The 57,671-nt window shown below is 42.7% G+C and carries 46 protein-coding genes, 1 tRNA gene and 3 pseudogenes (1 of these 50 running past the window's edge); 36 read left to right on the top strand and 14 right to left on the bottom strand.

Annotated features, from left to right (window positions below; all coding sequences use genetic code 11):
* Positions 1 to 85: the beginning of a methylisocitrate lyase gene (prpB, locus tag VQ643_RS08545; protein ID WP_414199244.1), read on the bottom strand. Its footprint begins 806 nt before the window's first position; 85 of the gene's 891 nt are visible here — the first part of the coding sequence; its start codon is at positions 83 to 85; the stop codon falls past the left edge of the window.
* A gap of 22 nt (positions 86 to 107) precedes the next feature.
* Positions 108 to 794 (bottom strand): GntR family transcriptional regulator, encoded by a 687-nt coding sequence (locus VQ643_RS08540; RefSeq protein WP_414199242.1) that lies wholly within the window; start codon positions 792 to 794, stop codon positions 108 to 110.
* Between the two features lie 911 nt (positions 795 to 1,705).
* Between VQ643_RS08540 and VQ643_RS08535 the strand changes: the two genes are divergently transcribed.
* Positions 1,706 to 1,782 (top strand) — tRNA-Met (locus VQ643_RS08535).
* 462 nt (positions 1,783 to 2,244) lie between these two features.
* Here VQ643_RS08535 and VQ643_RS08530 read toward each other — a convergent pair.
* Positions 2,245 to 2,475 carry a helix-turn-helix domain-containing protein gene (locus VQ643_RS08530; protein ID WP_053101535.1) on the bottom strand — a complete coding sequence of 77 codons (231 nt, stop codon included), beginning with the start codon at positions 2,473 to 2,475 and terminating at the stop codon, positions 2,245 to 2,247.
* A 165-nt stretch (positions 2,476 to 2,640) separates the two neighbouring features.
* Between VQ643_RS08530 and VQ643_RS08525 the strand changes: the two genes are divergently transcribed.
* From VQ643_RS08525 to VQ643_RS08470, 12 genes are all read left to right on the top strand, one after another.
* Positions 2,641 to 2,862 (top strand): hypothetical protein, encoded by a 222-nt coding sequence (locus VQ643_RS08525; RefSeq protein ID WP_053101536.1) that lies wholly within the window; start codon positions 2,641 to 2,643, stop codon positions 2,860 to 2,862.
* A 2-nt stretch (positions 2,863 to 2,864) separates the two neighbouring features.
* Complete coding sequence (locus tag VQ643_RS08520) at positions 2,865 to 4,091, top strand: tyrosine-type recombinase/integrase (RefSeq protein ID WP_414199239.1); 1,227 nt, start codon at positions 2,865 to 2,867, stop codon at positions 4,089 to 4,091.
* 2 nt (positions 4,092 to 4,093) lie between these two features.
* Complete coding sequence (locus tag VQ643_RS08515; protein ID WP_053101538.1) at positions 4,094 to 4,342, top strand: hypothetical protein; 249 nt, start codon at positions 4,094 to 4,096, stop codon at positions 4,340 to 4,342.
* Between the two features lie 67 nt (positions 4,343 to 4,409).
* On the top strand, positions 4,410 to 5,264 hold the full coding sequence (locus VQ643_RS08510; protein ID WP_053101539.1) for an HD domain-containing protein: 855 nt from the start codon (positions 4,410 to 4,412) through the stop codon (positions 5,262 to 5,264).
* Between the two features lie 160 nt (positions 5,265 to 5,424).
* The gene (locus VQ643_RS08505) at positions 5,425 to 7,863 is read left to right on the top strand and encodes a type I restriction-modification system subunit M (protein WP_053101540.1); all 2,439 of its coding nucleotides are present in this window, start codon (positions 5,425 to 5,427) and stop codon (positions 7,861 to 7,863) included.
* Positions 7,863 to 9,182 (top strand): restriction endonuclease subunit S, encoded by a 1,320-nt coding sequence (locus VQ643_RS08500; protein ID WP_414199236.1) that lies wholly within the window; start codon positions 7,863 to 7,865, stop codon positions 9,180 to 9,182. The genes VQ643_RS08505 and VQ643_RS08500 overlap by 1 nt, the downstream gene beginning before the upstream one ends.
* Before the next feature lie 5 nt (positions 9,183 to 9,187).
* Positions 9,188 to 10,732, top strand: a complete 1,545-nt coding sequence (locus VQ643_RS08495; protein WP_414199235.1) for a DUF262 domain-containing protein — start codon at positions 9,188 to 9,190, stop codon at positions 10,730 to 10,732.
* Positions 10,729 to 12,777, top strand: coding sequence for a DUF262 domain-containing protein (locus tag VQ643_RS08490; protein ID WP_414199232.1), 2,049 nt, complete (start codon positions 10,729 to 10,731; stop codon positions 12,775 to 12,777). The genes VQ643_RS08495 and VQ643_RS08490 overlap by 4 nt, the downstream gene beginning before the upstream one ends.
* Entirely contained in the window at positions 12,770 to 15,805 is a 3,036-nt protein-coding gene (locus VQ643_RS08485) for a type I restriction endonuclease subunit R (RefSeq protein ID WP_414199231.1), read from the top strand. Before VQ643_RS08490 ends, VQ643_RS08485 begins: the two co-directional genes overlap by 8 nt.
* A gap of 331 nt (positions 15,806 to 16,136) precedes the next feature.
* Complete coding sequence (locus VQ643_RS08480; protein WP_053105493.1) at positions 16,137 to 16,688, top strand: hypothetical protein; 552 nt, start codon at positions 16,137 to 16,139, stop codon at positions 16,686 to 16,688.
* A 14-nt stretch (positions 16,689 to 16,702) separates the two neighbouring features.
* Positions 16,703 to 19,243, top strand: a complete 2,541-nt coding sequence (locus tag VQ643_RS08475; protein ID WP_414199228.1) for a hypothetical protein — start codon at positions 16,703 to 16,705, stop codon at positions 19,241 to 19,243.
* On the top strand, positions 19,236 to 22,316 hold the full coding sequence (locus tag VQ643_RS08470) for a tyrosine-type recombinase/integrase (RefSeq protein ID WP_414199227.1): 3,081 nt from the start codon (positions 19,236 to 19,238) through the stop codon (positions 22,314 to 22,316). Before VQ643_RS08475 ends, VQ643_RS08470 begins: the two co-directional genes overlap by 8 nt.
* Before the next feature lie 224 nt (positions 22,317 to 22,540).
* Here VQ643_RS08470 and VQ643_RS08465 read toward each other — a convergent pair.
* Positions 22,541 to 22,723: pseudogene (locus VQ643_RS08465) on the bottom strand (phage integrase N-terminal SAM-like domain-containing protein); the annotation flags it as partial.
* Between the two features lie 438 nt (positions 22,724 to 23,161).
* On the opposite strand from VQ643_RS08465, the gene VQ643_RS08460 reads away from it, so the two are divergent.
* Entirely contained in the window at positions 23,162 to 23,761 is a 600-nt protein-coding gene (locus tag VQ643_RS08460; protein WP_018574211.1) for a hypothetical protein, read from the top strand.
* A gap of 87 nt (positions 23,762 to 23,848) precedes the next feature.
* Positions 23,849 to 24,322, top strand: a complete 474-nt coding sequence (locus VQ643_RS08455; RefSeq protein WP_414199224.1) for a GNAT family N-acetyltransferase — start codon at positions 23,849 to 23,851, stop codon at positions 24,320 to 24,322.
* Between the two features lie 144 nt (positions 24,323 to 24,466).
* Here the strand turns inward: VQ643_RS08455 and VQ643_RS08450 are convergent.
* Positions 24,467 to 25,537 (bottom strand): annotated as a pseudogene (locus VQ643_RS08450) (IS3 family transposase).
* Positions 25,538 to 25,920: 383 nt separating this feature from the next.
* On the opposite strand from VQ643_RS08450, the gene VQ643_RS08445 reads away from it, so the two are divergent.
* The 3 genes from VQ643_RS08445 to VQ643_RS08435 all read left to right on the top strand — a co-directional run bounded on the left by VQ643_RS08445 (position 25,921) and on the right by VQ643_RS08435 (position 28,722).
* Entirely contained in the window at positions 25,921 to 27,375 is a 1,455-nt protein-coding gene (locus VQ643_RS08445) for an NAD-dependent succinate-semialdehyde dehydrogenase (RefSeq protein ID WP_414199223.1), read from the top strand.
* A 146-nt stretch (positions 27,376 to 27,521) separates the two neighbouring features.
* Positions 27,522 to 27,893 (top strand): hypothetical protein, encoded by a 372-nt coding sequence (locus tag VQ643_RS08440; RefSeq protein ID WP_414199222.1) that lies wholly within the window; start codon positions 27,522 to 27,524, stop codon positions 27,891 to 27,893.
* Between the two features lie 70 nt (positions 27,894 to 27,963).
* A complete protein-coding gene (locus VQ643_RS08435) occupies positions 27,964 to 28,722 on the top strand; it encodes a class I SAM-dependent methyltransferase (RefSeq protein ID WP_414199221.1) in 759 nt (252 codons plus the stop codon).
* Here the strand turns inward: VQ643_RS08435 and VQ643_RS08430 are convergent, their stop codons facing one another.
* From VQ643_RS08430 to VQ643_RS08410, 5 genes and pseudogenes are all read right to left on the bottom strand, one after another.
* The gene (locus VQ643_RS08430) at positions 28,723 to 29,034 is read right to left on the bottom strand and encodes a hypothetical protein (RefSeq protein ID WP_414199219.1); all 312 of its coding nucleotides are present in this window, start codon (positions 29,032 to 29,034) and stop codon (positions 28,723 to 28,725) included.
* A gap of 497 nt (positions 29,035 to 29,531) precedes the next feature.
* Positions 29,532 to 30,677, bottom strand: a pseudogene (locus VQ643_RS08425) (PepSY-associated TM helix domain-containing protein); the annotation flags it as partial.
* A 79-nt stretch (positions 30,678 to 30,756) separates the two neighbouring features.
* Positions 30,757 to 31,710 (bottom strand): FecR family protein, encoded by a 954-nt coding sequence (locus VQ643_RS08420; RefSeq protein ID WP_414199218.1) that lies wholly within the window; start codon positions 31,708 to 31,710, stop codon positions 30,757 to 30,759.
* Positions 31,707 to 32,243 carry a sigma-70 family RNA polymerase sigma factor gene (locus VQ643_RS08415; protein ID WP_414199215.1) on the bottom strand — a complete coding sequence of 179 codons (537 nt, stop codon included), beginning with the start codon at positions 32,241 to 32,243 and terminating at the stop codon, positions 31,707 to 31,709. The genes VQ643_RS08420 and VQ643_RS08415 overlap by 4 nt, the downstream gene beginning before the upstream one ends.
* A 63-nt stretch (positions 32,244 to 32,306) precedes the next feature.
* Complete coding sequence (locus VQ643_RS08410; RefSeq protein ID WP_414199213.1) at positions 32,307 to 33,362, bottom strand: AraC family transcriptional regulator; 1,056 nt, start codon at positions 33,360 to 33,362, stop codon at positions 32,307 to 32,309.
* 145 nt (positions 33,363 to 33,507) lie between these two features.
* Between VQ643_RS08410 and VQ643_RS08405 the strand changes: the two genes are divergently transcribed.
* Positions 33,508 to 35,544 carry an FAD-dependent oxidoreductase gene (locus tag VQ643_RS08405; RefSeq protein ID WP_414199212.1) on the top strand — a complete coding sequence of 679 codons (2,037 nt, stop codon included), beginning with the start codon at positions 33,508 to 33,510 and terminating at the stop codon, positions 35,542 to 35,544.
* A 56-nt stretch (positions 35,545 to 35,600) separates the two neighbouring features.
* Here VQ643_RS08405 and gltA read toward each other — a convergent pair whose 3' ends face one another.
* Positions 35,601 to 36,884, bottom strand: a complete 1,284-nt coding sequence (gltA, locus tag VQ643_RS08400) for a citrate synthase (RefSeq protein ID WP_414199210.1) — start codon at positions 36,882 to 36,884, stop codon at positions 35,601 to 35,603.
* Between the two features lie 355 nt (positions 36,885 to 37,239).
* Between gltA and sdhC the strand changes: the two genes are divergently transcribed.
* From sdhC to VQ643_RS08360, 8 genes are all read left to right on the top strand, one after another.
* Complete coding sequence (gene sdhC / locus VQ643_RS08395) at positions 37,240 to 37,614, top strand: succinate dehydrogenase, cytochrome b556 subunit (protein WP_414199208.1); 375 nt, start codon at positions 37,240 to 37,242, stop codon at positions 37,612 to 37,614.
* Complete coding sequence (gene sdhD, locus VQ643_RS08390; RefSeq protein WP_414199207.1) at positions 37,608 to 37,976, top strand: succinate dehydrogenase, hydrophobic membrane anchor protein; 369 nt, start codon at positions 37,608 to 37,610, stop codon at positions 37,974 to 37,976. The genes sdhC and sdhD overlap by 7 nt, the downstream gene beginning before the upstream one ends.
* Positions 37,977 to 37,979: 3 nt before the next feature.
* The gene (sdhA, locus tag VQ643_RS08385; protein WP_414199206.1) at positions 37,980 to 39,752 is read left to right on the top strand and encodes a succinate dehydrogenase flavoprotein subunit; all 1,773 of its coding nucleotides are present in this window, start codon (positions 37,980 to 37,982) and stop codon (positions 39,750 to 39,752) included.
* Between the two features lie 11 nt (positions 39,753 to 39,763).
* Positions 39,764 to 40,483 carry a succinate dehydrogenase iron-sulfur subunit gene (locus tag VQ643_RS08380; RefSeq protein WP_414199204.1) on the top strand — a complete coding sequence of 240 codons (720 nt, stop codon included), beginning with the start codon at positions 39,764 to 39,766 and terminating at the stop codon, positions 40,481 to 40,483.
* Positions 40,484 to 40,696: 213 nt separating this feature from the next.
* A complete protein-coding gene (locus VQ643_RS08375; protein WP_414199202.1) occupies positions 40,697 to 43,531 on the top strand; it encodes a 2-oxoglutarate dehydrogenase E1 component in 2,835 nt (944 codons plus the stop codon).
* Positions 43,532 to 43,598: 67 nt separating this feature from the next.
* The gene (gene sucB / locus VQ643_RS08370) at positions 43,599 to 44,798 is read left to right on the top strand and encodes a dihydrolipoyllysine-residue succinyltransferase (RefSeq protein ID WP_414199200.1); all 1,200 of its coding nucleotides are present in this window, start codon (positions 43,599 to 43,601) and stop codon (positions 44,796 to 44,798) included.
* 69 nt (positions 44,799 to 44,867) lie between these two features.
* The gene (lpdA, locus tag VQ643_RS08365; RefSeq protein ID WP_414199199.1) at positions 44,868 to 46,304 is read left to right on the top strand and encodes a dihydrolipoyl dehydrogenase; all 1,437 of its coding nucleotides are present in this window, start codon (positions 44,868 to 44,870) and stop codon (positions 46,302 to 46,304) included.
* A gap of 319 nt (positions 46,305 to 46,623) precedes the next feature.
* Positions 46,624 to 47,163 (top strand): hypothetical protein, encoded by a 540-nt coding sequence (locus tag VQ643_RS08360; protein ID WP_414199196.1) that lies wholly within the window; start codon positions 46,624 to 46,626, stop codon positions 47,161 to 47,163.
* Between the two features lie 267 nt (positions 47,164 to 47,430).
* Here the strand turns inward: VQ643_RS08360 and VQ643_RS08355 are convergent, their stop codons facing one another.
* Positions 47,431 to 48,918, bottom strand: a complete 1,488-nt coding sequence (locus VQ643_RS08355) for a PLP-dependent aminotransferase family protein (RefSeq protein ID WP_414199193.1) — start codon at positions 48,916 to 48,918, stop codon at positions 47,431 to 47,433.
* Positions 48,919 to 49,028: 110 nt separating this feature from the next.
* Between VQ643_RS08355 and serC the strand changes: the two genes are divergently transcribed.
* The 6 genes from serC to VQ643_RS08325 are packed head-to-tail and all read left to right on the top strand — an operon-like array spanning position 49,029 to position 55,903.
* Complete coding sequence (gene serC, locus VQ643_RS08350) at positions 49,029 to 50,144, top strand: 3-phosphoserine/phosphohydroxythreonine transaminase (protein WP_414199192.1); 1,116 nt, start codon at positions 49,029 to 49,031, stop codon at positions 50,142 to 50,144.
* Between the two features lie 27 nt (positions 50,145 to 50,171).
* Complete coding sequence (locus VQ643_RS08345; RefSeq protein WP_414199190.1) at positions 50,172 to 51,383, top strand: benzoate/H(+) symporter BenE family transporter; 1,212 nt, start codon at positions 50,172 to 50,174, stop codon at positions 51,381 to 51,383.
* Positions 51,384 to 51,397: 14 nt separating this feature from the next.
* Positions 51,398 to 52,192, top strand: a complete 795-nt coding sequence (locus VQ643_RS08340) for a YggS family pyridoxal phosphate-dependent enzyme (RefSeq protein WP_414199189.1) — start codon at positions 51,398 to 51,400, stop codon at positions 52,190 to 52,192.
* Between the two features lie 17 nt (positions 52,193 to 52,209).
* Entirely contained in the window at positions 52,210 to 53,385 is a 1,176-nt protein-coding gene (locus tag VQ643_RS08335; protein WP_414199187.1) for an aspartate aminotransferase family protein, read from the top strand.
* Between the two features lie 17 nt (positions 53,386 to 53,402).
* Positions 53,403 to 54,659, top strand: coding sequence for a serine hydroxymethyltransferase (gene glyA / locus VQ643_RS08330; protein ID WP_414199185.1), 1,257 nt, complete (start codon positions 53,403 to 53,405; stop codon positions 54,657 to 54,659).
* 41 nt (positions 54,660 to 54,700) lie between these two features.
* Entirely contained in the window at positions 54,701 to 55,903 is a 1,203-nt protein-coding gene (locus tag VQ643_RS08325) for an MFS transporter (RefSeq protein WP_414199183.1), read from the top strand.
* A gap of 15 nt (positions 55,904 to 55,918) precedes the next feature.
* On the opposite strand, the gene VQ643_RS08320 is transcribed toward VQ643_RS08325, so the two are convergent.
* On the bottom strand, positions 55,919 to 56,119 hold the full coding sequence (locus VQ643_RS08320) for a hypothetical protein (protein WP_414199181.1): 201 nt from the start codon (positions 56,117 to 56,119) through the stop codon (positions 55,919 to 55,921).
* On the opposite strand from VQ643_RS08320, the gene VQ643_RS08315 reads away from it, so the two are divergent.
* The 3 genes from VQ643_RS08315 to VQ643_RS08305 all read left to right on the top strand — a co-directional run bounded on the left by VQ643_RS08315 (position 56,118) and on the right by VQ643_RS08305 (position 57,338).
* Positions 56,118 to 56,294 (top strand): hypothetical protein, encoded by a 177-nt coding sequence (locus tag VQ643_RS08315; protein ID WP_414199179.1) that lies wholly within the window; start codon positions 56,118 to 56,120, stop codon positions 56,292 to 56,294. The genes VQ643_RS08320 and VQ643_RS08315 overlap by 2 nt on opposite strands.
* A 57-nt stretch (positions 56,295 to 56,351) precedes the next feature.
* Positions 56,352 to 56,531, top strand: coding sequence for a hypothetical protein (locus tag VQ643_RS08310; RefSeq protein ID WP_414199177.1), 180 nt, complete (start codon positions 56,352 to 56,354; stop codon positions 56,529 to 56,531).
* 225 nt (positions 56,532 to 56,756) lie between these two features.
* On the top strand, positions 56,757 to 57,338 hold the full coding sequence (locus VQ643_RS08305; RefSeq protein ID WP_414199175.1) for a DUF4291 domain-containing protein: 582 nt from the start codon (positions 56,757 to 56,759) through the stop codon (positions 57,336 to 57,338).
* A gap of 64 nt (positions 57,339 to 57,402) precedes the next feature.
* On the opposite strand, the gene VQ643_RS08300 is transcribed toward VQ643_RS08305, so the two are convergent.
* Positions 57,403 to 57,671 (bottom strand): hypothetical protein (locus tag VQ643_RS08300; RefSeq protein ID WP_414199173.1); only part of this gene is annotated, 269 nt, incomplete at its 5' end.

Here is a 57,671-nt window from a genome sequence, read left to right as displayed (position 1 = left end):
TTGCATTAATAGCGCCAACCACTTGTAAGGGATGCTCTGCGGCTACCGCGTCACGAAAGCGTTGACCTGGAGTTTTCTGACTCATGACTCACCTCGTCTTGGATTTATTAGTTAGCGGACGCCGCATAGTGGCGTTCGATATTACGTCGCGATTTAGCAATATGGCGACGCATTAGTAACTCAGCTAATTCACCATCGCGGTTAGCAATGGCATCTAAAATTCGATAATGCTCAGTAAAAGCTTGTTGTGGTCGATTCGGCGTTGCTGAAAAGCGAATACGGTACATGCGCACAAGGTGATACAGTTCATCACATAACAGCTTCATCAGTGTTTTATTACCGCTGCCTTGAATGATTCGATAGTGAAAGTCAAAATCACCTTCTTGTTGCACATAATTAATCCCCGCTTGGAATGACTCATCACGCTCATGTGCAGCCAGCACTTCACGTAACTCATCAATAGCGCTTTCGCTCATACGCTGAGCGGCCAAACGGCACGCCATACCTTCTAAAGACTCACGCACCTCATACAGTTCAAGCAACTCCGCTGGCGTTAATGACACTACGCGCGCGCCCACATGCGGAATTCGAACTAATAAGCGCTGGCCTTCTAAGCGATGCAATGCCTCACGCAGAGGACCTCGACTAATGCCATAAATTTTGGCTAATTCAGGTTCAGATATTTTGCTACCAGGTAGAAGTTTTCCTTCCACAATAGAAGCTTGCAAAGCACGAAAAACCTGCTCTGATAAAGTACCTACTTCCACTGTGTTCTGGATAGCTGATTCCACCATTGATCGCCTTAAATTGTCGACACTTATTATAAAATACAGAGTGGAAATTAGTTTTTTACAGTCAAACTGTCAACAGATCCAGCAGATTGTTGACAATAATTAAAACCAAGGTAGTAGAAACATGGTAAAAAGCATAGACTTTATGGGTAGGAAAAAAGCGTCAAAATAGCTGACGTATAAGGACAAAATAAAAGGCTAAAATTGAGCACCTAACAGCACAACAGAACCAACTTTCTTTTATGCTGGTTTTATTATTCAAAGGAAATTGCCGAATGAAGAAGTTATTAATCCCCTGCTTTTTACTGCTTTGTGCTAGCTATGCACAAACTAAGCAGTGCCGATGAGTACAGTATCAGCGCCAAAGACACCTTCCAACGCCTGCAAGATAAATCATAAAAGGTCCTTTTTATTGACGTTCGCGATCCTATTGAGATCCAATTTACAGGCTTTAGCAACGAGGTAGCTGCCAATATTCCGTAACTACTGGTGGATAGTAAGCCATGAAATCCCCGCTCACAGTCTTTTCCAATGGAACTAAACCCTCACTTTGTAGCGGATGTTAAAAAAGCCTTGGCACAACGCGGACTAGATGAAAATACCTTGATTATTACTATGTGCCGCTCAGGTAGCGCTCTCGGCTTACCCAGCGTTGAACTATTAGGTCAAAGCGACTTAAATAACAGCTTTTATGTAAGGCGATGTCATTCGAACAGGTGAGCGCGCTGGTAAACGCCTTATGAATGGCTGGCAAAACTCAGGTTTACCTTGGGGCGGCCTACCAAGCGCTGAAAAAGCCTATAAAGTAAATTAAATAAACGCTGCAAGCCCTATGTTTAGTGGCTTGCGTAGTATTAATCAATATTTTTTATAGAAGTTATTGATTTTATTAAAAAAATACATATAATGATCGGCGCGGGATGGAGCAGCCTGGTAGCTCGTCGGGCTCATAACCCGAAGGTCGTCAGTTCAAATCTGGCTCCCGCAACCAGATTCATCAATAAAGCCTCAAGCATTTAATTGTTTGGGGCTTTTTTGTATCTGGACTTCCTGTAACCCTTTTCTCATGCGCCTTACAGCGCTCTTCTCTTAGCTGTACAGGGCTTTTTTTAAGATGCTTTTAAGCTGTTTTGGCCGCATAAAATGCCATAAAAGCGCATCTCTTAAACACTCTAAAAATAGCGTGCTGACCATATGCTGACCAAATCCTGCCACTTTGCTGACAAAATGCTGACCATTTTATTGGTCAGCGGCTATAAATTTTGACCTTCGGGCACCAGTAGAAAAATATTTTTTAATGGGGTTTGGTCAGCAAAATTATCTCCCCTGAGCGCCTAGCGCGTACTCAAAAATGGATCAATAAAGCACTCGAATAGCTCGCTTAATCTAACCATTGTAATTAGATCAATGTGCCTAGTTTGCTCTTCACAGAGCGCTAAAGTAGCGTTACAAGTCAGACCAGCTCTTCAGGCTCAACCTTGCTATTAGGTATGTACTCAAAAATCTCACCCACTTCACAGTTAAAAAGCTCACACAGTTTATCAATTGCATTTAAGTCAATTCTGATAGCACGCTCGTCGTAAAGCGCAGTAACTGTATTTCGGTGCAAACCCGTTTCCCTCGCTACATCAATAATCTTCATTTTGTGCATACCCATGAGGGTAGATAGATGGCACTTAATCATTTTATTCTCCTTAAAAGCCTTGCAGGAAGGCATAAAGACTTGCATTAGTGCTAAAAGCACATATAATCATCTTGCAGTAAGGCATAAAGCCTTCCTTTTGTATGTAGCGCCTAGTTATAGGTCTTTTAATTAATCAGCAGGTGATTCTACCTAGGAGTTAGAAAAATGTCTCATACGTTCTTAACCACCGATCAGCTCTCTGAGCGTATCCACTACAACGCACGCACCATTCGTCACCAGCTGGTGGATAAGTGCCTGTTTGAAGGCCGTCACTATGTGCGTCCTTTTGGTGGCCGCAAGTACTTGTTTATTTGGGAAACCATTAAAGAAGACTTGCTTGCCTCGTACAGCGACAGCGTCGCAATGCCTTTCCAAGCGGAGGCTTAATCATGGCTAACGTTCGTGTAGATGAGCGCACCGACAGGCTCTATTTAGATTTTCGCTACCAAGGTAAGCGTTACCGTGAGTTTTCAGGATTAAAAAATACGGCCACCAACACTCGCAAGCTGGAAAAACTGGGCGAAAAGATTGAGCAAGAGATTGTTCTGGGTTCTTTCAAGTATCACCATCACTTTCCAGAGTCAGCAGCAGGCAAGCGTTTTGCTCAAGAAGAGCTGGAGCAGATTAAACAGGCTACAGCCATTACAGCAGCAGTCACCTCGGCACTAAAGGTTGAATCAACCAATACGCCACTGTTTAAAGATTTTGTTGAAGAATGGATCTTGGAGAACAAGATCTCTTGGCGGGATTCTCATTTGAGCAATATGCGCAACATCGTCAAATGCCATTACTTACCGCATTTTGCAGACAGAGAAGTCGGCAGCATCACTCGTGCTGAATTGTTAAAGTTTCGATCAGATCTCGCCAAAGTTCCAGGTCGAACTGTTAACAAGGGACTCTCAGCAAACCGTATCAACAAGATCATGGATCCGTTGCGACGTATTTTTGAGGAAGCCGCCGACCGTTATGAATTTAACACACCTTTTATCCGCATTAAACCACTGCGTATTCAGAAAAGTGACGTAGAGCCTTTTACGTTGGCGGAAACACTGCGCATTATCGCAGCAGCACGTCCTGACTATAAAAACTATTACATAGTGCGCTTTTTCACCGGCATGCGCACTGGTGAAATTGATGGCCTCAAGTGGAAGTATGTAGACTTTGAGCGTCGCCAGATCTTGATACGAGAAACCATTGTTGCGGGTAAAGAAGACTATACCAAGACCGACTCGTCACAACGTGAAATTCAAATGACAGATGCTGTTTACCGTGCTTTAAAACACCAGCATAAAGCTACGTCATTGGTATCAGAATTTGTCTTCTGCAATCTCAAAGGCACACCGCTGAATCATAACAATGTGACTAAACGTGTCTGGTATCCGCTATTGGCCAAACTCAAGCTTGAAAAGCGTCGCCCTTATCAAACACGCCACACTGCCGCCACGCTCTGGCTCGCAGCAGGTGAAGCACCAGAGTGGATCGCCCGGCAAATGGGCCATGCCAGCACCGAAATGCTGTTCAAAGTGTATTCACGCTACGTGCCCAACCTTACTCGCAAAGATGGCTCAGCCTTTGAGCGCCTGTTAGATGAGCAAATGAGTCTGCTGGAGAAATAACCATGCAAACGATTCTATTGAAAACAGAGCAGCAGAAGTTGATCACGCCACGCAATGTGACGATCTGGTTGATTAACTATTACAAGATTCCGCGTAGTAATGATTTGTCGTTGCACTGGGGCTTACCGTACTGGATCGACAACTACACCGCTATCAAATATTGGGTTGAGAGCGTCATGAGCGAAAAGCCCTATAAGGGTCGCGTACTAGGTGATCTTCGCCGCCGCTTTGAAGAGCAATTACCTATTTAAAACGACAAAGCAGCACTCAACTCACTGCTAACCGTAGATAATAATGATCAACTAAAGGATACATGATATGGAAACTTTTGATGTAGATATCGCTTGGATAAGTCTACTCGATAGAGCGAATGACATCTGGAGCGTAGAAACACGCGATAAACGATTTTACCAGGAAAGCTGTAACTTGAGGGGACTGCAACATACTGATGGCTATATTGCTTTGATTGAAATTCACAGCAATCAGCTTGCTCGAGTGCTGGACACCGAGATGCTACAGCTCCCACAGGATGTCGTTCGTACTCATTTTGCTTGGCGACAACCGGATCAATTGGATGCACAAGGTGCGCTCTGGTATTACGCTGAAACGATAGAAAATCCTGTCTTAAAAGAGTTCATCACTAATATATTGAGCGATGCCAAGATCATGCATCCTTTTTACATAGCTCGAGCTAGCCAAGATTATCATCACAATGAAAAAGGCGGTCTTTTTAAACACAGTGTGCAAGTTGCTTTAACTGCCATTCACCTAGCGTGCAATCACGAACTCGAAGAAGATGAAGTTGAGTGCGCATTTGTCTGTGGTTTGCTGCATGATATTGGCAAGATCATGATGTTTTATAACACTGATAAAAACCAACAAAAAGGCGTAAATGGTCAACATGAAGCTTTTAGCTTTATGGTGCTTGCCGAGCATCTTGAGCGCTTAAAAGCTCAGGATAAAACTCTGTTTGAAGCTGTTTCAGCAACGCTATCGGCTAATGTAAACGGGAAAAAGCATTGCGAATACGTGATCGAAACTATTGTCCGTGCTGCCGACCTTGTTTCGGCTGAAGCTTATCAAAGCCGTGCCGCATTCAAAGGCAAACCGGCATCACTTCTGCGTGCTAGTTTTCACTCTGGCAAACACTATAAGCGCCTAAAGCAAATGTAAAGTAATGTAGTTGCAAAACACGCACAGGCCAGCAAGGTTGTTTTGTACTTGCTGGCCTTTTGGTATCTAATATCCAATTTTTTATTCTTCTTATACCAACATGCCACCCTAGAAATATTACTTTCATTCTAGGCCAGCACTCCCTATTTAAGGCATCAACATGAACCACAGCGCACACAATAAACTCATTTCTTTTATTTGGAGCATTGCCGACGACTGCCTGCGTGATGTGTATGTACGCGGCAAGTACCGCGATGTGATTTTGCCGATGGTGGTGTTGCGTCGTTTAGATACTTTGCTTGAGCCAAGCAAACAAGACGTATTGGATGAAGTGAAGTTCCAGAAAGAAGAAATGGATGCCATTGAACTAGATGATGCACCACTGATGGCTGCGTCCGGTTATGTGTTCTACAACACCTCTAAATGGACACTAAAATCAATCCACAACACGGCGACCAACAACCAGCAAATCCTACTGGCAAACTTTGAAGAATACCTACTGGGCTTTAGCGATAACGTTAAAGAGATCATTGGGTGTTTTAACCTGCAGGCGCAGATTCGTCATATGGCATCCAAGCAGGTATTACTCGATGTGGTAGAGAAGTTTGTCTCGCCCTATATCAACCTCACACCCAATGCGGTTGCTGATCCTGACGGTAATCTGATGCCTGGCCTCAGTAATCTGGGCATGGGGTATGTGTTTGAAGAACTTATCCGTAAATTTAACGAAGAAAACAACGAAGAAGCCGGTGAGCACTTCACTCCGCGTGAAGTGATTGAACTGATGACGCACCTAGTGTTTGACCCTATACAAGGCAATTTACCACTGACCATGACTGTATATGACCCAGCCTGTGGTAGTGGCGGTATGCTAACCGAAGCGCAAAATTTTATTGAAGAAAAGTACCCCAACGACAATCGTGATGTGTACCTCTACGGTAAAGAAATCAACGATGAGACTTATGCAATTTGTAAGTCCGACATGATGATTAAAGGCAACAACCCAGAAAACATTCGGGTGGGTTCAACTTTGTCTACCGACGAGTTCGCCGCACACCGTTTTGATTTTATGCTTTCTAATCCACCCTATGGCAAAAGCTGGGCTTCAGAACAAAAACATATTAAAGATGGTAACGACGTTATCGATCCTCGCTTTAAAGTGAAACTAAAAGATTATTGGGGTGTAGAAGCAGAAGTGGATGCCACACCACGCTCCAGTGATGGGCAGTTACTGTTCCTCATGGAAATGGTCAGTAAAATGAAGTCGCCTGAGCTAAGCCCTTTAGGTAGCCGCATTGCCTCTGTCCATAACGGTTCCAGCTTATTTACCGGTGATGCGGGCGGTGGTGAAAGCAATATCCGCCGTTACCTGATTGAGAATGATCTGCTCGATGCCATCGTGCAACTGCCCAACAACCTGTTTTATAACACCGGCATTACCACCTATATTTGGCTGCTCAGCAATAACAAGCCTGTGCATCGACGCGGCAAAGTGCAGCTGATTGATGCCAGTTTGTTATTCCGTAAGCTGCGTAAAAACTTAGGCGAAAAAAATTGTGAGTTTTCACCAGAGCATATTGAAGAGATTGTCCGCACCTATTTAGATTGCGCCGCAGTCGAGCGCCAGTTGGACCAAAACGACGACCCAATAGGTCTTGCCAGCCAGGTATTCGACAACCAAGACTTTGGCTATTACAAAGTCACTATCGAGCGCCCAGATCGCCGTAAAGCGCAATTTAGTGCTGAGCGTATTGCCAATCTGCGCTTTGATCGACAGCTAAGCGAAGTGATGCAGTATTTGTATAGTGAGCATGGCGAACAGGTATATGCCGCTTCAGGTTTTGGTAAAAATAATAAAGACAGTTTTTTAAAGTCCATCGAGAAAGACATTCTTAACTGGTGCGAAGACAACGATATTAGTCTGAATGCCAAAGCTAAAACCAAGCTCTTAGACGTTAAACAGTGGCAAGCGTTGCAAGCCGTGCACGCAACGGCTGAGCAGCTAATGCAGGCCATTGGCACTCAAGAGTTTGATGACTTCAACCAGTTTAAAGCCAAGGTTGATGCACAACTCAAAGCCGATAAAACCAAACTATCGGCATCAGCAAAGAACGCTATTTTAAACAGTGTCAGCTGGTACGATGAAAATGCCGCCAAAGTGATTAATAAAGTAGTCAAGCTTAGTGGCGATAAGCTCCATGAACTGCTAGAACGTTTAGGCTGCAGCGAAGCCGATTTACCCGATTTTGGTTACTACCCGCGCCCAGCTACCGAAGGCGGCAAAAAAGGCGAATACATCACTTACGAAACCAGCGCCGATTTGCGCGATAGCGAGTCAATCCCCGTTAAAGACAGCATTCACCAGTATTTCCGTGATGAAGTGCAGCCGCATGTGAGTGAAGCCTGGATCAATCTGGACTCAGTTAAAATCGGTTACGAAATCAGCTTTAACAAATACTTTTATCGCCATAAACCCTTGCGTGCGCTGGAAGATGTAGCTGCCGATATCATTAGTTTGGAAAAACAAGCCGAAGGCTTAATAGCGCAGATTTTAGGTATGAGTGGCTTTGATGCAGCAGTTAAAGAGGTGCAGAACTAATGGTTAATTTTGCACAGATGCCTAAGTATGAGGCGTATAAGGATTCAGGTGTTGAGTGGCTGGGGGAGCTTCCGCTTGACTGGACGGTAATAAAAATGAAGTTCTTGTTTAAAGATACTTCAATAAAAAACATGCCTAATGAGGCTTTATTGTCAGTAACACAAGACAAGGGTGTTGTGCCTAGAAGCTGGGTGGAAAATCGTATGGTGATGCCGTCAGGCAACCTAGAGAGTTTCAAGTATATTGAGAAGGGTGATTTTGCTATAAGCCTAAGGTCCTTTGAAGGTGGTTTGGAGTATTGCCATCATGCAGGAATTATCAGCCCAGCGTATACAGTACTCAAAGCCACCAAAACTAATCTTGTTGATATCTACTATAAATATTTATTTAAAAGCAAAATATTTATCTCCGAATTACAAACTTCAATAGTAGGTATTCGTGAAGGTAAAAACATTTCCTATGATGAGTTAAGGTATTCGTTACTGCCTATTCCAAGTGAACATGAACAAGCTTTAATTGCCAATTTCCTCGACCAAAAAACCGCCCAAATCGATGCAGCCATTGCCATTAAAGAACAGCAAATTGAGCTGCTAAAAGAACGTAAGCAAATCATTATCCAGCAAGCCGTCACCCAAGGCCTTGACCCTAATGTGCCAATGAAAGACTCAGGTGTAGAGTGGATTGGGCAGATACCGGAGCATTGGCAACTGAAAAAGCTCCGTTATCTTGGCGTTACTCAAAATGGCATAAGTGCTGGTGCCGAGTATTTTGGTGAGGGTTTTCCATTCGTAAGCTATGGTGACGTATATAAAAATAGACAGTTACCTGAGTTGGTAAATGGGCTAGCAAAATCTACGAATGGTGACCAAAAACAATATTCTGTTTTAGCCGGTGACGTATTTTTTACTAGAACGTCTGAAACAGTTGATGAGATTGGTTTTGCATCTATTTGCTTCAGGGATATTGAAAAAGCTACGTTCGCAGGATTTTTGATTCGTTTTAGGCCATGTACTGATTTATTGATAACAGAATTTTCAAAATATTATTTTAATGCGGCTATGCTGAGAAACTATTTTGTGAAGGAAATGAATCTAGTAATTCGTGCGTCTTTGAGTCAAGAGCTTTTAAAAAACCTTTTTGTTGCGTTACCTCCTGCAAGTGAACAGCTTGAAATATACAAGTATTTGGAGAAAAAATCTGACCAAATAGAAGAAGCAATTTCGATTCAAGTTAATCAAATCGAAAAGCTTAAAGAATACAAAACCACGCTAATCAACAGCGCCGTGACTGGTAAAATCAAAGTACCGGGAGTGGTTTAACAGGGATGACGATGCAACAGGAAGTAGTAAATAATCCAATGGACATTGCCGTTACCAGTGTAACGGCTGCTCAGTTATTCTCTGGTGATGTAATCGATGTTGATAAAGAGTCGCAGACTGACTTTAAGGCGCGATTAAACCTTCCTGAATATCAGCGACCCTACAAATGGTCTCCTAGCGATGTAGAAGCTTTATTAGGTGATCTAGAGGCTTATTTTAATACGAATGCTGAAATGATCGATACGCAAAGTAAGCATGATAAGCCGTTACTCTATTTAGGTAGTGTGGTGTTGCATCAGGTTACTAATGGCTCTGAAACTATTTTGAATATTATTGATGGTCAACAGCGTATTACGACCTTGCAGTTGATTTGCATGGCAATTGCAGCAAAAACTGGTAACAGTTACTCCCTGCCAAATATGCACTATGGTTCGCCAAGTAGCCATGAGCGCATAGCCAAAAACTATCAATGGCTAACAGCACAATCACTCCCAGAGTCGTTGTTAGCACTCGATTTAAACCGTATTAACTTTACAGTGGTAATCACACAATCTGAAGATGAAGCCTATCGTTTTTTTGAAACCCAAAATACGGGAGGCGTAAGACTATCTGGCCCACAAGTCATTAAAGCTCACCATTTACGTGCGATACCCAGTGAAATACAAAACAACTTTGCGCGTAAGTGGGAGTCATTTAACTATTTAGATGGTGTGGTTAACAGACTTCTTAAAGCAAGACGTTGGCAGGCATTTGGTTTTAAACATGTGCCTTCTCACCGAGCACCTGAAGGTGTTAAAAAAGCCATTGTAAAAGAGTTTGCCGAGAACACTAGCGTTAAAAATGAAGATTTAGCTTTTAGCCGTGGCGCTCAAATTAAAAGCTTGTCAGGCGCAATATCTCAGCAACTTGTTGATGGCTATTTAGCTAAACAGCCACTAAATGCAGGTATAAATACGGTTAATTATTTGGCCTATTTTAATGAGCTGTATCACACCCTGATGGTTGAGCAGTCTCAACCTTACTTAGAGCCATTCTATTTGTTTTACAACGAGGTGGTGTTAAAGGCAAATAACAGCAATTTTTTAACAGAATTATTTGATATTGCTATTTTGCTATATGTCAGTGAATTTGGAACAGAGCATCTTAATGAAGCCAGCTTTTGGTTAGCTCGATGTGTCTTTTCGATTCGACTTTATAATGAAAAAACAGTCAGAGAAGACTCTATTTCTTCATTTGTTAATAAATATCCCTTACTAGATTGGATAACCACGGCTTATGAGCATAAGCAGTTGGTTGGAATGTTGCAAAGTTTTGAGCGAGATATAACGCCCGATAATATTGGAATATCAGATAGAGACGGTAAGCCTTCTAATGGTGTAAAGCAAAAATTCTTAGAGGGCTATGCTGCATTTTTTAATATTCATATAGCACAGCGTACTGGCAAACAACTCGCTCAGTCTTTTGATGCTGAATTGAAACAAGGAATAAAGCACAAATTAGCTGAACCAAAAGATCGTAATGTGCCAGCATTGCAGGAGTGTGTTCCATGAGTTTAGCCTTATCAAACAACGCTTCAAGCGTTAGTCAGGTCGAAACAATAGTACAAACGCCACACGATTTATTAATTAACAAAATCGCGTTTGAAATCCCATCTTATCAGCGGCCCTATGTGTGGGGTGGTGAAGGCGTTTTAAAGCTGTTACAGGACATAGAGCAAGCATACATTGCAGGTGAGCACCAATATTATATTGGCACTGTACTTTGTTCCCAGTTGCCGAAACAAGCAAACAAAGATGCATTAGTAAGCTTTGAGCTGATCGATGGGCAACAACGTATGACAACCTTAATGCTGATTGCCATTGCATTTAAAAAAGCCAATGTTGATTGTGAACTTGCAAACGTTGCGATATTAGCGCATTTTCCTCGTGTTACGTTTTCAATTAGAGAAATGGTACAAGGTTTATTGTGCTCTTGGACTGATTTGGAGTTTACACATAAGCCTTCTGACGAAGATATTCATAAGAACGAATACACCAAACACTTAGCCGAAGCGTTAAATACGACAACGAGCTTTATTAAAGAAATACGTAATGACAGTAAAAAAGGTGAAGCGCATTTAGTTAATTTTGCTAAGTATTTTTATCAGCAAGTACGTTGGGTTAACAACATTATTCCTGCTGGAACCGATTTAAATAAACTGTTCGCGACTATGAACACCAGTGGTGTGCAGTTAGAGCAATCCGATATTTTAAAATCTAAATTATTAGGTAAGTTGAGCAAAAACCGCCATGAGTATGATGGCTTGTGGCAAGTGTGCGAAAACCTAAATAACTACTTTGAGCGCAATGTTAGGCGTGTCTTTACCGCTTCCAGCTGGAAAGAAATTCAAGATGTAGATCTAGCTAGTTTTGACAAAACAAAGTTTAAGCTCGTTGATAATAACATGCCTCAAGATGGCTTCGATAAAGGCTCTGAGAGCGTTAGAGGGTTAACGCTTGAGGAGATCATCAGTGATGAGTCTCTTTTAGAAAAACCAGAACCTAAGGGTACTACAGGTAGTAGCGATGACGCTGATGAGGTTTTCTGTCGCTCTATAATTAGCTTTCCTTTGCTTTTAATTCATGCGTTTAGAATCTATAACGCTCAATCTGATAATGAAGACATTGAAAGTCGTGTTAACGGTGAGCGACTTAATCAAGTATTTGAAAAGTTTATAATAAATGCTTCTGAAGCTGAGGTAATTAAATTTTTAGATTGCTTATGGCAAGTGCGATACCAATTTGATAAATGGGTTGTGAAGTGGGTAGAAAAAGCCGAAGAATCTACGGCTGTTTTACGATTAAGTAATGTTAATTTCTCAAAGACACAAAGCAGATTAAACCGAGTACCGACAGAAATTACAGAGCTAAGCCAACTTCAAAGTGTTCGATACTTCACTGGTGAACGAAGTGCTCAGTATTGGCTTACATCTTTTCTAGGCTGGTTAGTTAAAAACAATACGGATGATAAAAATATAGTACTGGCTAAGTTAGAAGATATTGATAATAAGATGTCACTCGCTTTGTTCCATGCTGAACTTAGCCAAAAACAGGCAAGTTTTAACTACCTTACGAAAATACAAGGCAGTTTTGGATCTTCAAATGAAATGAATGATTACCTAAAGCAAATCAACGGCACTGGGTTTGAGCATTATTGGTTTCAAAAGCTGGAATATGTGCTTTGGAAAAATGAGCAAAATAGAGAAGATGAGAAATTCAAAAAATACCGCATAAGCTCAAAAAATTCTGTTGAGCATGTTCACCCACAACATGAAGAATACGATAAGCGGTTAGAAGATAACTATTTGAATGCTTTTGGCAATCTTGTGTTATTGAGTCCGGGTGAAAACTCGTCCTACAGTAATCAAACCGTTGGTAAAAAGCAGGAAGATTTCAAAGCTAAACCAGTATATGACTCACTAAAGTTAAAACAAGTTTTTGAGTTGAAGCAAAACGATGAGTGGGACAAAGACAAGATTAAGCAGCATCAAAAAGAGATGGTTGATTTATTGATTAGTCACTACGCAAGTATTGATAATGGAGTATTAAATGGTTAGTCAAACCAACGAGCAGGCATTAGAAGCTGCGATTGAGCGCGCTTTAACGGGAACCTGCATCGAAGACATTAACGGCAACCTCGCTGATGCTACAACCACTTCTTATAGCAATGCCCACCTTGGTTATGTGGCTGGCTTCTCTTCTGACTTCAATAAACACTACGCAATTGATGAGCGCTATTTCTGGCAGTTTCTTGAGCGTACACAGCAGCCTGAGCTGGATAAGCTTAAAAAGCATAACCCTGTGGACTGGCAGCGCAAGCTACTGGAACGCTATGACCGTTTGATTAAAAAATATGGAGTTTTGCATCTACTGAAAAAAGGTTTAAGTGTAGACGATGCACACTTTAACTTGATGTATCCCGCGCCTTTGGTTAGTAGCAGTGAGGCAGTGGCCAAGAACTTCACCGACAATATTTTTAGCTGCACACGCCAGCTCTGTTACTCACAGGCAAACCCGTTGCAAGAAATCGATATGGTGTTATTTATCAATGGCATTCCATTGATCACCATGGAGTTAAAAAACGCTTGGACCGGGCAAAATGCAAAATATCACGGCCAAAAACAATACCGTGAAGACCGTGACACTGAACAACCACTGCTGAATTTTGCACGTTGCTTAGTGCATATGGCGGTGGATACTGATGAAGTTTATATGACCACTAAACTGGCAGGAAAAAGCACTGTTTTCCTGCCTTTTAATAAAGGCCATAACCACGGAAAAGGTAATCCCCCCAGCAGCACCGGCCATAAAACCGCTTATTTATGGCAAGAAATTTTCACTAAAGAGAGCCTAGCCAACATTATCCAGCACTTTGTGCGTTTGGATGGCAACAGTAAAGTGCCGTTTCACAAAAAAACACTTTTTTTCCCGCGTTATCATCAGCTTGATGTGGTGCGTAAGCTGGTCAATCATGCTGCAAATCAAGGTGTAGGCCACACCTATTTGATTCAGCATTCTGCAGGCTCAGGCAAATCAAACTCCATTACTTGGGCGGCTTATCAGCTGATTGAAACCTATCCAGCGACAGAAGCTGTTGCAGGTAGATACAGCATGGAGCAACCCCTGTTCGATTCAGTCATTGTAGTCACTGACCGACGCTTACTGGACAAGCAACTACGCGACAATATCAAAGAATTTTCCGAAGTTAAAAATATTGTTGCGCCTGCGCTAACCTCTGCTGAGTTAAAGACGGCATTGGAAACCGGCAAGAAAATCATCATCACCACCATCCAAAAATTCCCTTTTATTATCGATGGTATTAGTGATCTGAGTGATAAGCGCTTTGCGGTAATTATTGACGAGGCACACAGCTCACAGTCTGGCTCTGCCCATGACAATATGAACCGTGCGATGGGCAAGGCTGATGTAGAAGAAGTTGAAGATGCGCAAGATAAAATTCTACAAGCTATGCAATCGCGCAAGATGCGCGGTAACGCTTCGTACCTAGCCTTTACAGCAACGCCTAAAAACACCACCTTAGAAAAATTTGGCGACCAACAACCTGATGGCAGCTTTAAGCCATTTCATCTGTACTCAATGAAGCAAGCAATTGAAGAAGGCTTTATTCTTGATGTGCTGGCCAACTACACCACCTACAAAAGCTATTATGAAATCAAAAAATCGATAGCAGAAAACCCTGAGTTTGAAACTAAAAAAGCACAAAAAAAGCTTCGCGCCTATGTCGAGCATAGTCAGCACACCATAGATACTAAAGCTGAGATTATGCTTGAACACTTTGTTACTAATGTGGTTAATGCCAAGAAGTTGAAAGGCAAAGCTAAGGGCATGGTGGTTACGCAAAATATAGAAACAGCTATACGCTATTACAAAGCCATTAATCGCAAGCTAAAGGAACAGGGTAACCCTTTTAAGATTCTAATCGCCTTTTCCGGAAAGAAAGAAGTCGACGGTATCGAGTACACAGAAGCGGATATCAATGGTTTTAATGAGACAAAGACTGCTGAAAGCTTTGACACCGATGACTACCGTTTACTGGTCGTAGCCAACAAATACCTGACCGGTTTTGACCAACCAAAGCTATGCACCATGTACGTAGATAAAAAGCTGGCTGGCGTGATGTGTGTACAAGCTCTATCGCGTTTAAACCGTAGCGCTGCAAGCCTCGGTAAAAAGACAGAAGATTTATTTGTATTGGATTTTTTCAATAGCGTTGAAGATATCCAAGCCGCTTTTGATCCATTTTATACTGCCACGTCGTTATCTAAAGCGACGGATATCAACGTGCTACATGAGCTTAAAGATGCGTTAGATGATGTAGGCGTATATGAGTGGCACGAGGTTGAACAGTTCGTCACGGATTACTTCAACGGTGAAGATGCAGAGGTCTTAAGCCCGATAATTGATACGGCTGCTGCACGTTTTGAGCATGAACTAGAGCTTGATCACGAAGACAAAGTCGATTTTAAAGTTAAGGCTAAACAGTTTGTAAAAATTTACGGGCAAATGGCATCCATCATGCCGTATGAGATTTTGGCGTGGGAAAAGTTATTTTGGTTCTTAAAGTTTCTTGTACCTAAGCTTGTAGTGAACGATTCGGAATCTGATGCGATTGATTCTCTGCTTGAATCCGTGGATCTAAGTTCATATGGCTTACAACGAGTGAAGCTCAATCATGCAATTAGCTTGAGCAGTAATGAAACAGAACTTGATCCTCAAAACCCCAACCCCCGTGGTGCTTATGGCGATGAGAAAGAAAAAAACCCGCTCGATGAAATCATTACTACGTTTAACGAACGCTGGTTCCAAGGCTGGAGTGCTACGCCTGAAGAACAACGGGTAAAGCTGATCAATATCTCTGAAAGCATCAAGCAGCATCCAGATTTTGAAACTAAATACGCCAAGAATCCTGACCCTCATAGCAAGGAACTAGCTTTTGAAAAAATATTTAAAGAAATCATGCTACAGCGCAGAAAAGATGAGCTAGAGCTGTACAAGCTTTTTGCCAATGATGGCGCGTTTAACTTGTCTATAGTGCAAACCATGCAGCGGATGGTAGAGCTGTAAGAATGAAATACGTTGGTTAGATTATAGGAAAACTCTGAATAATTATTTGTATGGACAAGACGCAGCTAAACATTAGCTCTGACTGTCTCACTAAAATTATTCAGAGTTCCATAACCCTAAACTATGGTTATTTGTAGTGCCCGCAGAGCGCATCATTTTTAGAGCAAGCCATCCCCTTTAAAACTTAAGCGACTTATTTTCTATTTTTTCGAAAAAATGCTTAAGTGACTTTTTCCGTCACTTATCGATACCAGACCTTCGCTCACCCTGCCATAAAATCCCTCTAACGTCATAAAAACCAGATTCTGGTGCTTTATATTTAGAGGGTGATATGTATAAAAAAATATCAATGGACTCAGTGCATCAGCCAACCACAGGGCTACTAGCCGAGGTCTACCGAGTTTTATCATTTATCCAATTTAATGCCGAGTCTCAGCGGCAAATACTCGACCAGATTCAGCAGGACAACACAACTGAATCGCTGGGTCTTCCTCTTATTGAGGTTATTCAACAGCGTCAAGAAAGCTATTTGCTCTGCGGCAGCTTTCGCCATTATCAATTGTTGCGAGCATCAGGTGAAAAAGCCTTACACGCCAATATTTTACCTGCTGAGGAGCACCCTAATAGTCATGCTGTGCGAGCATTCCGTCAGGGTATCAGCACTATTCTAATGTATGACTGCAGCAAAAAAACTCCAAACCTGCAATTACGCGAACTGAACAAATATCTGAAAAGCCATGCTAGTCCAGAACTACTACAGGTAATTGGTAACGATGCATTTTTAAAAAGTGCATTGCGAATCAGTGCGCGGGACTTGAGAACTCTGCTCAAAAATGAAAGCCCTTTGGAGTTGAGGGTCAAGCAGTTACAAGCTAACACCTGATTACTGGAGGTAGCATGACAGAATGTAAATTTTCTATAGATAAACTAGATTTTTTTACTGAGTGGTTTTCTATCGATAAATCGTCTTTTACCCAGCTATGCATCTGGATTCAGGCTCCTAGAAACCTACAGCAATTTATTGCAGTGACAGAGAATCTGGATGCACTACTAAGTGTCAACCTACGACAAGAATTAGCTATAGAGCTTGGATTAGATAAGCTGCCTATAGAAGCATGGCGAGCACTACTGCAACAGCTAAAACCAAAGTTATCTAATGTCCCTCCTGAGCTCATAGATATCAAGCCAAACAAACAAACTCGACCTGCAGGGATGATTGGTAATTACCCTATTTATGCGACGCTTACGGCTGCTGAGGTTGATTATCCAACAGAAGAAATCGAAAAAATAAAAGTGATTCATTTAATAGGAATGAGCGCTGCAATTGCCTACCAACAAATGCATGCTGCCGGCGTTATTAAAGAGTTAAGCAGTGGTGTTGAGGCTGGTTTACGTGAAATACGTGACCTAGAAAAAATAGCTAAAAGACCAACAGTTCCGCTACCTGACTTACGTGATGTAATTTCATTGACTGAGGTTCAGGCAGAATTAGAGGAGTGGATTGAATGGCATTCCATTACCACCCGATGGGGTGCCGGATTACGACTGCTAATAGAGTCTGTCGCTGAGCAGCGATCGCGAGCATCACGCCATTACCGCATGAGAATTAGCACTCAAATCCAGCGCAGTGGTCAGCAAATCAGTGTGCAGGAACTTGACGGCACAGATGCTACTAACAAACAGCAGCCCAGTTTCGAGCCCACTATGCGTGTGCCAGATACTCGCAGTAAAAAACTGCTGCAACAGCAGGGTTTACACCCTGCTGAGATGACAACACTTACAAGCGTTATCGTCACAGACCCAACAGCACCTCGCAGTGTTCAATCGGATGGGCAATTAATACGACACCGTAATCGTCGGCGGGTACAAGCATCAATTGTGCAATCAGCACAATCTTTACCTAACAGAGTGGAGATGCCGAGCCCCTATGAGGTTCAGGCGCTATTACATTGCCTAGCCAATGATTTTATTAAGAACAAAATGGAAGATCTTAATACCCCTCAATACGATGAGCTTAAGGTAATCATTCTATTGAGGCTTTATACAGGCCGTAAATTAGATTCACTACGTAAGTTGCTGATTTTCCAGAGCAAAGCTGATTACGATGCCGCTCAACGAACATTTTTTGCGGTACTCATAGAGGAAAGTTGTTTAGCACTCCCAGTAAAATCGACAGCTAACCTCCACTCATTAGGTGCTGTTGGCAGCGTTTTGCTGGCAGATGAGCCTTTTTACCATAACGATATTCAACTGCAGGACGTTCTCGAGTTCAGATTACCGCCAGTTGCTACTCAGGCAGTAATTGGCCTAGCGAAACGCAAGCTTCAGTGCGCTACCAGCCGAAAACGAGTTCCGTTGTTTGAGTGCGCTGATGAGCACGAACAATGGATTCGTGAATTGCTAAAAAAACTCAACCAAACCTACGCGACTCGATGGACAGAACATCGTCTCAGTCTTGTTATGCGTATGGCAATTGAGCAATGCACACAGGATCCAGCGCTAGTTCAACTTATAACTGAGCAGGAATATAGTCACTCTATTGTTGCTAACTATTATCAACGCACCTCAATTACATTTATTAGCGGGGTCATCAAGGCAGCTCATAAACTCATTCAGCAGTGGGTAAGAACAGGGAGTATTATTCCACCAGCTTTTAGTGAAAATACTCGAGCATTGCAGAATAAAAAAAGTATTGGCAGCAGCCTAGCCCTACCCACTAACTTCGTAGCCCAACTGTGTGAGCACTTAAAACACCATGCCAGACTTAACTCCCGCCTTTTTACGGGGGATGAGCGATTACGTCACGCGCATAACTCACTGGTTGCTTACATCACTGTGTGGTTAGGCTTTATTTCAGGATACCGCGCAGTCTTAGATCCCATTAGCGATCCAAGACACATCGACCTTGAAACTGGGCTGATGGTTATCAGCGATAAAGACAATTCGTTGTTTCAGCATTCACGCATCATTCCACTCACCGCGCGGTTTGTTGAGCAGGTCGATCGATATGTTGAACATCTGATTCAATTAGCGATGAGCCTGCCGCATAAGCAGAGCATACAACAAGAAATTTACCAGCTATGTCACCGTTATCAGGGTGCTGATACTTCAACCCATGAATTATCTATTCCGTTTTTATTTTTTCTGACTGACACACTGCAGGCCAGAGCCGTTTCACCCAAAAACCTGCAGGAGCACTTTCCATTTGAAATCAGAGCGAATGCAAATCGGCACTACTTGCGCAGCATGCTAGTCGAGCTTGGAGCTCCTGGCGAAATGGTTGCATATTTTATGGGGCATTGGGAACACGGTGAGGAGCCACACCAAAAATTATCCAGCATCAGCCCAATAGACATAGCTATTCAGCTAGCGCCTTATCTCAATACCATTGAGAAACAGATTGGCTGGACGATACAGGGAGGATTGGTGCATGTATGAAGTTAAATACTGGTTGGGCTGGCCTTTTATAAAAACTCAGGCTGGTGTTTTAGGTTCTAACCGTCGACGTAGGCAACAAACTGAAAACCAGTTGAATCAGCAAAGAAAGCTATTGCAGTTATTGGATACCGGTGCTCCAGGTTGTGCGCTAGGTGTAGAAAATATTCAAATTTCTAATCTAGCTATAGATGAGGTCAACGCATGGATTGATGAGCAGGATAGCGCTAATCGAGCAACGGTCCACCTACGTCGGTTTTTGCGAGCTGGATTAGCTAAAGGTGCTCAGGAGCTAGGCTGGCAAGTAGAACTACCACCGACTGAGATGACTATTATCAGTGAGAAAAACTCCATTACTCCTGATGGATTTATTCAGCTAGCTCAATTGCGTAATCAAATCAAAGCGTTTGAAGAAAGATTAGTAAACCAGCCTAATAATCCAAGCGTTAGTCTGACCTATGGGCAGCTACTATTTAGCGCAACAGTTTTCGGCGGTCTGGCAGACTCGAAAGCAATGCTGCAACTTCCATATGCTAAAGAGAAAATTCGTCACTATAAGGACTATGTTTGGATTGATCTATTTACAGATGACTACCCTAAGCATATTCACGCAGATCGTGGTTTACGCAGATGGTTTCCTGACCCTGTATCGCTCATTTTACTGACTCGACTGCCTGAGTTACCACAAGGGTATGAGGATAAAAGCAAATTAAGGCGTTGGCTGAATCAAGCATTAGCTCAATTTATTTACTCATTATCGGGTGATGTTCTGGGTAGGACAACATATAAAGAGCAACAAGCCCTAATAAGACACTGGCGCGCTACTGTCAGTGTGTACCACCATACGATTTTACCGCCATACCTCGTGCGGCACTGCAGCGGTGAAAGCAGTTCAACTGCGTGGCCAGAGTTCGTGTGGCTGCGAGTACTCCAGCAACAGGCTCTAATCCAATCACCTGCTGATGAGTGCGCTGAGCTGACTATAGATGAGCCCGATCCCATAATTACGCCAGTAGCATTAACCATTAACGATAGTAAAAAAAATCTGATTTTCACAGGTGTGCGTGCTGCTTTATATAAAAGCAGTCAAACGACAGAGCCAAGTTTAAAAACCTTGCTAGAACGCCTCGGCAAGTTAAAAGCAGAAGCCGTGCAGGCGAGCCCATTACTGTACTGTCTGATTGACTGGGTCAAAAAACGACTTAGAAAAACAGAAATTAGACGTAGTACTGCATACCAACAATTAACCAGCCTTGGGAAAACTCTTCTTAGCACTTTTGATGAGGCAGAATTGTTATCGCTGACAGCTGAAGATTTTCAGGCTGGCTACGAAACTATATTAGAAAGCACACCATCAGCAATTACGCGACAAAATAAAGCAGACTTATTACGCAGGTTTCATGCCCACGCTAGCAATTTACTACAGTTGGCTCCGATAAAGCTCAGTTATGCAGATGAAGTTTTTTTTGCATTACCGGACGCCAATACCTTCACAGAAACTGAATACCAACTACTGTATCAGTTTTTAAAGGCACAAAAAGACACATCCCCCATTACACACGCGCAATTGATTGTACTGATTTTAGGTTATCGGTGTGGATTGCGCATTAGTGAAATTCGTCATCTGCAGCTAGATGATCTGCAGTACCCAGGGATGCTCGAGATATTACCTACAGAGCGTTTAGAACAGCTCGGGCGATATGCCGCTACTTTATTAATTCGCGGTGATCAGTTTAACAAACTGAAAAGTAAGAACAGTCGGCGACAGTTGCCATTAAACATACTTATGAGCAGTAAGGAGCGAGTTGAATTATTGAACTATCATCAAGCCCAGCGCGTTAAAGTTGGTAAAAGAAAGGTGCAAGGGAAATTTATTTTCTCCGAGGATAATGGCAAGACACCGATGGATTTCACTGAGTTGCAACGTAACCTACACGAACAGATGCGGCAGTTAACCGGTGATCCAGACCTGCGTTTTCATCACCTGCGCCATAGTTTTGCCAGCCATGCTTTACAGGCGAGTCATAACTTAACTGAGCCATTACAACTGCCCGCGCATTGGCAAGGCCATATGCTGCAGGGAACCAGCAGAAAGCATTTACACCAGATTTCCAACTATGTTGGCCACTCCAGTGGCAATGTGACACTGCAGCACTACACGCATAATCTCGACTGTATTGTGCGTGATCTGCTGTGGCCACATAGTTTTGATCATAGAAAAACTGGATTTGGTGAAAAGCAACGATATAGAGGCTCTCTGGATGTCGCGCTCTGTGTGCAAAGTTTGCTAGATATCAGCGCTGATAACTTACGGCAACATAATCGACAATACGGTCGAAAGATTTTAGGCTGGCTGCCGCAGAGACTTAAACTACAGCCTGCGATTGATCCTAAACAATGGCGACCTTACAGTGAAACTTTAGCAAAGTTAGTAGCAGGTACATCTAATAAATCCAGAGACTTACGTGACTTTAGTTTCGAGAACTGGTGCGATTTTCTTCAGCGTTGGAGTCAGTTACATAGTGGTGATGAGCTGATTGAGATGTATAAACTAGATGATACAAACACGCGCGCTCAGGTCACACTGCTTTCAGGTTTACTGAAGGCTCGGACTCGATTTAACAATTCGCGACTCAAACAGCCCCGTAAAATATTCAACACCCAAGTCACAACCTCAAGCCATTATTTTATTATTCGACCACCTCGATATAAGCTCGAGCGTGATATTGCTGCTCAAACCTACAAAAATAGTTTGCGCCTGCTGCAATCTGCTCAGAACGGAGAGTTGGCTAAAACAGCACTAGAGTATTTTTATGACAATTACCGACACTGGAATAAGAGCGTCATTTGCCGACATGACCCAGGTAATCAGCCTAAACTCCAGGCTCTGGAGCAGCTCCTCAGGAAGGCGCTGCCTAACGATAAGGTCCATGTTTGGCAGGAACGTAATCCAGCGGTTCACAGATATCCGATGATTGGGAAACTGCAGATAGTTACAGTCGACAAGCAGAAACCAAGAGATGGCGCGGTATTTGGACTGTTGTTAGCTTATTTTAGAGCGGTGCTGGGAACTTAGTAAAGTGTGACGTAAGGAGCTTCAAAACTAAGTGCCACCCGTTAGCTTAAAGGCAACACTTAACAGCAATTAGCAACTTTTAAGGTATCGCTAAATTATCCGTCTCATAGCTGTAAGCGTGATCCACAGATATAATTACAGTCTCCAGATTTAGCTAAATAGATTACTTCACCTCATCAGTCTCAGTAACATAGTGCGGAGCAATCTTCCAAGCTATTTTATTTTTAGAAACTGCAAAAACTCAGCAACATTACCCAGAGATTGCTATAAAGATTTATTATATAAAAAACCAGAGCATTTAAGACAACTTTTTGTGTGTTTTTAGCTACGTGCTTGCCATTCACTAGGCAGGATAAAACTTGCCTAACCTCTTCACTGCCCATCGTCTGCGGATGACACTTCTGATGAAATAAATAAAACGTTTAATCCAGTGCAGACAGGTTTTTTCAGTTTTAAGCGCGTAACCTTTTTTACGCATATCCATGCGTATCGAGTTTAGAAATGGACTATTAGACATAAGACGCTCCCTGCCTTGATACTGTTTGTACAGCCTGTTTTAGCTTAGTTTACGAAAGTTGCATGATTTAGCACTGAGAGATGCTCATTTTTAACCCGCCATTAATTATAAGTGTATGGGAATCAGTGAGTTATACCCTGTGCAGGAAAGATAGTGCGCAGACCACTAGCTCAATAGCAGGCATGCCTGAATTACTGCAGAAGAGCTCCTTGTTTTAATTGGTAAAAGCTTTAGTATTCAAGGTCGTATATTTATTTATGGCATGCAGACTCTGGTGGCAAAATGAGCATGCATGCTAATAAGCTGTTATATCTCTTGAGGTAGATCTGTGCTAACCGATGAACAGAAGAAATACCGAGACCGCGCTAACCGTGCGCGACGAGAGCTCCTCAAAGAAAAGGAGAAATTCGGCGCGATTTCGGACGGCTCAGGGAAACGCTACCGGGTGTGCGTTTACTTTGTGCTTAGCGGTGCTCCAGAAAAAGCAGTCGAGTTCATGGACTGGTTCGAGAAGGAGTTCCCGGATGACGTTGGTGAGCCCGCGTTTCTCTTATATGCTGCGTTGGCCTATTACCGGGTGGGGTCTCTGGGGAAAGCGCGGGGATACCTGCTGGATACGATGTTAAGCAACATTTACCTACTCCCCTATCTGTTTTCGCGGCCAATGCCCAAGCAAGACATGTGGCACTCATCTAATTGGGCACAGCCAGACTACATCGAGGAGATTGAAGAACTTCTGGAAGGGCCAACGAGTCAGGAGCGGGAGTGGTTTCAAGAACAGTTCGAGAATGAACTCTTCACGAGCATTCGAAGCAAATGCATAGAAACATTTCACGCATTACAGCATGCAAAAGAGTTGGATTCCCGCCGTCGTATTCTTGGGGAGTGGCGGGACTATGTTTCATCTTGTCGTGCAAACGAGATATAACCAGTGGCAGCACGGTGACCGCTTTTCCGCCGCGCTGCGGCTCCAAACCGGCACGTGTGCCAAGCGTTAGGCCTCTTGGGAGCTTCAGTGCATATCCGTCGGTTTCAAATCGGTGACGAAGCTACGCTATATGGCGTGTATTACTCAGCTATTCATCGCATCGCCAGTAGAGATTACTCTCAAGAGCAGATAAATGCGTGGGCGCCAGCTGAAGTAGGTCAAACCTTGTGGGAAGAAAAAATCCGAAGTATCAATCCGTTTGTCGCTGTGATAGACGGCGTTGTTGTTGGTTACACCGATATTCAGCCATCTGGCTACATTGATCACTTTTTCGTTTCGGGCAATCATCCTCGTCAGGGTATCGGAGCAAGTCTTATGGGTGTAATCCATCAAGAGGCTGCACAACTAGGTATCACTGAATTAACATCCGATGTAAGCCTGACTGCCCAGCCATTCTTTAGTAAATTTGGGTTCCATGTCGTTGAACATAGGTTCCCAGAGCGACGCGGCGTTGTAATTCCAAATGCTCTTATGCGCAAGGTTTTAGCGTGTTCGGCCTAACCAGGCGTTCAACGCGGACAGTTTGCAGCGGGGCATTTTGCTACGCAAAATTTTACGCCCCGCTGCAAACCACTTCGCCGGCAAGCCGGCTCCGTTCTGCCGGTTTGTACTCCCCCCATTTTCCACAGTGCTCATTTGTAGAATTTAAGCTGCCTGTAATAGCTGCCTTGGCGGTACTCCTCCGATAGCAGTGTGAGGGCGTTCGTTGTTATACGTCCAAAGCCATTGTGTAGCAAGTTCTTGAGCCTGTTCAATGCTGTCAAAGATGTTTAAATCTAACCATTCATGACGCACTGTTCGGTTAAAACGCTCAACATAAGCATTCTGTGTCGGTTTGCCTGGTTGGATATACTGCAAGGTAATTTGCTGCTCTTTAGCCCAGTCCTTTATTGTTTCAGAGATGTACTCAGGGCCATTGTCACAACGTATTGCGTTTGGCTTACCGCGCCACTCAATGATTTGCTCTAACGATCGAATAACTCGTGCGCTAGGCAAAGATAAATCAACATCTATAGCCAAGCATTCGCGATTAAAATCATCAATGACATTAAAGGTTCTGATGCTGCGGCCACTGGCTAAACTGTCTGACATAAAATCCATTGACCAGACATCGTTAATAGTCGTTGGAACCCTCAGCGCGTCAGGCTTATCTCGCTTGATGCGTTTTCTGGGTTTGATACGCAAGTTCAGCTCCAGCTCACAGTAAATGCGGTAAACGCGCTTATGGTTCCATTTAAAACCTTTGACATTACGCAGGTACAAAAAGCATAGGCCAAATCCCCAACGTTTTTTATTGTCGGTTAATCGAAGCAGCCAGTCGGCAATCTGCTCGTTCTCAGCGATAGTAAAAACAGCTCTCGCTAATACCTAGACAGCTGCAAGCAAGGCGAATGCTGATGGCATGTTTGATTATCGCCTCTTTCGCCATCTCCTTGCGCAGGGATGGCTTTAGAGCTTTCCCTCAAGAGCTTCCAATCGAATCTCAGCTTTAAGACGCTCTTCCGCATACATTTTTTTGAGCCGACGGTTCTCTTCTTCAAGCTCTTTCATGCGCTTCATGAGCGAAGTGTCCATGCCGCCATATTTTGAGCGCCACTTGTAGAACGAAGCTGAGCTAATACCATGCTCACGGCATAGCTCAGGGACTGGAACTCCAGCCTCATTTTGTTTGAGAATTGCCATAATCTGGCTCTCAGTGAATTTTGATTTACGCATAGAAAACTCCTTGAGTTTATATTAATGAAATTTTCTACAAATAGCCTCTGTGGTTTTGAGGGGGGATTACACAGCCACTACAGAGCGTTGCGATAAAGTAAAAGTAGTACTGACTAATACTTCTAGTTTTGAATCTTTTTTATGGTCTGGCTCCTCATTGGGAGAGATCAACATTTGGTCCCATGGGAAATATGCAACAGGTTTACTGGTGGGAAGAGCAATTGAATAGGAAATGAGTAAATTCTTATCAATGAAAATAGCTGGGAGTTTTATGATGGTACATTAGGTGAATTACGAATTGGCCTTGATAGTTTTCAGTTTTGGGAAACTTATTCTAGAGGACATTAGCAGGCGATTGTTGAAAATAATTTTGGGGTGAGTATATGCAGCTAAATAATGCTAATTTATTGATTGAGCGCTGTTTTATTGATGGACAGTGGGTGGCTGCAGATAATCAGCAGAAGATTTTTGTCACTAATCCTGCAACGGGGCAGATACTTGGAAAGGTGCCTGCTATTACAGCTGAGCAAACACAGTTAGCTATTCAATCGGCAGAAAAGGCTCAGCAGCAATGGAAGTTAACTACAGCTAAAGAACGCAGTGCAGCCCTATTAAAATGGGCAGAACTTATTTTGTCAGCCAAAGAAGATATTGCCCAAATTATGACGGCTGAGCAGGGCAAGCCGTTGTCAGAGGCTCGTGGTGAAGTTGCCTACGCTACTTCTTTTATTGTTTGGTTTGCCGAAGAAGCTAAGCGTGTTGCAGGAGATGTGCTGCAAACGCCCAATACAAGGCAACGCTTAATAACCATTAAACAGCCTGTGGGAGTATGTGCTGCCATAACCCCATGGAATTTTCCTGCAGCAATGATTACGCGCAAAGTAGCGCCAGCATTAGCAGCGGGTTGTAGCATTATTGTAAAACCTGCAGAGCAAACACCTTTTACGGCATTGGCGTTAGCTAAACTGGCAGAGCAAGCGGGTATTCCAGCCGGTGTATTGCAGGTTATTACAGGTCCTGCAGAGGCTGTTGGTAAAGTACTTTGTGAAAGTCCTATAGTACGCAAATTAAGCTTTACAGGATCAACAGAGGTAGGGCGTTTGTTAATGGCACAATGTGCCCCAACGATTAAAAAGCTTTCGTTAGAACTAGGTGGTAATGCACCTTTTATTGTATTTGATGATGCTGATATAGAGGCTGCGGTTGAAGGAATTATGGCATCTAAGTTTCGCAACAGCGGACAAACCTGCGTGTGCGCAAATCGAATTTATGTGCAAGCAGGCGTGTATGATGAACTTGCTGAACAGCTTATTTCAGCTGTAAAGAATCTGCGCGTGGGTAACGGTGTAGAACAGGGTATTACTCAAGGACCACTGATAGATCAAGCCGCCGTAGAGAAGCTGCAAACCCATATTGCAGATGCCATCGCCAAAGGTGGACGAGTACTTATAGGCGGAAAACCACATGAATTAGGGCAAACTTTCTTTGAGCCCACTGTCATTGCAGAAGCAAATCAAAGGATGTTATTTGCCAAAGAGGAAACCTTTGGACCGCTCGCGCCATTGTTTCGCTTTGATAGCCAAGAGCAAGCAATAGCAATGGCAAATGATACAGAGTTTGGTTTAGCGGCCTATATTTATACGCAAAATGCATCACGTCAATGGCGCGTAGCAGAAGCCTTAGATTATGGCATGCTAGGCATTAATACGGGACTTATTTCCAACGAGGTAGCGCCTTTTGGCGGTGTTAAGCAATCAGGCTTGGGACGCGAAGGTTCAAGTTACGGTATTGAAGAGTATCTTGAGCAAAAATATATGTGCATTGATTTAGGAAATTAGCTACACAATGGCTGAAAATAAAGCCTTAATAGAAAAGCAGGCTAAATCAAATAGCCTGCTTTAAAATATAAAAACTGTAACTATTTACGTGCCCATCAAAGATAAACTGCTGCTAAACTGACTGCAGATTTCGTCAGGTAAATACCATGCTGCTAAAACATTCCAAATCGCCCATGTCTGTACGCCGTAAAGCTGTCATTTTAATTATTCTTGCTATTAGTTTAGGTACAGCTATTTACAGTATTTATCAAGAAAACAAGAAGCAAGAATATCGCCAGCAGTTTTTTGCTTCTGCCGTGGCTAAAGTAACCGCTAAAGAGAATATTTCTGCTAAAGAGTGGTATCGCGGCAATATAGACGTTTACACCTTAGTGTTTACGGGTGTGGATGGACGCAATATCACGCGCTTTAAGGTGGAGCTTGAGGGTGAGCATGCTGTAGGTGATGAGCTTAATATTTTCTATAACCCTTCTGATATGGGCGATAAAATATTAATTCAACAAGAAGCAAAGCACTAGCTAATGATAGTCTTAGCCATTGCTTAACCAGCCATTTTGTTAGCATTGACCAAATAGAATAAGGTTTTTTATGTACATTGATTATGGTCCACTTAGTACATTGTATTACGACTTATCTAAGCCTATAGGCCATTCACTAGATGGTGATATTGAATTTTATAGAGAGCAACTGGCTGATATTTCAGGCACTATTTTAGAGCCAGCAGTGGGTACTGGGCGTATCTTAGTGCCCCTTTTGCAGGCAGGTTTTGATATTGAAGGGCTAGATAATAGTGCTTTTATGTTGGAAAAATGCCAGCAAAACTGCCAGCAATATGGGCAGCTTGCTCAGTTATATCAAGCTGATATGACATCCTTTAATCTAGTTAAGCGCTATGATGCCATTATTATTCCCACGGGTTCATTTTGTTTAATTACAGATTTTCAGCAAGCAAAAAAAGCCTTGAAAGCCTGTTATATGCATTTAAACAAGGGGGCCAAGCTAATAGTAGATTTAGATTTTCCTATGCAGTGGAAAGATCAAAAAGAAACAGTCTATAGCTTACCTATTAATGCTCAGAAAGGACTCTTATTAACAGCAAGGCAGCAGGCTATTAGCTGGCATACGCAAACCACAGAGCAGCTGCTTAAATATGAGTTATATGAAAAAGGCGTATTAACACAAACTGAACTTCAACGCTTTGTTTTACGTTGGTATGGATTAGAGGAATTTAGATTATTACTTAATAGCATTGGCTTTACTAAAGTGCGCTGTTGTGCTGATTATGATTGGTCAAAACCAGCGCAACAAGCAATGAATACTGTCACTTTTGAAGCGATAAAAGCCTAATTATTTCAGGCTTGCTCCTTCAACAATGGCTGTATGCCCTGCGCCTACATCCATCAAAATGTAGAAAGGTTCGCTGGGCTTTTTAAAACGGATTTCTGACTTATCGTCCAGCTTAGAATGAATCAAAATTGTTTCTTGATCATTGATTACATCCAGTGTGACCTGTCTGGCTGAACTACCATCACTAAAACCGCCTTTGCAGTGAATCATGTCCTGCTCTTGTAACTTGCAGTTTAAGTACGGAGCATGAGCCAACGCAGAACCAGTAAAGCTTGCAAGCATACAAAGCAAACCTAAAGTTAATTTACGCATGTTTATTTTCCTTGTTGTTTTAACCATTGAATAGTGGCAGGAGAAGCTTCGCTAAGAGGTAACGTCGCTTGATGCACTGATCCATCCCAGCCCTCCACGGTGAGAAACAAAAGTGCATCAAGCGACGTATCTGGGTTAACCACAATTTCTGTAAATAAACGATAAGGTGAGCCAGAAAATAATCCGCCTGCAGTACGTAAACTTCGAGGCTTACCTAGGTTTAAGTACATAGCCTTAATTTGCTGGCTATCAGCTAAACTTATGGCCGCAGTAAACTCTTTTTCATAGCCAATATAGGCTTCTGCTTCTGGCGCTTCGTCATGCATTTCGGCTAGTTTAACCGTCCAAGGCCCTACCGAAATATCACCTATAATATGTTCTCCTAGCCCTAGTGCACCGCGGTTAAAGGCTTGGTCATGGAAGTATTGCGACATAAAGTAGATAGGAATACAGACTAATAGTATGTTCAGATGAAAACGCCAGCGTTTCCATAAACTAGGTTTGTTCTGAGGTGATTTTTTAAGTAGTGCTTGGGTGGCATGCCAGGTTCGTTTAGTCCAAATGAGCAAGCCACTGAGAACCATAAAGGTTAAGAGCAAGCCAAAGAAGAACCAGAGTAATTTGATCCATAATCCACCAAAATCCCCCGTATGTAATGGACGCATTGATTCAGCAAAGAACTCGAAGGCGTTACGGTCACTGAGTAGGCGGGTACTCATAATTTCCCCTGTGTAGGGATTTACTTCTGCCGATTGACTCATTAACGGGTAAGTGCCCATGCCCCATACGGTGATAGGGCTGTAAGCATCGCTGTTTAAGCCAATGTAGAGTGGTGTTAATGTGGGAATATGTTGCTTTACGTTTTCCAGAATATGCTCAATGCTAGCTTTTTCAGGTAAGCCTGTTGATTGTGGAACTGCATCACGTGCAATAAGTACAATATCTTGCTGGCTACGATAGGTAATTTGGTTATCTGCCATAATAGCTTGCGCCATAAACCAAATACCTGTTACAGCCATAATAAAAATAAAAGCGATCGACCATAAGCCCGCTAACCGGTGGAAGTCACCCCAGAAAATTCGTGCGCCTTTACTAATGCGCAGACGAGGCTTTAAAAAGCCTTTCCAAAACTTTTTATAAACAACTAAGCCTGTAATTAAAGAGGCCAGCATAGGCAATGCCATTAAACAAACTAAATACCACCCCCAACTATAGCCATTCGTAAAAGGCACCAGCCACCAGCCATGGAGTGCACGGGTAAACTGCTTAAAGTTGAAGTCAGGACTTTGCCCTTGGATTTTTCCTGTATAAGGATTGACGTAATAACTTAGCTTTTGCCCGTCAGGTAAGTTTCCTTGGACAACAAGTGCAAAGTGGCTTTCGCTGGGGCGATCAAAGTAATTAATAAAAAATTCAGGTTTTTGTTGGTTAACTTCTTTAATTATAGCGTCGTAAGACAGGCGTGGCGTATCGTCATCAGGTGCACTGGCACGTACAGATGGATCCACTAGCCAAACAATTTCTTGGCTTACAGTAGCCAAGGTACCTGTTAAGCAAATGATGAGCATGAAAAACCAAATAGGCAAAGCAAGGTAACTGTGCACTAAAAACCAAATTTTAGCGCGATTAGGTTGTTTGGACATAAGGAAGGACTGCTACAAAAATAAATGAATAGGGCTTTATGTTAAAGACGGATAAGCTTGTCAAAACCCGTAATTCTTTTTAAGCAGCACTAAAACGTATCCAAAAAGGTGTAACTTGCTCATAGCGTACAGGTAAGGAGTTAGCTAGTGCTAAATAGGCTTGCTCAATATGGGCAAGCTGAAATACACCTGATACTTCTAGTTGGGAGATAGAGTCATCGTAGGTAATCCAGCCACGTTGATATCTATTTAACTCTGCTAACAATTGTGCCAGCGGCATTTGACGTACCACTAATTGCTTGCGTGTCCAAGCTATAGGTGTTTGGCGATGATTATTTGTTGTAATGACTTGATGCGCAGTAATTTCATAGGTATTCGGCGAGGCAAGTTCAATAACGCTTTGGTCATTGCGTTTAGCCAGTGCTGTACCTTGCTGCAGATATACTTGAGTGGTATCACCTTGTAAACGTACAGCGATTTGAGCGTCACGTGCTTTAAGTCGTAGATGGCTAGTTAAAATATGCATGGCTAGACGGTGATGCTGTGCAATTTCAACAAAGAGTTCGCCTTTAAGAAGAGAAATACGGCGGTTGTTATCATCAACTGTGATATCTAAGGCGGTATTGGTATTGAGTATCAGCTTTGAACCATCGCTTAATTTGAAGTCTTGAATTTCGCCTACCGTTGTTTTTAGATCAGCAGTAAAACTTAGCCAGCTTTGCTCTTTCCATGCCCAATAACCAACAGGTAGTGCAAGGCCACATAGGGCTAATAATTTTAAAGCTTGGCGACGGCTATAACGGGGCGCTTGAGTGGTAAGCGTTTGTAATGCTAAAGCACCATTAAGCCGCTTAACCTGAGCTAATTGTTGCTCAGTTTGTTGCAAGGCTTGCCATGCCTGTTCATGCAAAGGGTCGACTTGGCGCCAATCAGTTATTGCCTTGCTAACAGAGGCCGTATTTTCACCACTATGTAATTTAACTAGCCAATCAATAGCTTGATCTAAAATAGCATCAGGTATTGAGTTGCTCATGACTCAGTCGCTTTCCAGCTCATTTGTAATTTAAAGCAATGCTTAATAGCGCTGGCCATATATTTTTCCACTGAACTTAGGCTGATATTTAGCTGTTGCGCAATTTCTTTATAGGTTAAACCTTCAAGACGTGACAATAAAAACGCTAGGCGAGCTTTAGGGGCTAAACCATCGAGCAGAATATCAAGCTGGGCTAGCGCTTCTAATAAGAGTAATTTTATTTCTGGCGAAGGTGCATGATTTTCAGGTAACTGAGAGATAACTTTTAAATAATTTTGCTCAACTTTCTCGCGCCGTATTTTATCCACTAAAAGGCCGTGCGCTACGGTAGATAGCCAAGCTTTGGGTTGCTGTAGCTCAGCAATAAGTTGCTGACGTCCAAGCAGTTGCATAAAGGTATCTTGGGCTAAATCTTCAACCTGCTCAGCGTGCGCTAGACGTCGGCGCAACCAATTGATTAGCCAGGCATGGTGAGAAAGATAGAGGTTATGAAATTGCTGGCAGTGATTTGTCACTAGAGTGGAGCTAGACACAAAACATGTACTCAAACTGATAATTGTTATCATTATGATTTGTCTGTAGCAAAAAACAACCATCTAGGTCAGATTTTGATTGTATTGATCAATGGCTTGTTTACGGTAGCAGCCAGGCGTTAGGTTGCTCCAGCGTTTAAATGCGCGTTGAAACGCCTCGGGGGAGGAAAATCCCAATAACCAAGCAATTTCACTAAAGCTTAATTCAGTATCACTAATATAAGTACTGGCTAATGAATAGCGAACTTGGTTGATAAGTTGGCGAAATTGAACGCCTTCAGCTTCTAATTTGCGGCGCAAGGTCCAGGCAGGGAGTTTTACTAAGGAGGCTATTTGTTCAAGAGTAGGCTCACCATTTTTAAGCGCTGTCGCTAATAAATGAGTGATGCGTTCACGCCAGGTAAAGGTCTGTTTCAGCTGTTCTAATTGGCTAAAACAAAGACTTTTTATCGCTTCAAAGGTACTACTGCAAAACCTAGGATTACTAAGAGCAAGTTGTTCATTGCTAAGAAAAATACGATTTTCTTTAGCATTAAAATGAGGCTGGCAATGCAGAAAGTTAGCATAGGCGGCATAGTAACTAGGGGGAGCATATTCAATTTCTACACGCTCAGGTTTAATCGACTCTTGGCATAATTCACTTAGTTGGGTGCACCAACCCTTTAACACAGACTCAACAACAAAACGATTAAAATCGTTATAAGGGCTAATCGAATAAAAACTTAGCCAGGCACCTTGGTTGGCTTCTAGCTTAAAACAACTTTGCCCTCGATAGTTTTGCGCATAGAGCGGTTCTAATTCCTGAAATAACCATGCGGCAGTTCTAACGTTAGGAGCTTGTGCAATGCAGAGACCGGCTAAGCCTAAAAAGTTTGTACTGGTAAAACGTCCCATTAATAAGCCGAAGTCTTGGCGTTGGCTCAGTACAGTGGCGGCGTGTCCTAAGCGCATATAGCGGGCAATGGATAAACGACCATGAGCTGAGCTTAGTTTCTTTTCGGTTAAACCAAAACGGGTAAATAGCTCGCGGTCATCTATAGTTAAATGAGCTAAAGCAAGACGAATGCTTTGCGTAAAACCTACGCTCACTTCACCAAGTCGAATTTTTTTAGCAGACATACAAAAGCCTTCTAAGTTTTTCTTTAGTGTATGTTTAAGTTATTAAGTTGTCATTTATAGTCATTGTTATACCTTTGGGTAGTGATTATGTTGGCTCTAACAATAAATAAGGCGAACGCCTATCGTGTTTACTAGAGGAGAGGGTATGAGCAATCCATACTACCCACATTTATTAGCGCCATTAGATTTAGGCTTTACCACATTAAAAAACCGTACCCTTATGGGTTCAATGCACACTGGGTTAGAAGAGCAAAAAAATGGCTTTGAGCGAATGGCTGTGTATTTTGCAGAGCGTGCTAGAGGTGGCGTTGCTCTAATGGTTACAGGTGGCATTGCTCCTAATGAAGAAGGAGCTGTTTATAAAGGCGCGGCCAAACTAACCACAAGTGAAGAAGCAGCTAAACATAAAATAGTGACTGAAGCTGTACATGCAGAAGATGGGAAAATTTGCTTACAGATTTTGCATGCAGGGCGTTATGCCTATAGTCCAAATTCAGTTGCACCTAGTGCTATTCAAGCGCCAATTAATCCATTTAAACCTAAAGCGCTAGATGCAGAAGGTATTGAAAAGCAGATCAATGACTTTATTAACTGCGCCAAGCTAGCCCAAGAGGCTGGTTATGATGGTGTGGAAATAATGGGCTCAGAAGGCTACTTTATTAACCAGTTTTTAGTAGCCCAGACTAATCATCGTGATGACGAGTGGGGCGGTAGCTATGAAAATCGTATGCGCTTACCCGTTGAAATAGTCAAGCGAGTACGCCAAGCTGTTGGCGAGCGTTTTATTATTATTTATCGCCTCTCTATGCTGGATTTAGTTGAACAAGGCAGCAATTGGGAAGAGATTGTAGTATTGGCTAAAGCTATTGAACAGGCTGGCGCTACTATTATCAATACAGGTATTGGTTGGCATGAAGCACGTATTCCGACTATTGCAACCAGTGTGCCTAGAGCAGCCTTTGCGCGCGTTACTGGTAAGTTGCGTGCGAGTGTAAAAATTCCATTAATTACCACTAATCGTATTAACACGCCTGATATTGCAGAAAAAATCTTAGCCGAAGGCAATGCCGATATGGTGTCTATGGCGCGGCCATTTTTGGCTGACCCTGAGTTTGTTAATAAAGCGGCTGCTGGTAAGGCAGAGCGTATTAATACCTGTATTGGTTGTAACCAAGCTTGTTTGGATCATACCTTTGCTGGAAAGCTAACCAGTTGCTTGGTGAATCCTCGGGCATGCCATGAAACTGAGTTAAATTATATTGCGACAGAAAAGCCTAAAAAAATTGCTGTTGTTGGTGCAGGTCCCGCGGGATTGGCAGCTGCTACTGTGGCAGCGCAGCGTGGGCATAAGGTGAGTTTATTTGATGCGGCCAATGAAATTGGCGGGCAATTTAATGTAGCAAAACTTATTCCAGGTAAAGACGAGTTTTACGAAACATTACGCTACTTCAAATATCGCCTTGAAGATACAGGGGTAGATTTGCAATTAAATAAAGCAGTGACCGCTAAAATGCTGATTGATGAAGGCTTTGATGAAATCATTTTAGCGACAGGTATTGCTCCACGTTTACCTGAAATTGAAGGTATTGAGCATCCTAAAGTTATGAATTATCTTGAGGCGATTAAAGGCTTAAAACCTATAGGTAATAAGGTGGCTGTGATTGGAGCAGGTGGTATTGGTTTTGATGTATCTGAATTTATTACACATCAAGGTGAATCTACCAGTACTAATATTGAAGCCTTTTGGAAAGCCTGGGGGATTGATCTAGATTTACAGGTCCGAGGCGGTGTGCAAGGGATTAAACCACAGATCGAGCCAGCAGCCCGTGAAGTGTATTTATTGCAGCGTAAAAAGACCAAGGTAGGTGACGGCCTAGGTAAAACTACAGGTTGGATTCATCGTGCTGAGCTTAAAAATAAAAATGTACAGATGATTAATAACTGCCAGTACTTAAAAATCGATGATCAAGGATTACATATCAGTATTGCTGAAGGTGAGCCAAAAGTATTACCCGTTGATAACGTGATTATTTGTGCTGGGCAACTTCCTAAACGTGATCTGTATGATGACTTGATCGCAGCTGGACAAAGCGTAAACTTAATTGGTGGAGCAGATGTCGCAGCTGAGTTAGATGCAAAGCGTGCCATTAATCAAGGTTCGCGTGTTGCTGCGCAAATTTAGTGTTCATGAACTAAAAAAGCTGCCAATTTGGCAGCTTTTTTATGTGTTACAAAATATTAACGCTTGTCAGTAGGTACGTAGTCACGCTTAGTGTGACCTGTATAAAGCTGACGAGGACGACCGATTTTGTAAGGTCCAGAGAGCATTTCTGTCCAGTGAGAAATCCAGCCAGCAGTGCGCGACATGGCGAAGATTACTGTGAACATGCTAGTTGGGATACCAATAGCTTTTAAGATAATACCTGAGTAGAAGTCTACGTTCGGGTATAGACCACGCGCTTTGAAGTATTCGTCATTGAGTGCGATTTCTTCAAGTTTCATAGCTAACTCTAGCTGTGGATCATTAATTCCAAGCTCTGCAAGTACTTCGTCACAGGTTTGCTTCATGACTTTGGCGCGAGGGTCAAAGTTTTTATAAACACGGTGACCAAAGCCCATTAGCTTAAATGGATCATTTTTGTCTTTCGCTTTGGCAATATAGGTTTCAATATTAGAAACATCACCAATTTCGTCTAGCATGCGTAATACTGCTTCGTTTGCACCACCATGAGCAGGTCCCCAAAGTGCGGCAATACCCGAGGCAATACAAGCAAATGGGTTAGCGCCTGATGAGCCAGCTAAACGTACAGTCGAAGTAGAAGCATTTTGCTCATGATCCGCGTGAAGGATGAAAATACGATCCATAGCACGTGCTAAAACAGGGCTAATTGGCTTAATTTCAGCAGGCGTATTGAACATCATGTGCAGGAAGTTTTCTGCATAACTTAGGTCGTTACGCGGATACATGATTGGTTGGCCGATTGAGTATTTGTAAACCATAGCTGCAATGGTTGGCAGCTTAGCAATTAAACGATGTGCAGAGATCTCACGATGACGAGGGTTAGCAATGTCTAATGAGTCGTGGTAGAAGGCAGATAGTGCGCCAACAATGCCGCACATTACCGCCATTGGGTGCGCATCACGACGGAAACCATTTAAAAATGATTTTAGTTGCTCATGCACAATAGTGTGACGCGTAATAGTGTCTTCAAACTTAGCTTTTTCTTCTGCGCTAGGTAGTTCGCCGTAGATCAGTAAGTAGCACGTTTCTAGGTAATCAGACTCTGCTGCTAATTGCTCAATTGGGTAACCACGGTGTAATAAAATACCTTTGTCACCATCAATAAAGGTAATAGCAGACTCGCAAGAAGCTGTTGACAAGAAGCCTGGGTCGTAGGTGAAGTGGCCGCTGTTAATTAGACTACGAACGTCAATTACATCAGGGCCCATGGTGCCGCTAAGAATTGGTAGTTCAACAGGCGCCTGCCCATCAATCAGCAATTGCGCTTTTTTGTCAGCCATGTTGGCCTCCTAGTTATGCTTTAAAATCATCACGACTCATGCAAGTGAGCCGGCAACATAATAAATCGACAAAAATGAATGTCAATTTGCACTAATAGACTATAGAGAGTAGCAGATTAGAGCTGCGAAAAGATTCAATTGATAATAATGCGCTAAAAATAAATATCCTCACTATTGGCTTTTAGGCGTAGAGCTGTCCGTTGTCAATTACTATTAAATTGTCCTATACTTCCAAACCGACCATTAAAGGCTTTGACCAAATGTTGATGGTTGAAACCCCTGGTGTTTCGATGCAAAGCATCTTCCTAACAACTTTCCGCCCTGTGGTTTGGGGCTCTCTAAGTGTGAATACGCCGTGAATAGCCAACGACCTGTAAACCTAGATCTTCGGACTATAAAACTCCCAATCACTGCATATGTCTCCATTTTGCATCGCGCTGCTGGCGTGTTGTTATTTGTAGGCTTAGCAATTCTGCTTTATGGCTTGGATAAGTCTTTGTCTTCAGAACAAGGTTTTGCTGAAGTAAAAGAATGTTTAAAAAGTCCATTGGCAAAATTTGTAGTGTGGGTATTACTTTCTGGTCTTCTGTACCACATGACTATGGGGATCCGTCACCTAATTCAAGACATGGGCTTTTGTGAAACGCTGCAAGGCGGTCGCCTAAGTGCCAAAATTGCGTTAGTGATTGCGATTGTCCTAATTGTTCTTGCAGGAGTCTGGGTATGGTAACCAATGTAACTAACTTTTCGCGTTCAGGACTGTACGACTGGATGGCGCAACGTGTATCTGCGGTGGTATTAGCGGTTTACACACTTTTTCTTTTGGGCTATGTAATTGCTAACCCAGATTTGAGCTACACCGAATGGAGCGCTCTTTTCCATAAGCCTTGGATGCGTATTTTTAGCTTGATGGCATTAGTGTCAACAGCAGTGCACGCATGGGTAGGTATGTGGGCGGTAACCACTGACTACTTAACACCAATGACTTTTGGCAAGTGGGCAACAGGCGTGCGCTTTTTAGTGCAAGTTCTGTGCGGCATGTTGATGTTTGTGCTCTTCGTGTGGGGCATCCAAATCCTGTGGGGAATGTAAGACATGGCTAGTATCCGTACACTAACATTTGACGCCATCATCGTAGGTGGCGGCGGCGCGGGTATGCGCGCTTCTTTGCAGTTGGCACAAGGTGGCCATAAAACTGCAGTAATTTCTAAAGTATTCCCTACGCGCTCCCACACAGTGTCTGCGCAAGGTGGTATTACTTGCGCCATCGCATCGGCTGACCCGAATGATGATTGGCGTTGGCATATGTATGATACCGTTAAAGGCTCTGATTATATTGGTGACCAAGACGCTATCGAATACATGTGCTCAGTAGGTCCAGAGGCTGTATTTGAGCTGGAACATATGGGCTTACCTTTCTCACGTACTGAGCAAGGCCGTATTTACCAGCGTCCTTTCGGTGGCCAGTCGAAAAACTTTGGTCAAGGTGGGCAAGCGGCTCGTACCTGTGCTGCAGCTGACCGTACGGGGCATGCCTTGCTACATACCTTGTATCAAAATAACTTAAAACATGGCACGCAATTCTTAAACGAATGGTACGCCGTTGATTTAGTTAAAAACCAAGACAACGCAGTCGTAGGTGTCATCGCTATTTGCATGGAAACAGGTGAAACTGTTTACATTCGTGCAAAAGCCGTTGTATTAGCAACGGGCGGTGCAGGTCGTATTTATGCCTCAACTACAAACGCTCTGATCAATACAGGTGATGGCGTTGGTATGGCGTTACGTGCTGGCTTTGCTGTGCAAGATATGGAAATGTGGCAGTTCCACCCAACGGGTATTGCGGGTGCTGGTGTTCTTGTAACAGAAGGTTGCCGTGGTGAGGGTGGTTATCTCATTAACAAGCATGGTGAGCGTTTCATGGAGCGCTATGCGCCAAACGCCAAAGACCTTGCAAGCCGTGACGTGGTAGCACGTTCAATGGTTAAAGAGATCTTAGCAGGCAACGGTTGCGGCCCTAATGGCGACCATGTAATGCTTAAACTTGACCATTTAGGTGAAGAAACATTACATAGCAAGTTGCCAGGTATTTGTGAGCTATCTAAAACCTTCGCTCACGTTGACCCAGTTGTTGCGCCGGTACCAGTAGTACCAACTTGTCACTATATGATGGGTGGTATTGCAACCAACGTGCACGGTCAGGCAATCATGCAAGATGCGCAAGGCAACGACAAAATTATCGAAGGCTTGTTTGCTGTAGGTGAAGTGTCATGTGTATCTGTTCATGGTGCTAACCGCTTAGGTGGTAACTCACTGCTTGACTTGGTCGTATTTGGTCGCGCAACGGGCTTATTCCTAGAGCAATCATTAAAAGATGGCGTTGAAGTACGTAGCGCAGGTAGCTCAGATGTTGAGCAATCACTTTCTCGTTTGGCTGCGTTAAATGAGCGCACAACAGGCGAAGAAGTAGCGCCATTAAAACGTGACTTGCAAACTTGCATGCAGAACTACTTTGGTGTGTTCCGCACGGGTGAGTTTATGCACAAAGGTGTTAAAGAGCTTGAAAGCCTACGTGAGCGTATTGCTACCGTTAAAATTAACGATAAGAGCGGTGCGTTTAACACGGCACGTATCGAAGCGCTTGAACTGCAAAACATGTTAGAAGTGGCTGAAGCAACAGCTATCTCTGCTGAAATTCGTACTGAATCTCGCGGCGCGCATGCGCGTGAAGATTACGAAGATCGTGATGATGAGAACTGGTTATGCCACACTATGTACTTCCCAGAAGACAAACGTGTTGCTAAACGTGCTGTAAACTTCGAGCCAAAAACTGTTCCTGCATTTGAGCCAAAAGCTCGTACTTACTAAGGGCTATCGATATGTCGCTACCTAAAACGTTAGACGTTAGCGTTTATCGCTACAATCCAGAGCAAGATGCTGCTCCAGCCATGCAAACATTCCAAGTGGAAATTGATGGCAAAGATATGATGGTGCTAGATGTTCTAGCGCTGATCAAAGAGCAAGACGAAAGTTTTGCTTACCGTCGTTCATGCCGTGAAGGTGTGTGTGGTTCTGACGGTATGAACTTATCTGGTAAAAATGGTTTGGCCTGTATCACTCCATTGTCTGCTGTAGTAAAAGGCAATAAATTAGTGATTCGTCCACTACCAGGCTTACCTATTATTCGTGACCTAGTTGTTGATATGAGCATTTTCTATCAACAATATGAAAAAGTTCAGCCATTTTTACAGAACAATACGCCAGCTCCAGCAATCGAGCGTTTGCAATCGCCTGCAGACCGTGAAAAAATCGACGGCTTGTATGAGTGTATTTTATGTGCATGCTGTTCAACCAGCTGTCCATCATTCTGGTGGAACCCAGATAAATTCTTGGGTCCTGCTGCACTACTGCAAGCCTATCGCTTTTTGGCGGATACCCGTGATAATCAAACGCAAGAGCGTTTGTCACGTTTAGACGATCCATTTAGTGTTTTTCGTTGCCACAACATTATGAACTGTGTGAACGTTTGTCCTAAGGGTCTTAACCCAACCCGAGCAATTGGTCACATCCGTAGTATGTTGTTGCAAAGCGGAACCTAATGTACAGTTTAAGCCTGCGCAAAAATTGTGTAGGCTTGACCGTAAACAACGCTACAATGATTTGTAGCGTTTTTTTAAATGAAAAATATGACCAGCAGGAGTAGCCGAGTAGTTTCGGGCTATCAAAAAAACCAAGGGTCGCATAGTCGCTGTGTGTGACTAGCAAGTCGCCAAGGTTTTAGTGGTAGAACTCCTAACCAAGGGTGACCTAGCATGCAAGAAAGCGTAATGCAGCGCATGTGGAACAGCGCTTACCTATCCGGTGGCAATGCTTCCTATGTTGAAGAGTTATATGAGCTCTATCTGCACGATCCTAACGCTGTGCCGGAAGAGTGGCGCACCTATTTTGATAAGCTTCCCGCTGAGAGTGGCGCTGTATCTACAGATGTGGCTCATTCAACGATTCGTGAGCAGTTCATTCTGCTTGGGAAGAATCAACACAGAGCTCAACCTGTAGCTGCGGGCACTGTTAGCAGTGCTTATGAAAAGAAGCAGGTTGAAGTTTTACGGCTCATTCAAGCGTATCGTATGCGTGGGCATCAAGCCTCTCAGCTTGATCCATTAGGTATATGGGTTCGTCCTACGCCTTCAGACCTTACTATTAATCATTATGGTCTGACAGATGCTGATTTAGATACTGAGTTCCAAACAGGTGATCTAAATATCGGCAAAGAAAGAGCAACGCTAAAGGAAATCCTAACAGCGCTGCAAGAGACATATTGTCGCACTATAGGTGCTGAATATACGCATATTACTGATTCTGAGCAGCGTCGTTGGTTTCAACAGCGTTTAGAAACAGTGCGTGCTCGCCCAGTTTATTCAAAAGAAGTTAAAACGCATTTGCTTGAGCGTTTAACCGCTGGCGAAGGTTTAGAGAAATATTTGGGTACAAAATATCCAGGTACTAAACGCTTTGGCTTAGAAGGTGGTGAGAGCTTAATTCCATTAGTTGATGAAATTATTCAACGCTCTGGTTCTTATGGTGCCAAAGAAATTGTTATTGGTATGGCACACCGTGGACGTCTAAACGTTCTGGTTAATACCTATGGCAAAAATCCTCGTGATTTATTTGACGAATTTGATGGTAAACGCAATGAAGAGCTAGCCTCAGGTGACGTTAAATATCACCAAGGTTTTTCTTCTAACGTGATGACACCCGGTGGCGAAGTTCACCTAGCACTTAACTTTAACCCATCACACTTAGAGATTGTGTCTCCTGTGGTTGAGGGGTCGGTTCGTGCTCGTCAAGATCGTCGTAACGATCCTGTTGGTGACAAAGTGGTTCCTATTACCATTCACGGCGACTCTGCATTTGCAGGTCAAGGTGTGGTTATGGAAACATTCCAAATGTCACAAACCCGTGCCTATAAAACGGGTGGTACTATTCGTATCGTTATTAACAACCAAGTAGGCTTCACAACTAGCAATCCAGAAGATACTCGCTCAACAGAGTACTCAACTGATGTGGCTAAAATGATCCAAGCACCTGTGCTACACGTTAATGGTGATGATCCAGAAGCTGTATTATTTGTTACACAATTGGCGGTTGATTACCGCATGCAATTTAAACGTGACATCGTCATTGATTTAGTTTGCTATCGCCGTCGTGGCCATAACGAAGCTGACGAGCCAAGTGGTACTCAACCATTGATGTACCAAAAAGTAACTAAACAACCAACAACTCGTGAGCTTTTTGCTAAACAGCTCGAAGCAGAAGGTGTGTTATCTAACGAAGAAACACAAAACCTAGTTAACGAGTACCGCGATGCATTAGACAACGGTTTGCATGTTGTTAAGAGCTTAGTAAAAGAGCCTAATAAAGAGCTATTTGTTGATTGGCGTCCTTATCTAGGCCATAAGTGGACTTCTCACTTTGATACGAGCTTTGATCTAAAAACGCTACAAGAATTGACCTTGAAAATGCAAGAAACGCCAGATGGCTTTGTGGTGCAGCGTCAAGTGTCAAAAATTCTTGAAGACCGTCGTAAGATGGCGGCAGGTGGTTTGCCAATTAACTGGGGCTTTGCTGAAATGGCGGCTTATGCCACTATTTTGTTTGATGGCCACCCAGTGCGGATGACTGGTCAAGACGTGGGGCGTGGTACTTTCTCACACCGTCATGCAAACTTACATAGCCAAAAGGATGCGTCTGTCTATAATCCGTTGCAGCATCTATTTAAAGATCAGCCACGTTTTGATTTATACGATTCATTCTTATCGGAAGAAGCTGTTTTAGCCTTTGAGTATGGCTATGCCAGCACTATGCCAAATGCCTTGGTTATTTGGGAAGCACAGTTTGGTGACTTTGCTAATGGTGCGCAGGTAGTTATTGACCAGTTCATTTCAAGTGCTGAAACCAAATGGGGTCGCTTATCAGGTCTAACCATGTTGTTGCCTCACGGTTACGAAGGTCAAGGCCCAGAGCACTCATCAGCTCGTTTAGAGCGTTACTTGCAACTATGTGCAGAGCACAATATTCAAGTATGCGTTCCAACAACACCTGCTCAGGTTTACCATATGTTGCGCCGTCAAATTAAGCGCCCATTGCGTAAACCATTAATCGCCTTAACTCCTAAGTCATTACTGCGTCATAAACTAGCTGTATCTAGTTTAGAAGACCTAGCTAATGGTGCGTTCCAACCTGTAATCGGTGAAATCGATCAGTTGGATAACAGTAAAGTTAAGCGTATTGTTCTGTGTAGCGGTAAGGTTTACTACGACTTACTCGAAAAACGCCGTGCAGAAGAGCGTAACGATACAGCCATCGTCCGCATCGAGCAGCTGTATCCGTTCCCAGAGGAAGAATTGGCCGCTGAATTGGCAAAATATCCAAACACCACTGATATTGTTTGGTGCCAAGAAGAACCAATGAACCAAGGTGCTTGGTATTGCAGTCAGCATCACATGCGTCGCGTAATTAAGGGCTTTAAATCAGCACTTGAATTACAATACGCAGGACGTGAAAGCTCTGCTTCACCTGCTTGCGGTTATGCTTCGATGCACGCTGAACAACAGCAGAAATTGCTGGAAGATGCGTTTACTGTGTAATCCTAAATAAGCTCTCACTTACTAGTGAGAGCTTTTAAGTTATTGAAAAGATAGGAATTTGAGAAAGATGGCTATTGAGATTAAAGCTCCTGCTTTCCCAGAGTCAGTTGCTGACGGTACCGTCGCTACTTGGTACAAAAAACCAGGCGAAGCAGTTAAACGCGATGAGCTAATCGTTGACATCGAAACTGACAAAGTTGTAATGGAAGTCTTAGCGGAAGCAGACGGCGTATTAGTAGAAATCATTGCTAACGAAGGTGATACTGTACTAAGCAGCCAGCTATTAGGTAAATTAGACGAAAATGCTACGGCCTCTGCAGCCCCAGCCGCTGCTGAAGCAGCACCAGCAGCGGCAGAACAGCCTGCTCAAGCCAGTGGCGATGCTATTTTGTCTCCAGCAGCACGTAAAATTGCAGCGGATAATAACCTAGACCCACAAAGCATTCCAGGTACAGGTAAAGATGGCCGCGTTACTAAAGAAGACGCCGTAGCTGCTTCTAGTAAACCTGCTGCGCCAGCTAAAGCAGCAGCTCCAGCTGTGGCTTCTTTAGAGGTTGTGGGCGCTCGTACTGAAAAACGTGTGCCTATGACACGTTTACGTGCCAAAGTTGCTGAGCGTTTAGTTGAAGCTCAGTCAAACATGGCTATGTTGACTACCTTTAACGAAGTCAACATGAAACCAATTATGGATCTGCGTAAAAAATACAAAGATCTGTTTGAAAAAACACACAATGGCGTACGTTTAGGCTTTATGTCTTTCTTCGTGAAAGCCGCAGCCGAAGCGCTAAAACGTCAACCAGGTGTAAACGCCTCTATTGACGGTAAAGACATTGTTTACCATGGTTACCAAGATATTGGCGTTGCTGTTTCTAGCGATCGTGGTTTAGTAGTGCCTGTGTTACGTAATGCAGAGTTCATGAACCTTGCAGAAATCGAAGGCAGCATCGCTGACTTTGGACGTAAAGCACGTGATGGCAAACTAACCATTGAAGATATGACAGGTGGTACTTTCACTATCTCTAACGGTGGTGTGTTTGGTTCATTATTGTCTACACCAATTGTTAACCCGCCACAAACAGCTATTCTTGGTATGCACAAAATCCAAGAACGCCCAATGGCCGTTAATGGTGAAGTGGTTATTCTGCCAATGATGTATTTAGCGCTCTCTTATGACCACCGTTTAATTGATGGTAAAGAAGCGGTAACCTTCTTGGTAACTATGAAAGACTTATTAGAAGATCCAGCGCGTTTATTGCTAGATATCTAATCTTTATTGCCTCGTTGAATGCCCACAAGGCAAACGACGAGGCTTTCTACGCCACTCCTAGGAGTTCGTATGTCTCAAAAATATGATGTGATCGTTATTGGCGGCGGCCCAGGTGGCTATGTTGCTGCAATTAAGTCTGCGCAATTAGGTTTTAAAACAGCCTGTATTGAAAAATACAAAGGCAAAGACGGCAAGATGGCGCTTGGTGGTACTTGTTTAAACGTAGGCTGTATTCCATCTAAAGCACTGCTTGATAGCTCATGGAAATTTCATGAAGCCACAGAGAGTTTTGCGGTACACGGCATTTCAACAGGCGACGTTAAAATAGACGTACCAGCTATGATTGGCCGTAAAGATGGTATTGTGAAAAATCTAACTGGTGGCATCGGTTTGCTGTTTAAAGGCAACGGTGTAACTAGCATTGAAGGCCACGGCAAACTGCTAGCTAATAAGCGTGTGGAAGTGACCAAAGATGATGGTAGTGTTGAGGTTTATGAGGCGGATAACGTCATTATTGCTTCAGGTTCACAACCTATTAATATCCCGCCTGCACCTGTTGATCAAAAAGTAATCGTTGACTCAACTGGCGCTTTGGACTTCCAAGAAGCACCTAAGCGTTTAGGTGTAATTGGTGCTGGCGTTATTGGTTTAGAGCTAGGTTCTGTTTGGGCACGTTTAGGTTCTAAAGTAACTGTTATTGAAGCTTTAGATAAGTTCTTACCTGCAGTCGATGAGCAAGTAGCTAAAGAAGCACAAAAAGTACTAACCAAGCAAGGTTTGGAAATTCGCTTAGGTGCTCGTGTTACAGGCTCAACAGTAAAAGGTAATGAAGTAACTGTTGCCTTTACTGATGCTGAAGGTGAAAAACAAGAAACTTTCGATAAAGTTATTGTCGCTGTAGGCCGTCGTCCTGAGACAAAAAATCTATTAGCTGAAGATAGCGAAGTTAAACTAGATGAGCGTGGCTTTATCTATGTTAACGAGTTCTGCGCTACGAGCGTTCCAGGTGTTTACGCTATTGGTGACGTGGTGCGCGGTCCAATGTTGGCACATAAAGCGTCTGAAGAAGGCGTTATGGTTGCAGAGCGCATTGCAGGTCATAAAGCACAAATGAATTACGATCTGATTCCAGGTGTAATTTATACTCATCCTGAAATTGCAGGTGTTGGTAAAACTGAACAGCAATTAAAAGGTGAAGGTGTTGCTATTAACGTTGGTGTGTTCCCATTTGCAGCCAGTGGTCGTGCTATGGCCGCTAACGATACGACAGGCTTTGTGAAAATCATTGCTGACGCTGCAACTGACCGCGTTCTAGGTGCTCATGTGATTGGTCCTAGCGCTGCTGAGCTTGTTCAGCAATGTGCAATTGCAATGGAATTTGGTACCAGTGCTGAAGATTTAGGTTTGATGGTGTTCTCACATCCAACCTTGTCTGAAGCGGTGCATGAAGCTGCTTTAGCAGTGAATGGCGAAGCTATTCATATTCCAAACCGTAAAAAGCGTTAATTCTTTTTATGATAAAAACCCCAGTAAAAACTGGGGTTTTTATTGGGTAATAGAAAAATTAGCACTGCAAGCGATGCTTTATATAGACCTAAATAGGCTTATTTTCTATAGGCTGTAGGTCATATATTTCATGAATTGCATCACGTTTTAATACAATTATTGGTTTCTTATCTTAATTTCATTGTTCAGTTTAATCCTTTGTGTAAACTGTTTAGTTGGCTATAGAAATATAGAAAACAAAGGTTAGGTTTTTGTTGTTTTAAAAAATAATTTACTCATTTAGGTCATTTTTAAAACATATCAAGGATGAAGTTAGAATATGGACGCTCATATTGCTGTTAAGTCTTTTACCACATTATTGATAACAGTATTCTTTGCTACATTTGGTCTTTCAAGTTTTGCCCAGCAGTCAGCGCAAACAGAAATACTAAGGGCACAGAAGCAATACGCTGCGCAGCGAAAGAATTGTGAAGAAAAGGATTACAATGCCTGCTTTGCTGCAGCTGATTCGCTTATGTTGTTAGAGCGAGGAGATGAAGCATTGAGAATCTATCATAAAATCTGTGTGGATCAGCTTTATGAGCGCGCTTGCAACATGGCCGTCTATATGTTATCAGAAGGGATCTCTACGCCACGCAATATTCCAAAAGCTATAGAGCTGGGTGAATACATGTGCACCAACCAAATTTACCAAGGCTGTTTTGTCGCAGGCGATCTGTATGCTGAAGATAAGAGCAATCCACAGTATTATTTTAACGCTAAAGAGTTGCTGACTATAGCTTGCAAAAAAGGGCAGCTAATCCAGGCTTGTTATAACTTGAATAAAATTGATCTTTCTAATGTTTCTCAACGCAAGTAGTGATTTAGCTGCAAAGATTAAAGGCTATAGGCATTCAGTTGGCTGCTCGCCTATTTAGTTAAAGGCTATTTATTTAGCTGGCAATAAACTTCTGCTGAGCATTTGCAGTGCTGAATTATCATACACGCGGTTTTACAGTATTAAGCTCGTTAAGTTAATAATTATTAAAGAGTTTGGCCGCTGCTGTATGTAGCTTTAGAGTGTATAAAAATACTGACCAGTAGCTAATTTTAGCGGGTAGGGATACAGCTGCTTTTCGCCTGAATACTAAGAAGGTGTACTTAGTGTTTTACAGATTTTAGCCAAAGTATTGACGGCTACTTCTAATTCTCTGGGCGTATAAGCCGCAAAGCCTAATAGAAAACCACTGCACTTGTGTTCAGTAATATAAAGGCTAGATATAGGCGTTAGTTTGAGCTTGCTTATACGAGCCAGTGCCAGAATCAGCTGCTCATTGGTGGCCTGTTTTAATTGGCAAAAAATCTGCATTCCACCTTGTGGCTTGGCGGCTATGAAATAGTCAGCCAAATGATTTCTAATAAGTTGTTGCAAGCACTCTAGTCGTTTGGCATAAACTTGGCGCATTTGTCGAATGTAGGCTCCAAAATGGCCGTTTTCAATAAAGCGAGCTAAAGTCAGTTGGGATAGCGTAGCCGTATGCCCATCTTGAAGGGTTCTCGCACTGGTCATAGGGGTTACTAAAGCGGGCGGCAAAATCATATAACCAATGCGTAGACCAGGAAACAAAGACTTGGTAAAAGTACCAATGTAAATAGTACGCTGATAGGGATCTAAGCCTTGGACGCAAGCTGTAGGTTTACCTATGTAGTGAAATTCACTGTCATAGTCATCTTCGATGATCCATGCTTTATGTTGTTGAGCCCATTCAATAAGCGCTAAACGACGCTCTAAGGATAGCGTTGTACCTGTAGGGTATTGATGCGATGGTGTTAAAAAAATGCCTTTTACATTGTGTCTTGGTTCTTGGAATAAGCTTTCCAATTGCACTCCTTGCTCATCTACATTGATAGGTTTTAATTGCAAGCCAGCGGCTAGAAAAGCTTTTTGTGCGCCAACATACATGGGGTTTTCACAGGCAATAATGTCTTTTTCGTCAAATAAAAGCTGGGCACATAGGCTAATAGCTTGTTGTGAGCTGGTTAGAATTAATACTTGTTCTGGCGTTGCATGGGCCCCACGTTCTAAGTTGACATAGTTAGCTATAGCTTGGCGTAATACAAAAACACCTTGTGCATCACTGTGTTGTAAACAAGATGTGCCCAATTCTTTAATGACTTGTCGCTCTAAACGTTCCCATAACGATAGCGGGAATAATCGAACCTCTGGTACACCAGGAGCAAAGGGTACAGGTTGCGTTGCTTCGCGGACGCCTTCATTGGTGAGTAAGTGCTGGGCACGTCGGCTTAATTGCGGTTTTTCTAGTTGCCGGTTTGCAGCGTTAATTTTGGCTTTTTTTAGTTGCGGCATAGCTGCTACAAAGCTACCACTTCCTGCGCGCCGTTCTATGTAACCTTCGGCATGTAATAAGCTGTAGGCGTTTTCAACCGTATCCCGTGATACTTCTAATGAGCGAGCTAATGTTCGTGTGGCTGGCAAGGCCTGTGTCGGTTGCAAAGCTGAATCTAAAATTAATTGGCGAATAGCACGCTGAATACGTAGATAGAGCGGGTAGTTCGCATAATCAGGATGACTAAGCCAGGCTTTGACAGAATCTAATTGAGGTTGATTAAACAAAGTGGTCTGCTCTATTTGGTTAAAGTGGATGGTTTAATCATGCCAATTTAAGCGTATAAATCAACTCCTTATTTCTTGCTGTAAAAGTCTTGTTTGCGGGAGTTGCCGTTATGCCTACAGATTCTCGACCCTTTAATTTTTCTGCTGGACCTTCTGCCATGCCGTTAGCCGTGCTTGAGCAAATTGAAAATGATTTGCTGAGCTGGCAAGGACAAGGGCTAAGTGTGATGGAAATGAGCCATCGTAGCGATGAGTTTATGCAAATTTGCCAGCAAGCCGAACAGGATTTTCGTTGTTTATTAACTATTCCTGAGCATTTTAAGATCTTATTTATGCAAGGTGGTGGTACTGGAGCTAATGCGGCAATCCCTCTGAATTTAAGCCAGTCGGGTGTAGTTGATATGCTCATTACAGGGCATTGGTCGGCTCATTCTAAGTTGGAGGCTGAAAAATATGCCAAGGTGCATACTGTCTTTTCAGGTGCACAAGATAACTACCGCAGTATTGCGCCTATTGAGCAATGGAGGTTTAGCCAGAATGCAGCCTATGTACAGCTTTGCAGTAATGAAACCGTACATGGTGTCGCTTTTTCTACACTGCCTGATTTAGCCGCCTTGGGCTTGAATGCTCCTTTAGTGGTTGATTGTTCATCAGATATCGCCTCTCGTGCTATTGACTGGAGCCTTGTAGGTGTTGCCTTTGCAGGAGTGCAGAAAAATCTAGGGCCTGCTGGTTTAACAGTAATTGTTGTACGTGAAGACTTATTAGGTAGAGCGCTACCTATTTGCCCAAGTATTTTTAATTTTGAGCTGCTCGCTCAGCACCACTCCATGTACAACACACCACCGACATGGAGCATTTATGTTGCTGGCTTGGTGTTTCAATGGTCATTAGCGCAACGTGATGGCGACCTAACTGCTCTTGCTGCGATTGAAGCACGTAACCAGCGCAAAGCCAGTTTGCTGTACAGCGCGATAGAACAAAGTGAGCTGTATTATAGCCAAGTCGATAAAGCAGTTCGTTCAAAGATGAATGTACCGTTTTTTCTACATAACCCAGCCTTAACAACAACTTTTTTACAGCAGGCTAAACAGCAGGGGCTTATTCAATTAGCTGGGCATAAAGCGTTAGGTGGTGTACGTGCCAGTTTGTATAACGCTATGCCTGAAGCTGGCGTACAGCAATTAGTAAGTTTTATGCAGCAATTTGAACGCTCTCACGCGTAAGCAATGGATAGAGTAGGAGCTTAGGCAATGGGTGAATTAGTGGTAAGAGAAAAGGGCAATTGGAAAGATTTTCTGCATCCCGTTTTAGCAGGGCTGATTTCAGTTATAGTGAACTATGGTGGCACTTTTGTTTTGGTTTTTCAGGCCGCCAAAGTAGCAGGTTTAAGTCCAGAGTTAACAGCCTCTTGGGTGTGGGCTGTGTCTATTGGTGTGGGTATTACAGGGCTGGCGCTAAGTTGGTATTACCGCGAACCTATTATCACCGCATGGTCAACACCAGCAGCAGCTTTTCTAGTGGTGGCACTGGGGCAGGTAGCTTACAGCGAAGCTATTGGCGCTTATCTTATTTCAGCCGCTGCCTTTGTTATTTTAGGCGTATCAGGCTGCTTTGATCGCATTATCAAACTCATACCTAGTAGCATAGCTTCTGCGTTATTGGCAGGTATTTTATTGCAGTTTGGTATTAAAGCCTTTGCAGGAATTAGCTTAGATCCCAGCTTGGCATGCCTGTTGATTGTCGTCTATCTAGTATTTAAACGACTGAATGCCCGTTATGCCATTGTGGCGATTTTAAGCTTAGGCTGTGTGTATTTGATATTTGCTCAGCGGCTAGACTTATCTCAGTTGAAGTTAGGGCTAGCAGTTCCCGTGTTTACAGCACCGACATTTTCATTAAATGCAGTATTAAGTGTTGCTGTGCCGCTCTTTTTGATCACGCTAACGGGGCAGTACATGCCAGGTATTCTAGTGCTACGTAATGACGGCTTTAATACCAACGCCAGCCCCATTGTTAGTGTTACTGGGGTAGGCTCTTTTTTGATGGCGCCATTTGGCTCGCATGCGTTCAATATTGCCGCTATTACGGCCGCTATTTGTACGGGTAAAGAGGCTCACGAAAACCCTAGAAAACGTTGGATTGCTGGGGTTGCAGCGGGAATATTTTACATCCTCGTAGGCTTATTTGGAGTGACGTTAGCCGCCTTGTTTATGGCTTTACCCGCCACCTTTATAACGACGTTAGCAGGCTTGGCTCTACTGGGCACTATTGGTAGTAGTTTAACCAATGCTTTGACAGAGAGTTCATCACGAGAGGCGGCACTTATTACCTTTTTAGCATCCGCGGCCAATATTCAATTATTTAATATCAGTGGGGCATTTTGGGGGCTGCTAATTGGTTTGCTCGCTCACATGCTACTCAATGGTCGTTTTTCATACAGGCTAACTAAGCAGCCGTCTTAATGGAGGAAATCGCTATGCTTTATTCATCAACTGCTACAGCCCATGCATTACATGGGCAATATCCAAAAGCGGAAAGTGTAGAGGATTTTCGCCGTAACTTGGCGCAGGTACGCCAGCGTATGGCGCTGGCCTGCGAGCGTTCAGGGCGTGATTTAAGTGAAGTGCGTTTATTACCTGTTAGTAAAACCTTTGCCGAGGCCGATTTACGTTTAGCCTATGCAGCAGGCTGTGATTTTTTGGGCGAAAACAAAGTTCAAGAAGCCTTACGTAAAGCAGAAAACCTAGCGGATTTAGCTGATCTTAAATGGTCGGTGATAGGGCATTTACAAAGTAATAAAGCCAAATATGTAGCGCGTTTTGCCAGTGAATTTCAAGCATTGGACAAACTCAATGTAGCACAGCAATTAGAAAAATATCTAAGCAACTACCAGCGCCGGCTAGATGTTTTTATTCAGGTAAATACCTCAGATGAACCCAATAAATATGGTTTAGCGCCCGCTCAAGTATTGGCATTTATTGAGCAAATCAGTGGTTTTGAGCATTTGCATATTAAAGGTTTAATGACCTTGGCTGTTTTTAGCAAAGATGCTCAACGGGTTCGCGAGTGTTTTATTCGTTTGCGTGAGTTACAGCATCAATTACGTCCGTTAGTGCCAAGCGGTATTAGCATAGATGAGCTTTCTATGGGGATGTCAGGGGATTTTGAAATTGCGATTGAGGAAGGCGCAACCGTTGTGCGTGTCGGGCAAGCAATATTTGGTGCGCGGCAGCTGCCCGATTCACATTATTGGCCTGAGCCCAATGCTTAAGTAACTGGAGAATGGTTGTGACGCAAGAACCAAGCTATTTAATACCCACTTATGCACGGCAAGATATTCACTTTGTGAAAGGCTTAGGTGCAAGCCTATGGGACCAAACTGGACAAGAGTATCTAGATGCTGTTGCGGGTGTTGCGGTAACAAATTTAGGGCATGCCCATCCTGAAATCGCGCAAGTGATCAGTGAGCAAGCGCATTTGTTAGTACACACTTCTAATCTATATGACATTCCATGGCAGGAGAAGCTAGCTGCAAAGCTGTGTCAACTAGCCAATATGGCACAAGTGTTTTTTACTAATTCAGGGGCCGAAGCAAACGAAGCTGCGCTGAAGTTAGCACGTCTACAGGGACATAAAAGAGCGATTAAACAACCACAAATAGTGGTTATGCGTAATAGTTTCCATGGCCGCACCTTAGCTACTTTAGCAGCAACAGATAATCCTAGCATTCAGCAAGGGTTTGCGCCTTTGGTTGAAGGCTTTATTCGGCTGCCTTATAACGATTTTGCAGCTATTGAAGCACTCAAAACTAATCCAAACATTGTAGCCGTGTTGCTAGAGCCCGTGCAGGGCGAAGGTGGTGTGCATTTAGTAGATACTACCTATTTACAGCAGCTTAGACAGCTTTGCGATCAGCAACATTGGTTGTTGATGTTAGATGAGGTACAAACAGGCATAGGGCGTACAGGAAAATGGTTTGCCTGTCAGCATGCTCAGGTTGTTCCTGATGTGATGACCTTAGCCAAAGGCTTAGGCAATGGGTTTCCTATTGGTGCTTGCTTAGTCCAAGGGCAAGCAACGCAGCTTTTTGCACAAGGCTCGCATGCGTCTACCTTTGGTGGCAACCCGTTAGCTTGCCGTGTGGCCTATAGCGTTTTAGAGATTATTCAGCGTGACCATGTGCTGGAAAACAGTGCAGTATTAGGGCGGTATTTACTTGAGCAGCTACAACAGAAGTTGGCGCTCAATCCGCATGTTAAAGCGATACGGGGTATAGGCATGATGCTTGGCATTGAGCTAAATACCAATGCTAAGCATCTGGTGGCACGTGCTTTAACAGAACAGCACTTACTGATTAACGTGACACGCGATAACACCATACGTTTGCTACCAGCACTGATTTTAACTAAGCACCAAGTAGAGCAAATTATCCAGCGCTTATGCGCTTTACTCAATTCTCTTTAACGCTATGGGTGAATCCTATGAATACCTTGACCCTCGAACAATTTGATCCTCAATTATTTGCCGCCGAGCAGCAAGAAATACTCAGGCAAGAACAGCATTTAGAATTAATTGCCTCAGAAAACTACGCTAGCCCGTTAGTGATGGCGATTCAAAATTCAGTATTTACCAATAAATACGCAGAAGGTTATCCAGAAAAGCGTTATTACAGTGGTTGCGAAAATGTAGACATTGTTGAAAGCCTAGCTATTGACCGTGCTAAGCAGCTATTTAACTGTGACTATGCCAATGTGCAGCCGCATTCAGGCGCTCAAGCCAACGCTGCTATTTTTCTTGCTTTGCTTAACCCAGGCGATACCGTAATGGGAATGAATTTAGCGCAAGGTGGACATTTAACGCATGGTAATCCAATCAACTTTTCAGGTAGGCATTACAACATAGTGCCTTATGGAGTAAATCCAGAAACGGGTTTAATTGACTATGATGAAATGGAACGCATTGCATTACAGCATCAGCCTAAGTTAATTATTGGCGGATTTTCAGCGTACTCAAGGCAGGTTGACTGGGCTAGGATGCGTCAAATCGCTGATCATATTGGTGCGTTTTTCTGGGTAGACATGGCGCATGTAGCTGGGCTTATAGCCGCTGGTGTTTACCCAAATCCCTTACCGCATGCCCATGTAGTTACCAGCACTACACATAAAACCTTACGTGGGCCGCGTGGCGGTTTAATTTTGTCTAAAGGGCAATCTGAGGAATTTTACAAAAAGCTTAATACGGCAGTATTTCCTGGTATTCAAGGTGGACCTTTGATGCACATTATTGCCGCCAAAGCCATTGCCTTTAAAGAAGCCTTGCAGCCTAGTTTTATTCAGTATCAACAACAAGTGATTGATAATGCACGGGCCATGGCGCAGGTGATCATGCAGCGAGGTTTTAAAATTGTTTCTGCAGGAACAGATAACCATCTGATTCTGATTGATTTATCCAGCAAGCCCTACACAGGAAAAGAAGCCGACGCCGCATTAAGTCAAGCTTTTATTACAGCTAATAAAAACTCAGTGCCTAATGATCCGCGTTCGCCATTTGTTACCTCTGGGATTCGTATTGGCACGCCAGCCCTTACTACACGAGGTTTTAAACAAGCTCAATGTGAGTTGGTCGCAGGTTGGTTGTGCGATGTGCTAGAGGCGTTAGAGCATGATCGGTTAGCTGAATGTGTTTCAGCGGTAAAGGCTAAAGCCATCAGCTTGTGTGCTGAATATCCAGTCTATTAAGCGGTTGCCAGCCATCTTAGGATGGCTGGGGTAGGAATATTATGTTTGCGCGTTTTTCATTATTAAGCCAAGTTTCCATTGCTCACTGGGTTAGCCATTTACATATTATGGCAATTCCTGCTTTGCTGCCGTTATTACCTGCTATTTTGAATGTCAGCTATACCCAACTTGGTATTGCGTTAGGTATTTTCAATACGGTATCAGCCTTGGTGCAAGCACCTTTGGGATTTTTAGTTGATAAGGTTGGGGCACGAAAAATGTTGCTTATGGCGTTAGCACTAGGCGCTTTTAGTTTCTTTTTGCTGGCGCTGGTACCGCACTTTTTCATGCTATTGCTAGTGATGGGGTTGGCAGGTTGCGCCAATGGTGTCTATCATCCAGCGGATTATGCGTTGTTAAGCCGTGGTATTAGTCCTGAAAAAATGGGTAGAGCGTTTTCTATTCATACCTTTGCTGGCTTTGTGGGTGCTGCTATGGCGCCTTTAGTTTTGGTTTGGCTGACATTGCACAGTGACGTTCGTACGGCTTTCATTTTTACAGCAAGTATGGCTGTTATTGCCTATATTATTTTGCGCTACGCACCTAACACTGATGAGCAAGACAGCTCGTTATCTTCCAATATTAAAAAAGCAACAGTAACTATTAAGCCTTCTAAATATGTAATTCTATTAGTATTTACAATAATTTTTATGATGTTAGGACTGAGCACAGGTGCGATTGAAAAATTCTCGGTATCGGCATTGCATAAAGGGTTAAAGGTTGACTTAGACTATGCCAATTACGGTTTAACGGCTTTTTTATTTTTAAGTGCTGTTGGGGTATTGGCAGGTGGTTATTTAGCCGATCGCACATCAAAGCATAGCGTAATTGCAGTGGCAGCATTTTTTTTAGCCGCCGTTTTAATGCTATTTATTATTCAAGTGAATATGCCAGCTATTCTTTTAATTCTAACCCTAGGCATGATTGGTTTCTTAACAGGCATGGTTGCGCCTTCACGAGATATGCTAGTGCGTAAAATAGCGGACAAAGGCAGTGAGGGAAAAGTATTTGGTGTAGTATCTACGGGTTTTAATCTAGGCGGCGTAGTTGGACCTTTGTATTTAGGCTATTTGCTTGATCAGCAAATGCCCATGTTAGTACTTTGGTCAACCGTTGTTTTTATGCTGCTGACGTGCATTATTGTTTTAGCGCAGGAAATAAAACAACCTAGTGAAACGCCAAATTTGCAGGGCAATTCTAATTAAATAAAGGTTTTCTTGTTAAAGTAATGCCCGCGAAACAGTTAATGACTTATGCATTTTACTTTTCATAACAAAACTTTGTAGCATTACTTTTATGCAAGGAATAAACATGAAAAAACCTATTTTAGCGCTTACTTTACTTTCTACATTAATGGCAACTGGTTGTAGCTCAACAGGTGATGTTTGGTCATAAGTCGCTGAACTAGTAGGCAGTGCCATGCCATTTGTTCAAGAAAGTGAAAAATGGGAGGCCTATAGCCAGCAAAAAATTAAGCAAGGCGTGATATATGAAAAAGCTACAGAGGCTGATAAGCAATACGTTAGCAAAAAGATGAATTCTGAATATATGGCAGCTATTGACCGCCTATCTCGCCCATTTGCAAGAACAGCGTAGGCAAACGCGGAGCTAACCAGAGAAAATGCAGGTTATCAATTTACCTATAATCAAGTTATGGCTGTAAAAGATAGAGCCGCAACTACTATTGGTTATTGCGTCAACGACGATTCAGATCGTTATGAAAATGGCAAATTAAAAGCTGTTAGCAAAGATGATGAAATCAGAAATGCCTTTATCTATGTTGCCCGTGATAAGCCAATTTCAGTAAGCACCGCAAGCGATGAATTTACTTAAAACATGTGTGGCTAAGAGTTTTTTAATAAATATAAAAAATAGTTAAAAAACAGATTTTCCACTAAAAAGCCAAGGTAATGCTAGGTTTTTTAATCAATAAGTTTTTACTTGATATAAATTAAAGATAAAACTTTTTGGTTTTTAATGATTGATAAATTGGCTGGTTAAATTTATACTTGGCACGTTTTAAATTGATAATTAACTATAAAATAATTAATGGTAAATATGAGTAATAATAAAATTAGAGCACTTTATAACGATAAAACTATTCGAGTTTATCAGGCGTACAATCCTATCATTGCCAAGCAAGCTGTAAAATTACAGACATTTGGTAGTGCGTTTAAAAAAGGGCGCATGACATGGATAAAACCATCATTTTTTTGGATGATGTACCGCTGTGGTTGGGCTACAAAAGTAGGGCAGGAGCATGTGCTTGCTATTGATATTACAATTGAGGGTTTCTTAGAAATACTTTCACGCAGTACTTTGTCTTCATATAAACCTGAGAAGCATGAATCTAAAGAACAATGGCAGCAATGGCTGGAGCAATACTCAGGTAGAGTTCAGTGGGATCCTGAGCGTGATTACCAATTATTGCCATTAGATTACCGTTCCATTCAAATTGGGCTAAAAGATGATTTAGTTAGCTCTTATATAAATGACTGGATAGTTAAAATTACGGATATCACAGAAGATGTCAAAAAGATTTATAACGAGCTTGATAGATATCATGGAAATCATCCTTTGCTTCCTATGGAAAAGGAATTTGAAATTCACGATGAAGCCGTTTTGCGTAGAATTTTTTAACTAATGTTATATTTCAAATAAAAACGAGCGTCCAATTATTTATTTTAAATATAAGCTTTTATAATTAAAGTTTAGGTTCGCTTGTTTCTGGTTCGCACCATAGTGTTGCTTGCACAAAGAAATAACCGATTAAAGTGCCAATAGGAAATCCGAATAATAATATAGCGCCATAAATCTCTGATAGCTTTCTTGAAGCTTCTATTTTTTTAAGGCTGCCATAGGCTAGAAAGATATGAAAAATAAATATTATAAATAAAATAAATACGTAATTTGGATTTTTAAAAAATAAATCTTTGCTATTGTCCCATTCAGAAATTCCAATAAGAATAGTTA

Origin of the sequence: Pseudomonas sp. F1_0610, from assembly GCF_047470865.1 — a bacterium.
GTDB lineage: Bacteria > Pseudomonadota > Gammaproteobacteria > Pseudomonadales > Pseudomonadaceae > JAZDRH01.
Note: the sequence above shows the minus strand (reverse complement) of the source record. Positions and strands in the feature narration are given on the sequence as shown.

Bases quoted from the DNA above. Each gene is read 5' to 3' on its own strand.
- VQ643_RS08540 (WP_414199242.1), bottom strand. From the start codon at position 794: ATGGTGGAATCAGCTATCCAGAACACAGTGGAAGTAGGTACTTTATCA.
- VQ643_RS08530 (WP_053101535.1), bottom strand. From the start codon at position 2,475: ATGATTAAGTGCCATCTATCTACCCTCATGGGTATGCACAAAATGAAG.
- VQ643_RS08525 (WP_053101536.1), top strand. From the start codon at position 2,641: ATGTCTCATACGTTCTTAACCACCGATCAGCTCTCTGAGCGTATCCAC.
- VQ643_RS08520 (WP_414199239.1), top strand. From the start codon at position 2,865: ATGGCTAACGTTCGTGTAGATGAGCGCACCGACAGGCTCTATTTAGAT.
- VQ643_RS08515 (WP_053101538.1), top strand. From the start codon at position 4,094: ATGCAAACGATTCTATTGAAAACAGAGCAGCAGAAGTTGATCACGCCA.
- VQ643_RS08510 (WP_053101539.1), top strand. From the start codon at position 4,410: ATGGAAACTTTTGATGTAGATATCGCTTGGATAAGTCTACTCGATAGA.
- VQ643_RS08505 (WP_053101540.1), top strand. From the start codon at position 5,425: ATGAACCACAGCGCACACAATAAACTCATTTCTTTTATTTGGAGCATT.
- VQ643_RS08500 (WP_414199236.1), top strand. From the start codon at position 7,863: ATGGTTAATTTTGCACAGATGCCTAAGTATGAGGCGTATAAGGATTCA.
- VQ643_RS08495 (WP_414199235.1), top strand. From the start codon at position 9,188: ATGACGATGCAACAGGAAGTAGTAAATAATCCAATGGACATTGCCGTT.
- VQ643_RS08490 (WP_414199232.1), top strand. From the start codon at position 10,729: ATGAGTTTAGCCTTATCAAACAACGCTTCAAGCGTTAGTCAGGTCGAA.
- VQ643_RS08485 (WP_414199231.1), top strand. From the start codon at position 12,770: ATGGTTAGTCAAACCAACGAGCAGGCATTAGAAGCTGCGATTGAGCGC.
- VQ643_RS08480 (WP_053105493.1), top strand. From the start codon at position 16,137: ATGTATAAAAAAATATCAATGGACTCAGTGCATCAGCCAACCACAGGG.
- VQ643_RS08475 (WP_414199228.1), top strand. From the start codon at position 16,703: ATGACAGAATGTAAATTTTCTATAGATAAACTAGATTTTTTTACTGAG.
- VQ643_RS08470 (WP_414199227.1), top strand. From the start codon at position 19,236: ATGTATGAAGTTAAATACTGGTTGGGCTGGCCTTTTATAAAAACTCAG.
- VQ643_RS08445 (WP_414199223.1), top strand. From the start codon at position 25,921: ATGCAGCTAAATAATGCTAATTTATTGATTGAGCGCTGTTTTATTGAT.
- VQ643_RS08440 (WP_414199222.1), top strand. From the start codon at position 27,522: ATGCTGCTAAAACATTCCAAATCGCCCATGTCTGTACGCCGTAAAGCT.
- VQ643_RS08435 (WP_414199221.1), top strand. From the start codon at position 27,964: ATGTACATTGATTATGGTCCACTTAGTACATTGTATTACGACTTATCT.
- VQ643_RS08430 (WP_414199219.1), bottom strand. From the start codon at position 29,034: ATGCGTAAATTAACTTTAGGTTTGCTTTGTATGCTTGCAAGCTTTACT.
- VQ643_RS08420 (WP_414199218.1), bottom strand. From the start codon at position 31,710: ATGAGCAACTCAATACCTGATGCTATTTTAGATCAAGCTATTGATTGG.
- VQ643_RS08410 (WP_414199213.1), bottom strand. From the start codon at position 33,362: ATGTCTGCTAAAAAAATTCGACTTGGTGAAGTGAGCGTAGGTTTTACG.
- VQ643_RS08405 (WP_414199212.1), top strand. From the start codon at position 33,508: ATGAGCAATCCATACTACCCACATTTATTAGCGCCATTAGATTTAGGC.
- gltA (WP_414199210.1), bottom strand. From the start codon at position 36,884: ATGGCTGACAAAAAAGCGCAATTGCTGATTGATGGGCAGGCGCCTGTT.
- sdhD (WP_414199207.1), top strand. From the start codon at position 37,608: ATGGTAACCAATGTAACTAACTTTTCGCGTTCAGGACTGTACGACTGG.
- sdhA (WP_414199206.1), top strand. From the start codon at position 37,980: ATGGCTAGTATCCGTACACTAACATTTGACGCCATCATCGTAGGTGGC.
- VQ643_RS08380 (WP_414199204.1), top strand. From the start codon at position 39,764: ATGTCGCTACCTAAAACGTTAGACGTTAGCGTTTATCGCTACAATCCA.
- VQ643_RS08375 (WP_414199202.1), top strand. From the start codon at position 40,697: ATGCAAGAAAGCGTAATGCAGCGCATGTGGAACAGCGCTTACCTATCC.
- sucB (WP_414199200.1), top strand. From the start codon at position 43,599: ATGGCTATTGAGATTAAAGCTCCTGCTTTCCCAGAGTCAGTTGCTGAC.
- lpdA (WP_414199199.1), top strand. From the start codon at position 44,868: ATGTCTCAAAAATATGATGTGATCGTTATTGGCGGCGGCCCAGGTGGC.
- VQ643_RS08360 (WP_414199196.1), top strand. From the start codon at position 46,624: ATGGACGCTCATATTGCTGTTAAGTCTTTTACCACATTATTGATAACA.
- serC (WP_414199192.1), top strand. From the start codon at position 49,029: ATGCCTACAGATTCTCGACCCTTTAATTTTTCTGCTGGACCTTCTGCC.
- VQ643_RS08345 (WP_414199190.1), top strand. From the start codon at position 50,172: ATGGGTGAATTAGTGGTAAGAGAAAAGGGCAATTGGAAAGATTTTCTG.
- VQ643_RS08340 (WP_414199189.1), top strand. From the start codon at position 51,398: ATGCTTTATTCATCAACTGCTACAGCCCATGCATTACATGGGCAATAT.
- glyA (WP_414199185.1), top strand. From the start codon at position 53,403: ATGAATACCTTGACCCTCGAACAATTTGATCCTCAATTATTTGCCGCC.
- VQ643_RS08325 (WP_414199183.1), top strand. From the start codon at position 54,701: ATGTTTGCGCGTTTTTCATTATTAAGCCAAGTTTCCATTGCTCACTGG.
- VQ643_RS08315 (WP_414199179.1), top strand. From the start codon at position 56,118: ATGCCATTTGTTCAAGAAAGTGAAAAATGGGAGGCCTATAGCCAGCAA.
- VQ643_RS08320 (WP_414199181.1), bottom strand. From the start codon at position 56,119: ATGGCACTGCCTACTAGTTCAGCGACTTATGACCAAACATCACCTGTT.
- VQ643_RS08310 (WP_414199177.1), top strand. From the start codon at position 56,352: ATGGCTGTAAAAGATAGAGCCGCAACTACTATTGGTTATTGCGTCAAC.
- VQ643_RS08305 (WP_414199175.1), top strand. From the start codon at position 56,757: ATGAGTAATAATAAAATTAGAGCACTTTATAACGATAAAACTATTCGA.